Origin of the sequence: Flexithrix dorotheae DSM 6795 (assembly GCF_000379765.1) — a bacterium.
GTDB classification, from domain to species: Bacteria; Bacteroidota; Bacteroidia; order Cytophagales; family Flammeovirgaceae; genus Flexithrix; species Flexithrix dorotheae.
Genome location: NZ_KB903437.1, coordinates 57,672 through 115,342 on the forward strand (window position 1 = coordinate 57,672; position 57,671 = coordinate 115,342).

The 57,671-nt window shown below is 32.4% G+C and carries 44 protein-coding genes (1 of these 44 only partly in view); 26 read left to right on the top strand and 18 right to left on the bottom strand.

Annotation, left to right across the window (positions count from 1 at the left end; all coding sequences use genetic code 11):
- The 4 genes from A3EM_RS0111830 to A3EM_RS0111845 all read right to left on the bottom strand — a co-directional run.
- Positions 1–899 carry the 5' portion of a metallophosphoesterase family protein gene (locus A3EM_RS0111830; RefSeq protein WP_020528426.1) on the bottom strand. It extends 316 nt beyond the left edge of the window, so the window shows 899 of its 1,215 coding nt (coding positions 1–899); the start codon lies at positions 897–899; its stop codon lies off the left edge, out of view.
- 353 nt (positions 900–1,252) lie between these two features.
- On the bottom strand, positions 1,253–1,510 hold the full coding sequence (locus tag A3EM_RS0111835) for a hypothetical protein (protein WP_020528427.1): 258 nt from the start codon (positions 1,508–1,510) through the stop codon (positions 1,253–1,255).
- A complete protein-coding gene (locus tag A3EM_RS0111840; RefSeq protein ID WP_020528428.1) occupies positions 1,503–3,926 on the bottom strand; it encodes an ABC transporter permease in 2,424 nt (807 codons plus the stop codon). Before A3EM_RS0111840 ends, A3EM_RS0111835 begins: the two co-directional genes overlap by 8 nt.
- A gap of 165 nt (positions 3,927–4,091) precedes the next feature.
- On the bottom strand, positions 4,092–5,456 hold the full coding sequence (locus A3EM_RS0111845; protein ID WP_020528429.1) for an NfeD family protein: 1,365 nt from the start codon (positions 5,454–5,456) through the stop codon (positions 4,092–4,094).
- A gap of 131 nt (positions 5,457–5,587) precedes the next feature.
- On the opposite strand from A3EM_RS0111845, the gene A3EM_RS0111850 reads away from it, so the two are divergent.
- The 5 genes from A3EM_RS0111850 to A3EM_RS0111875 all read left to right on the top strand — a co-directional run bounded on the left by A3EM_RS0111850 (position 5,588) and on the right by A3EM_RS0111875 (position 10,951).
- Entirely contained in the window at positions 5,588–6,382 is a 795-nt protein-coding gene (locus A3EM_RS0111850; protein ID WP_157637850.1) for a DUF4905 domain-containing protein, read from the top strand.
- 236 nt (positions 6,383–6,618) lie between these two features.
- Positions 6,619–7,926, top strand: coding sequence for a LysM peptidoglycan-binding domain-containing protein (locus A3EM_RS0111855; RefSeq protein ID WP_020528431.1), 1,308 nt, complete (start codon positions 6,619–6,621; stop codon positions 7,924–7,926).
- Positions 7,927–8,488: 562 nt separating this feature from the next.
- The gene (locus A3EM_RS45765) at positions 8,489–9,277 is read left to right on the top strand and encodes a pentapeptide repeat-containing protein (protein ID WP_052323352.1); all 789 of its coding nucleotides are present in this window, start codon (positions 8,489–8,491) and stop codon (positions 9,275–9,277) included.
- A gap of 99 nt (positions 9,278–9,376) precedes the next feature.
- The gene (locus A3EM_RS0111865; RefSeq protein ID WP_020528433.1) at positions 9,377–9,733 is read left to right on the top strand and encodes a T9SS type A sorting domain-containing protein; all 357 of its coding nucleotides are present in this window, start codon (positions 9,377–9,379) and stop codon (positions 9,731–9,733) included.
- Between the two features lie 996 nt (positions 9,734–10,729).
- Complete coding sequence (locus A3EM_RS0111875; protein ID WP_020528435.1) at positions 10,730–10,951, top strand: hypothetical protein; 222 nt, start codon at positions 10,730–10,732, stop codon at positions 10,949–10,951.
- Here A3EM_RS0111875 and A3EM_RS0111880 read toward each other — a convergent pair.
- Complete coding sequence (locus A3EM_RS0111880) at positions 10,924–12,375, bottom strand: lipopolysaccharide biosynthesis protein (RefSeq protein ID WP_020528436.1); 1,452 nt, start codon at positions 12,373–12,375, stop codon at positions 10,924–10,926. The two genes, A3EM_RS0111875 and A3EM_RS0111880, sit on opposite strands and share 28 nt — an antisense overlap.
- A 105-nt stretch (positions 12,376–12,480) precedes the next feature.
- On the opposite strand from A3EM_RS0111880, the gene A3EM_RS0111885 reads away from it, so the two are divergent.
- From A3EM_RS0111885 to A3EM_RS0111935, 10 genes are all read left to right on the top strand, one after another.
- The gene (locus tag A3EM_RS0111885) at positions 12,481–13,221 is read left to right on the top strand and encodes an FkbM family methyltransferase (protein ID WP_020528437.1); all 741 of its coding nucleotides are present in this window, start codon (positions 12,481–12,483) and stop codon (positions 13,219–13,221) included.
- On the top strand, positions 13,214–14,374 hold the full coding sequence (locus tag A3EM_RS0111890; protein WP_020528438.1) for a glycosyltransferase family protein: 1,161 nt from the start codon (positions 13,214–13,216) through the stop codon (positions 14,372–14,374). The genes A3EM_RS0111885 and A3EM_RS0111890 overlap by 8 nt, the downstream gene beginning before the upstream one ends.
- 27 nt (positions 14,375–14,401) lie before the next feature.
- Positions 14,402–16,243, top strand: coding sequence for a carbamoyltransferase family protein (locus tag A3EM_RS0111895; protein WP_020528439.1), 1,842 nt, complete (start codon positions 14,402–14,404; stop codon positions 16,241–16,243).
- A 55-nt stretch (positions 16,244–16,298) separates the two neighbouring features.
- Entirely contained in the window at positions 16,299–17,474 is a 1,176-nt protein-coding gene (locus tag A3EM_RS0111900) for a glycosyltransferase family 4 protein (protein WP_020528440.1), read from the top strand.
- A complete protein-coding gene (locus A3EM_RS0111905; protein ID WP_020528441.1) occupies positions 17,471–18,808 on the top strand; it encodes a glycosyltransferase in 1,338 nt (445 codons plus the stop codon). The genes A3EM_RS0111900 and A3EM_RS0111905 overlap by 4 nt, the downstream gene beginning before the upstream one ends.
- Positions 18,809–18,834: 26 nt before the next feature.
- A complete protein-coding gene (hisH, locus tag A3EM_RS0111910; RefSeq protein ID WP_020528442.1) occupies positions 18,835–19,455 on the top strand; it encodes an imidazole glycerol phosphate synthase subunit HisH in 621 nt (206 codons plus the stop codon).
- Between the two features lie 7 nt (positions 19,456–19,462).
- A complete protein-coding gene (locus A3EM_RS0111915) occupies positions 19,463–20,221 on the top strand; it encodes an AglZ/HisF2 family acetamidino modification protein (RefSeq protein WP_020528443.1) in 759 nt (252 codons plus the stop codon).
- Positions 20,222–20,296: 75 nt separating this feature from the next.
- Entirely contained in the window at positions 20,297–21,427 is a 1,131-nt protein-coding gene (locus A3EM_RS0111920; protein WP_020528444.1) for an N-acetyl sugar amidotransferase, read from the top strand.
- 114 nt (positions 21,428–21,541) lie between these two features.
- On the top strand, positions 21,542–22,939 hold the full coding sequence (locus A3EM_RS0111925; protein ID WP_020528445.1) for a right-handed parallel beta-helix repeat-containing protein: 1,398 nt from the start codon (positions 21,542–21,544) through the stop codon (positions 22,937–22,939).
- A gap of 510 nt (positions 22,940–23,449) precedes the next feature.
- Positions 23,450–26,371 (top strand): DEAD/DEAH box helicase, encoded by a 2,922-nt coding sequence (locus tag A3EM_RS0111935; protein ID WP_020528447.1) that lies wholly within the window; start codon positions 23,450–23,452, stop codon positions 26,369–26,371.
- Between the two features lie 57 nt (positions 26,372–26,428).
- Here A3EM_RS0111935 and recA read toward each other — a convergent pair whose 3' ends face one another.
- Complete coding sequence (gene recA / locus A3EM_RS0111940) at positions 26,429–27,466, bottom strand: recombinase RecA (protein WP_020528448.1); 1,038 nt, start codon at positions 27,464–27,466, stop codon at positions 26,429–26,431.
- A gap of 368 nt (positions 27,467–27,834) precedes the next feature.
- Here recA and A3EM_RS0111945 point away from each other — a divergent pair, with 368 nt between their 5' ends.
- On the top strand, positions 27,835–28,893 hold the full coding sequence (locus tag A3EM_RS0111945) for an ABC transporter permease (protein WP_020528449.1): 1,059 nt from the start codon (positions 27,835–27,837) through the stop codon (positions 28,891–28,893).
- Between the two features lie 74 nt (positions 28,894–28,967).
- On the opposite strand, the gene metG is transcribed toward A3EM_RS0111945, so the two are convergent.
- On the bottom strand, positions 28,968–31,040 hold the full coding sequence (gene metG, locus A3EM_RS0111950) for a methionine--tRNA ligase (RefSeq protein WP_026210249.1): 2,073 nt from the start codon (positions 31,038–31,040) through the stop codon (positions 28,968–28,970).
- Positions 31,041–31,467: 427 nt separating this feature from the next.
- Here metG and A3EM_RS48315 point away from each other — a divergent pair, with 427 nt between their 5' ends.
- Positions 31,468–31,596 (top strand): hypothetical protein, encoded by a 129-nt coding sequence (locus A3EM_RS48315; RefSeq protein WP_020528451.1) that lies wholly within the window; start codon positions 31,468–31,470, stop codon positions 31,594–31,596.
- 197 nt (positions 31,597–31,793) lie between these two features.
- Here the strand turns inward: A3EM_RS48315 and A3EM_RS0111965 are convergent, their stop codons facing one another.
- The 9 genes from A3EM_RS0111965 to A3EM_RS0112010 form a co-directional block, all read right to left on the bottom strand.
- Positions 31,794–33,614 (bottom strand): tetratricopeptide repeat protein, encoded by a 1,821-nt coding sequence (locus A3EM_RS0111965; RefSeq protein ID WP_157637855.1) that lies wholly within the window; start codon positions 33,612–33,614, stop codon positions 31,794–31,796.
- A gap of 378 nt (positions 33,615–33,992) precedes the next feature.
- Positions 33,993–36,089, bottom strand: a complete 2,097-nt coding sequence (locus A3EM_RS45770) for an Ig-like domain-containing protein (RefSeq protein ID WP_169513352.1) — start codon at positions 36,087–36,089, stop codon at positions 33,993–33,995.
- 222 nt (positions 36,090–36,311) lie between these two features.
- On the bottom strand, positions 36,312–38,177 hold the full coding sequence (mnmG, locus tag A3EM_RS0111975) for a tRNA uridine-5-carboxymethylaminomethyl(34) synthesis enzyme MnmG (RefSeq protein WP_020528454.1): 1,866 nt from the start codon (positions 38,175–38,177) through the stop codon (positions 36,312–36,314).
- Between the two features lie 414 nt (positions 38,178–38,591).
- Positions 38,592–39,005, bottom strand: a complete 414-nt coding sequence (gene ybeY / locus A3EM_RS0111985) for an rRNA maturation RNase YbeY (RefSeq protein ID WP_026210250.1) — start codon at positions 39,003–39,005, stop codon at positions 38,592–38,594.
- A 17-nt stretch (positions 39,006–39,022) separates the two neighbouring features.
- Entirely contained in the window at positions 39,023–39,430 is a 408-nt protein-coding gene (locus tag A3EM_RS0111990) for an ATP-binding protein (protein ID WP_026210251.1), read from the bottom strand.
- A gap of 19 nt (positions 39,431–39,449) precedes the next feature.
- The gene (locus tag A3EM_RS0111995) at positions 39,450–42,818 is read right to left on the bottom strand and encodes a DUF4175 family protein (RefSeq protein WP_020528458.1); all 3,369 of its coding nucleotides are present in this window, start codon (positions 42,816–42,818) and stop codon (positions 39,450–39,452) included.
- 78 nt (positions 42,819–42,896) lie between these two features.
- Positions 42,897–44,675: an ABC transporter substrate-binding protein gene (locus A3EM_RS0112000; RefSeq protein WP_044238223.1), complete on the bottom strand. Its 1,779-nt coding sequence runs from the start codon at positions 44,673–44,675 to the stop codon at positions 42,897–42,899.
- A gap of 261 nt (positions 44,676–44,936) precedes the next feature.
- On the bottom strand, positions 44,937–45,701 hold the full coding sequence (locus A3EM_RS0112005; RefSeq protein WP_020528460.1) for an exodeoxyribonuclease III: 765 nt from the start codon (positions 45,699–45,701) through the stop codon (positions 44,937–44,939).
- Positions 45,698–46,057 carry a hypothetical protein gene (locus tag A3EM_RS0112010; protein ID WP_020528461.1) on the bottom strand — a complete coding sequence of 120 codons (360 nt, stop codon included), beginning with the start codon at positions 46,055–46,057 and terminating at the stop codon, positions 45,698–45,700. Before A3EM_RS0112010 ends, A3EM_RS0112005 begins: the two co-directional genes overlap by 4 nt.
- Before the next feature lie 131 nt (positions 46,058–46,188).
- Between A3EM_RS0112010 and A3EM_RS0112015 the strand changes: the two genes are divergently transcribed.
- The 9 genes from A3EM_RS0112015 (at position 46,189) to A3EM_RS0112055 (ending at position 54,215) form a co-directional block, all read left to right on the top strand.
- Positions 46,189–46,866, top strand: a complete 678-nt coding sequence (locus A3EM_RS0112015; protein WP_020528462.1) for a ComF family protein — start codon at positions 46,189–46,191, stop codon at positions 46,864–46,866.
- A 126-nt stretch (positions 46,867–46,992) separates the two neighbouring features.
- Complete coding sequence (locus A3EM_RS0112020) at positions 46,993–47,520, top strand: hypothetical protein (protein WP_157637851.1); 528 nt, start codon at positions 46,993–46,995, stop codon at positions 47,518–47,520.
- 179 nt (positions 47,521–47,699) lie between these two features.
- The gene (locus tag A3EM_RS0112025) at positions 47,700–49,178 is read left to right on the top strand and encodes a DUF5687 family protein (RefSeq protein ID WP_020528464.1); all 1,479 of its coding nucleotides are present in this window, start codon (positions 47,700–47,702) and stop codon (positions 49,176–49,178) included.
- Positions 49,179–49,221: 43 nt separating this feature from the next.
- Complete coding sequence (locus A3EM_RS0112030; protein WP_020528465.1) at positions 49,222–49,917, top strand: ABC transporter ATP-binding protein; 696 nt, start codon at positions 49,222–49,224, stop codon at positions 49,915–49,917.
- 33 nt (positions 49,918–49,950) lie between these two features.
- On the top strand, positions 49,951–50,670 hold the full coding sequence (locus A3EM_RS0112035; protein WP_020528466.1) for a hypothetical protein: 720 nt from the start codon (positions 49,951–49,953) through the stop codon (positions 50,668–50,670).
- Between the two features lie 46 nt (positions 50,671–50,716).
- Positions 50,717–51,529, top strand: coding sequence for a hypothetical protein (locus tag A3EM_RS0112040; RefSeq protein ID WP_020528467.1), 813 nt, complete (start codon positions 50,717–50,719; stop codon positions 51,527–51,529).
- 23 nt (positions 51,530–51,552) lie between these two features.
- The gene (locus A3EM_RS0112045) at positions 51,553–52,269 is read left to right on the top strand and encodes a class I SAM-dependent methyltransferase (RefSeq protein WP_020528468.1); all 717 of its coding nucleotides are present in this window, start codon (positions 51,553–51,555) and stop codon (positions 52,267–52,269) included.
- Between the two features lie 76 nt (positions 52,270–52,345).
- Complete coding sequence (locus A3EM_RS0112050; RefSeq protein WP_157637852.1) at positions 52,346–53,548, top strand: hypothetical protein; 1,203 nt, start codon at positions 52,346–52,348, stop codon at positions 53,546–53,548.
- A 67-nt stretch (positions 53,549–53,615) separates the two neighbouring features.
- Positions 53,616–54,215 carry a hypothetical protein gene (locus A3EM_RS0112055; RefSeq protein ID WP_020528470.1) on the top strand — a complete coding sequence of 200 codons (600 nt, stop codon included), beginning with the start codon at positions 53,616–53,618 and terminating at the stop codon, positions 54,213–54,215.
- 106 nt (positions 54,216–54,321) lie between these two features.
- Here the strand turns inward: A3EM_RS0112055 and A3EM_RS0112065 are convergent, their stop codons facing one another.
- Positions 54,322–55,845 carry a S10 family peptidase gene (locus A3EM_RS0112065; protein ID WP_020528472.1) on the bottom strand — a complete coding sequence of 508 codons (1,524 nt, stop codon included), beginning with the start codon at positions 55,843–55,845 and terminating at the stop codon, positions 54,322–54,324.
- 22 nt (positions 55,846–55,867) lie between these two features.
- Positions 55,868–57,211 carry an MFS transporter gene (locus A3EM_RS0112070; protein ID WP_020528473.1) on the bottom strand — a complete coding sequence of 448 codons (1,344 nt, stop codon included), beginning with the start codon at positions 57,209–57,211 and terminating at the stop codon, positions 55,868–55,870.
- Positions 57,212–57,671 lie beyond the last annotated feature (460 nt).

Below are 57,671 nucleotides of genomic sequence, written 5' to 3' on the forward strand. Positions count from 1 at the left end.
AATTTTTTCCCCGACTCCAACTCCAGCTTATTATACTTCACATCCTTGCCTGGTTCAGCCTCTATGATGACAACATACTTTTTCTGATTGGCTTCACTGAAACTATATTCCAGCAAACTTCCGCTATATAAAGCAGGGCTTTTACCTTCCTGATTAACATGGTGAAGCCTGTGTAAATGTCCCAGGGCAGTATATTGAATTTCTTTGGGAATATCTTCGGAATAAATAGGCTGAGCCCCTCCAACGTGCAGAATATGCCTCTCATCTTCTGGCTCTTCAGGTTTTTCCCCACCTTTTTTCATCATAAAAAGATGTGCCATTAAAATATTTACCCCTTTATCATCACAGTATTTTTTGGCCAATTCCTTCCAATTGTTTTTCAATACCATCCGCAATTGTTCCTCCTGGTTTTCAATTCCAAGAAATTGTTTTAACCGACCTTCATTGGCGTAAGGTGTCAATAAAATTCTGAGTGGAACATTAGCATTTGGCAATTGAAGTTCCACAAAACCCTGAGCAGACCTGGTGATAGACAAACCACTTTCCAGAGCCATTGGAGAAACTTCGGTGGAAGGATATCCCACTAAAATAATCCCACATGCTTTGGCCAGCGGATCAGGGGCTTCGATACGATCGGGAGAATCGTGGTTTCCGGAAATGGCAATTACAGCTCTTTTCCCATTATTGGAAAGTTTATGAACAGACTTATAAAATAATTCAATCGCCTCATTCGGTGGGTTAAACTGATCGTACAAATCTCCTGCAATAATTATTGCATCAACTTCTTCCCTTTCAGCAATTTCAATAATTTCTTCCAAGACCTGTTTTTGCTCTTCCAGCCTTGGCAAATCATTTAATCTTTTCCCCAAATGCCAGTCCCCTGTATGTAAAAGTTTCATCTTCCTTGAGTACAAAAGGCTTCCCTTATTTTAAAACCTTTTGGGTAATACTTTTTAGCTTAAAAGTACCAAAATAGATTTTTATAAATCCTAAAACAAGACTTAGAGACTAAACAACAATAAAAGGAATATTTTAAAGGGTGAGATTAACAGAATAGCCTTCAAAAATTGTGTAAATATTAATAGAAACATGTTTAAATAAATAGAAACAAAATAGCTTTCCACCACACCACTATTTAATATTGAGATGAAAGTAGGCTCTCTAAAAGGGGACTTCTTACTAAATCTAAATTTTTCCTTCAGATGTCTACCTTATCTGGTTTTTTAGAGAAAGCTAAAAACCTCCCCTTTATTTACCCCTCAATTGAGGAGGCTAGGGACATAGCCGTCAGGTTAAAATCTTCCTCCTCGTTACGCTCCGCTAAGCAAGGTTCGAGAATGGCGGTTGTATCGCCAGTAAGCCAAAATAGCGTTTTAAACGCTTGGCTCGGCCATCCTCCTTGCAAACGAGGATGGTAAATTTGGTTAACCTGACGGCTGTAGGACCAGGTGAAGGAAAAGAAGCTGTCTATTTTTTTTATCACCTTTAATTCAATATCTATATTACTCATTCCGCAAAGCATCCACAGGATTACTGATTGCAGCTTTTACAGTTTGAATACTTACCGTGATCAGAGCTATTAGTAAGATCAATCCAAGTGGAAGCAGAAATACCCACCAGCCCAAATTAATTTTATTGGCAAATCCCTCCAACCAGTTATTCATAGTAAACCAGGCCAAAGGAAGCGCCACAACACTTGCTACTATAATTAACCTCACGAATTCCTTTGAAAGTAAATTGATAATGCTAATTATGGAAGCTCCCAAAACTTTCCTCACTCCTATTTCTTTGGTACGCTGTACCACCATAAAAGAAGATAAACCAAAAAGCCCTAAACAGGCCACAAAAATGGCGAACCCTGCAAAAATTCCGAATATTTTTCCAAACTGCATGTCTGCTTTGTATTGTTTTTCAAAATGTTCATCAAGAAAGAAATATTCAAATGGATTTCCAGGGAAAAAGTCCCGGTAGGTCGCTTCTATAGTCCCTAAAGTTTCTCCAACCTGTTCAGGATTTAATTTCAGAGAATAATAATTTCTACTTGAGGGAATTAACCGGAAGATTAAAGGATCGAAATTGCTTTTTAACGACTCATGATGGTAGTCCTTTATTACCCCAATAATTTTAAAGGTATCTCCCCAAAAGTATATTTTTTCATTTAAAGCCTCTTCCGGTTTTTGAAAGCCCAATAATCTAATAGCAGATTCATTGAACAACACGGTCTCCTCATCAGTTTTGAAATCTCTTGAAAAATTCCTTCCTGAAATCACAGACAACTGAAAAGCATCTACAAAATTATAATCGATTCCCACTACCCTGTATTGATTGCTATTGGTCGGTTCATCACTTATTTTCCGGATTCCTCCGGCATTCCATCCCGGTTTACTTCCAGGTACTGCAGTAGAAACAGAAATATTTTCAATTTTCGGAAACCTCAACATTTCTGTTTTGAAACTTTCCACTCTATCGGAATAAGTTGAATCTCTGACTTCAGGTGCTTTTATCACTACAGTCTGGTCGATATCCACTCCCAAATCCTGGTTTTGCATATAATCCACCTGCTTCATTACAGTTAGTGTTCCGGCAATTAAAAATACAGAAGCTGCAAACTGGATAATTACCAACACTTTTCTGAGAAATACACCTTTAGCTGAAGTACTCATTTTCCCTTTTAGAGTGGTTACAGGCTGAAAAGACGAAAGAACAAATGCCGGATATATCCCAGCCAGAAAAGATCCAATTATAAAAAGTCCACTAAGCACCAGCCAGAATTCTACATTAGAAAAAAGAGATAGTGGAATATTTTTTCCTATTAGATTACTGAAAAAGGGTGTAACCATGACCAAAAGAACTAGTGCCAACATTATGGCAATGGCATTAATTATAGAAGATTCCAGTAAAAATTGTCTGATGAGTTGTGGTCTTTGAGAACCCATCACTTTCCGGATGCCAACCTCTTTTGCCCTATCAATGGATCTAGCAGTAGAAAGGTTAATATAATTCACCCATGCAATGAGGATAATGGTAAAGGCTATAATTAATAAGAAATAAACAGTATTTCCATCTCCATTCACTTCAGCTTCCATCATATAATCAGAATATAGATGAATATCCTGTACTGGTTGCAAATTAAACTTTACCCAGGAATCATATTCTCTCAGGCTTTCACCAATAGTTTTTTCAATATAATCGGGAATTTTGGCTTCAAACTGTTTGTAGTCAGTTCCTGGAGCTAAAAGAATGTAGTTGTAAAATCCATCCCAAAACCAGGCAGTTCTCGTATCCTCTCCTTGCCAGTCTACATAAGTTTCAAATGAAAAAAGGATATCAAACTTTAAATGGGTATTTTCCGGATAGTCCTCTACCACTCCTACAACTTCAAAATCGTTTCTATCATTCAGGCTTAGGGTTTTTCCAATCGGGTCTTCATCCTGAAAATATTTTCTGGCTGTTTTTTCATTAATAACAGCTTTATATGGCTCTTTTAATAATAGAGAATCTACTCCACCTTTAATGACTTTATATTTGAACATGGGAAGAAATGAGGAATTTGCCATAAACATTCGCTCTTCTCTGAATTGTATTTTTTCCCCATTAGGTTTTTTATGTATGATTACTCCACCTATTGATGTCAGTCTGGCAAAAGCTTCCACCTCTGGAAAGTTTTCTGATAAAGCCTGTCCTACAGCCGAACAACCAGCAGCCCACTGAGTAGATAATTCTCCTTTATTAAACCGATCTTGTTGAATTCGGTAAAGGCTGGATCTATTCTCCAGGAAATTATCGTAGCTCAATTCGAAAGAAACATATTGGATAATTAAAAGACTGGCTGCAATGCCGATGGCTAATCCCAGAATATTGATGAATGAAAATATCTTATTCTTTAAAAGATTTCTGAGGGCAATGTTGAGGAAGTTTTTAAACATAATTCAGGTGGATGGAGAATGATAGAAACAAAAAATGGTTACAGTGAAAATAAAGCTTTTCATTGTAACCATACCTGGAAAACTCTAAATAGTTACCAAAAAGGTTGTTTTTTTTTTTGTGCTAAAAAATTATCTCTCTCCGCAAAACCTTTAAAACTACTCTTCTTATTCTACCAGTTTATCGGCCTCATGTTTCTTCACTTTTAAGGATGTGCCTTCATCCGAAATTACAATGACCTCTTCTCCTTTTTCTATATAATCTCCTCTGGTAGAAGCATCATAAATTTTCCCGTCTATCATTATTTTACCACTTGGACGAAGAACAGTATATGCCTTGCCGGTTAACCCTACTAATATCTGATCGGAATTAAAGCTTGAGGTATAGCCTTCATCCTTCTGCAAAGTTTCATTTAAAGCGATATGTTTTAAAAATGGACTGCTTTTTATTTGGGAGGCTCCTACAAACATTAAAACAATTGCCCCGACAGTTCCACCAAATGTAGCTAGTAATGCACTTTTCAAATCTCCTGTTGGTACATAATAAAAATCAAACCAGTCATTATCCACCATAACCAAGGCCAAAGAACCCACTGTAAGTATAATTCCCGAAATACCTGCCACACCAAAACCTGGAATAACAAAAATTTCAGCCGCTATTAATAACACACCTACCCCAAATGCAATAATTTCCCAATTGGCCGCAAGTCCGTTAAGATAATATGGAGTGAAATAAAGTACTGCTGCCATAATAGAGGCTATAATAGGAAATCCCACTCCGGGAGTTTGTAATTCAAAGTATAACCCACCAATAATGATCAGAATTAATAAACTGCTAATGGCAGGGTTTAAAAAGAATGCGATTATTTCCTCTGTTCCACTTGGTTTGTATTTTATTATTTCAGCATTTTCTATATTATTAATTTCCAAAACGTCCTCAACAGATTCTGCCATTCCTTCACAAAAACCATTTTTGATAGCTTCTGAAGCAGTAAAAGTAATTACCTGCCCGGCTTCTGATACGCCTTCTACCTCTAAATTTTCATCCACCATGGCTTCTGCAATTTTAGGATTTCTACCATTTGCTTCCGCAGTGGATCGCATGATCGATCTAAAATAAGATTGATATTTATCTGGAGCTTTAGCACCATCTACCCCATTTACTACGGTTGCTGCTCCAATATTTGCTCCTTTTTCCATATAAATACTGTCGCAGGCAATGGAAATTAAGGCTCCTGCCGAGGCGGCATTTTTATTAATGAACACGTAAACTGGCTTTTCGTACTCCAGAATCATGGAACGAATATCATCTGCGTCATTTACGGCCCCTCCATAAGTATCCATATCGATAATGATGTAATCCACATTCTGATTATCGGCTTCTTCCAAAGCCAATTGTACATGGCGATTCATCCTGGGATCAATCTCTGCCCTGATTTCAAATACTAAAACTTTTGGAGTATTTTGTCCAAGTAAATTAATAGGTATTTGAATAAGGCTAAATAGCAACAGTATTAATTTAAATTTATTCATATCGATAATATTTAGCACCTTTGAAGAATTTGGATTGTTAACCTATATAAGTATAAGTTTTAACCAAAAACTTACAATTTTGGTTGTTTACAGTTCTATATACTAATATAAGCACAAAATTAACTAAAAAGTTGACCACAGGATTAAGGAAAATTTTTGAATACGAATCGGAAGGGCAAATCTGGAAGATTATTCCAGACACTAAGGATTATAAAATTATTCTGGAGATAAGAGATGGAGATAACAGGGAAGTTAATTTCTCTGCATTAAACTATGAAAACGGGGAAATTATCTGGGAAGGTTTACAGTTTGAAGAGGAATGGCTGACCAGTATTTATGGAGCTGATAGCGGAAATGCTTATTTTTTTGAATTTGAGGATGCTGAAATTCCTCAGCCCAAAGGCATTATTGCAGTGACAATTAATGATAAAGAAATTCTTTGGTATCATGAAAACTACCGACTGGAAAAAATCCGGCAAAAAGAAATTCTAGTTTCTGAGGATAAAGATGGGGAAAAGCAATTTTATTATCTGAATGCAAAAGATGGGATAATAAATACAGAGAGAAGTGAGGAAATTGTATCTACTGAAGATGAAGAAATTCTTAGCCCGTTCAAATATGAAGAAGGAACAGAACACTTTGAAACCATAAAAAAGTTTCTTGTTGAGACCCAAATTACTGAACCTTTTGGAATAATTGATTATCTTGAGATAAATGGACGGATTATTTTAGGTTTTTACAAAAAAGATAAAAATGGAATAATTAGTAACTTACTTATATTAAATTTGGAAGGAGAAATATTGTTTAAAACAATTTTGGAGAAGGATTTAAAAGGAATTGGAGAAAATCTCTTTTCTGTTTTGAATCATAAATATTTAATTTTTTTAGAGGGTAAAACGAAAGTTTGGGGACTGGATATTTCCTGATTATACTAAGTTACTTTTCGTACTGCTCGATAATTTAAGAAATAAGCTGATTCTATTCCTCCCCCTCTTTAGGAGGCTAGGGGGAGGATGAAGGAATATATTTCCTTTCCTGCTTATTGATGTCCGGTAGTATGGTTAGTGGTTTATTAGTGATAAATACCTTCTCACTGTTTATTAGTTGAAGCAAATAAAATATTGATGTTTGTCAAGCACTTTGTTTAAGGAAAAATAATTTTATGAAGACTTTTTTAATTTTTTTAAGCTTACTAACAATCTCATTTTTCAGTATAGGGAATATATTAACTTCTCCTGCTGATTCTATTGGGGTAAAGAAAATTAATAACCAGGATTATATCCTTTATTTGGTGGAACAAGGGGAAACTTATACTACCATTGCAGCTAAATACGGACTTTCCGAATCTGAGATAAAAAAGGCTAACCCCGGTATTCCTAATCCAAATGTTAATCAGGTAGTTTTAGTGCCAATTATTATAAAAAGGCTTTATACTGTGCAGAAAGGGGATTATATCTACAAAGTAGCCAGGGATTTTAAAATGGATGTAAAAAGACTCAAAGAGCTTAATACCCTGGAGTCTGATGTCTTAAAAGAAGGTCAGCAATTGATAGTTGAAGTGCCATTACATGCTTTACAGCCTCAAAATAATAAACCAAATCAGCCAGTAGCTGCAGGGACAACAGGAACTGTAATTGCTGAAAATCAGTATAACCAACCTGCTTCAGAAGCTACGATTGATTATACACAACCTGCAAGTGAAAATGCTACAAATCCTTCAAACCCCGACTATAACCAGGTGGCAGGTGAAAATCCCGCTGTTACCAACAATAACTACAATCAGCCTGCTGGTACTCTTCCCGCTGCCGGAGTAGTTGCCATAGATTCTACCTTGGGCGAAAACCCCGCTTCCTCTACTTCTGCTGGTTGGGTAACAAAAGAACCAAAAGTTCACAAAGTAGCACAGGGAGAATATATTTTTGCCCTTGCCAGGCAAGCCAGTGTAAGTGTTGATAGTATTAAAATATGGAATACTATTGAATCTGAAGAAAATATTCATCCCGGACAGGATTTAATTGTAGGTTATAACTATTATGATGCTAATGGAAAAATTGTAAATACCTCCGGAGCTAATATTCCAGATGTAAAAGGAAATACAATGGGTAGTACAGCTGGAGTTGGAGTTTCTGCCAATGCAGCAAATCCTGCTCAGATGGCAGGTCTAACCCCGGATGTTAATCTAGAGTTACCAACCTATAAAAAAGAAACCGGATATGGTAAAATGATAAAGGATAATACCGGTCAGGCACCCCAGCAAAATGTAGCCTTACATAAATCCGCTCCTTATGGTACTTATATTAAGGTTGTAAATCCTGGAAATGGAAAATCTGTTGCGGTAAAAATTATTGGACAAATTCCACAGGAGATGGCTGCCGACTCCAATTTATTGATCTTAATATCTCCAACAGCCTGTAATAAAATTGGGGTAATCAATGATGCATTCCCCATTCAACTGGAATACAATCAGTAAATAGTTTATTTGGCAAGCTAATACTTTCCTAAGCTGAGACGAAGAAAATTTGAAATCTTTGTCTCAGCTTTTTTAATGCAGTTTCAAAAAAATAAAAATATCCCTAAATTATAGTATTGTTTTACCGCCACTCCTTTATTTAAATTACATTATAAAAGCCTGATAAATTCGGATGGATTCCTAAAGAACAGGACAAGTATATTCCTTAATATTAGGGTTTTAGAAATACTCGTTATAATTTTATCCTCATTACTTTTTTGATCATTTTCACTATTCAATCACAAAGTATTACCGAAGATTCATCTGAACATTTTCGGGGCTTTCTTTTGTGAAAAAATATTGTTAAATTAAAGAAAAGGAGTTCACCCCTTTTTAGAGCATGTTTAAATTTTATCTATTTCGCTGCAAACGTCCATTTATGGAACCTCACTTCAAAATAGAACTTCTAAATAGCGCTGCTATTAAAAAGTTTTCTTATTTCGTGAGAACCCAAAACTGAACGTTTTCGCCTGAAAACCTAAATTTCAAACAAGCTCATGTATGGAAACTAACTCAATTAACAGTGAAAAGAAGAAGAAAAGGAAGGCATTTATCAAGTTTCGATAAATTCTTTCAAAGATTTATAGCCCGTCTATTAAAGTCAATTCAAACTCCGGTGGGAATCACCGTAGTAGTTGGCCTGTTTTTAATTTTAATTATTGCCATTCTTGATTTTAAATACCTTGAAACTGATGATGGTCGTGATGTCTTAATTGAAGCGCACGGTTTAATATTTGACGTGTTTGTATTTGGGGTGTTGCTGGCCTATCTCAATAAGTTTTTGGAAAAAAGGCAAAAAGTTGAAAGGTATAAAGAGGAAATAGATGATTTTAGAGGATGGGATGAAAAAGAAGCCAAATACCGCATTGTAGGTCTCATAAAAAGATTAAATAAAATTGGGAATAGCAGGGTTAACCTGTCCAACTGTTTTCTTGCCCATGCCGATCTTCACGGAGTAAACCTCAATAAAGCCAACCTAAAAAATGCGGATTTACAGGATGCAGACCTGAGTAATGCCGACTTTACCGGAGCTGACTTCGGAGGGGCTAACCTGAAAGGAGCCAATCTTACCAATTCTGTATTGAGAGGAGTAAACCTAGCAAATGCTGACCTGAGTGAATCTAATCTGACCAATGCAAGTTTATGGCGTGCCAACCTGATGAATGCAGACTTACATGGCGCTGAGCTTTACAAAACTAATCTCATGGAAACCGATCTTACAAATGTGAATTTTGAAGGAGTAGATGTTAGTAAAGCCAATATGGACAGGGCAAAAGTGGATAGTGAAAATACACCTATTAAATTGAAGTAACTTAACCGGTTCACTCCAAATAATTTCCTATTCACTCCATCATTTTTTATGTAAATAAATAAGGAAAGTAGATTTGACTATAATTTTAAACTAATAGTCATGAAAAACTTTTTACTTTCCTTTCTTTTCCTTACAGTTTCTCTTTTGACCTTCAGTAATGTGGCCATGGCCAAAGAGGATTCTCACAATAAAAAATCATCAGAGGTTCAATCAATTACCATTTACCCAAATCCCACTCAAGGACAGTTTAAGGTTCAAATTGAAAATGCCAACCATCAAAAAGTAAGTATTACAATTTATAATACTTTGGGGAAAACTATCTTGACGGAAAATTACCTGAATACTCCTGCCAACTTTAGCAGAGCATTTAATTTTGAAGATGAAAAATCAGGCTTGTATTTCGTATCAGTTCAGGTTGGAGAAAAGACCCTTACAAAAAAGGTAGTTGTGGAATAAAGATAAATAGCCCCTTTAAGCAGGAAATTATATCATTGGATATTTGATGGGTAAAGACATTTCTTAACATGCTCACAAGCACATCTGTACTATGTTTTAAAAATTAAAAAGTCCTCCCTTTTCTCCTATTTATCATTACTCCTAAAGTAAAAACAGTTTAAAATTATTCTCCTCATTCTAAATTAATTCATGTCTCCTTTCTGGTTTTAAATCATTATAACCATAGTAATTACTACAGAACAGGAATTACAGTTCTCTCCAAAAAGGGCTTCAGGTAACTTACAGAAGGGTTTTCCAAAATTATAACAATAAAACAGGTAGTTGCCAGTAAGCAAATAGTTCGTTTGTAGTAAGGAACGTGTCTGCTTCTAGTAAGCAAACGGACCATTTGCTTACTAGGATTGTCCATATTTCCTTATAAGGAAACGGGTCGTTTCCTTACTAGAATTGCCGTCAATTCCTGGTAAGGAAATTCCAATATTAATAGGAAGGCCATCAGATGTTATACTTAAAAAGATACTTAGCTATATGGAGCATTGATAAGAATAGAATATGAAACCTGGCAATTGAATTTTTATTAACCTCCTCATTCAATCGGTATTCCCATAAAAATTTTTATTCTATAGATAAGGTCTAAACTGGTAAGAGGAATTTGAACAGCGAATTAGGTAAAAAATCATCATTAAAAATTTGTTCACTCCCTCCTTTTCCAAACTTTAGATGACTTTTAAACGGAATATACTTTAAATTATTTGAGTGAATAAAACCTAAATTAAAGCCCCTATCTAAAGATCTGAATACAATTGGCAGAACACCTGTGAAAATTTCAAAAATAAATTTGAGCATTGAGTCAATAAATAAAAAACCTCTCCGTTTTTCACACAGAATTTTTTAATGAAACCAGCATGATGCTGAACTCAGTGTAAAGTGCGATACTATTAGGACAGTGGCACTTATTTTTTAAACAATTGAGAAATTTTTTTGACTATTTCATCAATGAAAGATTCCCAAATAATAATTGATTCGAGGAAGTCTTCTTTAAGCCTTAATCTGAAAGAATTATTTTCCTATAAGGATTTGTTTTTGATCCTTGCCTATAGGGATTACAGAGTTCGATATGCGCAGACTTTTTTAGGATTTACCTGGGCATTTATTCAGCCATTCGCTACTTTATTAATTTTTACATTTTATTACTTTCTAAAAAGATTTGACCTGTAGGTTAAAAACAATCTCTTTACACCAAAATAACTTTTAAGAACAAGTTTTAAAAAGAAAAACAATAACACTAAAGAGATAAATATTTTTAAACTGAGTAAAAGGGGGTAATTAAACGGTAAAAAATTGAGGTAGGAAAGCACTGTGGTAAATAGTACAATTATGAAGATATTAAAATAATTAATATCAAACTTCATAAAATTTATACTTATTATACCACTAATAACAGTCATAATAAAATATCCACTGGTTTTTGATATTACGGCTCCTTGAATACCGTAGCTTTCAGTTATAAGAAATGAAATAATAAATGTGGTAATAAATCCTCCAAGGTTAGCCAAAATCAGATAGCTAGTCTTTGATTTTGTATAATACATAGGAAGATTTAATAATTGACCAATGAAAATAATAAGATGTCCGATATTTAATAATGGAATATATTTCCAGGCTTCAACTAGACTTTTTTTACTGGATAATATTGTAAGTACTTCAAATGAAAATATGGAAATACCCATATTAATTATAGCACCAGCTAATATTATATGGATAAACAATTTATTTATTAGATATTTTTTTGATTGGTAAAATTCAAAAAACCAAGGAGAAATGGCAGATATTATAGATTCTTTTATGGCAGAAAATATGGTAGCAAAGGTAATTGCAATATAATAAATACCTGATACTTCTTTTCCTTCTTCCATATTTAAAAATAGAGTGCTAACTGTTTCTACTCCCATTCCTAACCAAATAAATGGAATTAAAGGAAGTACATAATTGATAACAGGGAAGAGAATTGATTTTTTAATTGAAAATGAGGAAACTTTAAATAGCTTAAATATGGAAATTGATGAAAAGACAAATCCACAAACAATAGTACTATATATTATGCCAATTACATCTTTTTTTAAAACAACAACAAAAAATAAGTTTAATAATATATTGGAAGAATAAAAAGCCATATCAAAAATAAAACTAGCTTTTCCTTGATGGGTAGCTTTTAGATATACCCGATATAGATCGACTAAAAAATTAAATAATATCCCAATTAACGAAAAAAATATATATGGATAAAATGGTATATTATTAAGAATTGGTTTTAGAAAAAAAGAACCAAATAACAATAAAAATAAAACGAATACAGAATTACTAATAAAGGTAGTAAGGATTATATTACCCAAAAATTTTTTTCTAAACTCCGATTTTTTTTGACTTTCTGGAGAATTTATAAACCTGGTGATTGCCCTGTGTAATTCAAATCCCGCCAAACTTGTCACTAATACAGTGATACTTTGGGATACAGATAATATTCCATAGTCAGCCTGATTTAAATAATAAGAGAAAATTGGAAAAAATATAATTGAGGATGCCCTTAGAAAAAGGCTAGAGAATGTATAAAAAAGACTATTTGAAAAAACTTTTGCCAGCATATTTTTAAATATTCCGCAAATGTATAGCTATTATGTAGAAATGATGAAAAAGTTATTCAAACTCTAAATTTTACCATGAAATTATTAATGTAAAGACTAAACATCGTGAAAAAATTTTTGAAAAATACTATTAAATCTTATTTACGAAAAAAGGGTAAAATAATTAAACCTTATAATGAAACAGAGGAAAAAGTACAGTTGGTACAGTATAACTGGCTAAAAAATCTAAATATTAAAACGATTATTGATGTTGGAGCGAGTAATGGCGGTTTTGCAATTAAAGCTAGGGGTTGGTTTCGTGATGCATCCATTTATAGTTTTGAACCTATTCCAAATTCTTATCAAAAACTATTGCAAAATTTTGATGGAGACAAAAAGTTTAACGCCTTCAATTATGGGTTATCAAACTTAGAAGGTGAATCAAGTTTTTTTATTTGTGATAATAATACAGGTTCAAGCTCACTATTGGAAATGGATAACCTTCATAAAAAAGCTTATCCCCATACATCAGAAAATACAAAAATCACTATAAAAACCTCCACATTAGATAAATGGTCAACAACACAAGAATACTTAGAGAATGATATTCTTTTAAAAATGGATGTACAAGGAGCAGAACTTTTTGTACTTCAAGGAGCACATGAATTCCTAAGCAAAGTAAAAATTCTTATAACAGAAGTAAGTTTCAATAGCCTTTATAAGAATAGCGTATCATTTGAATCTTTATATGATTTTTTAAAAAAATATGGATTTTTATTAAGAGGATTAGAAAATATTTCTCAAAGTACTATAGATGGTACTTTTCTTCAAGCAGATGCATTTTTTATCAAAGAATTGGATGAATAAAGTATTGCTTAAAATATTAGATTCATTTTATATAGGTATTTTATGGTTAATAATCACGGCTATAAAAACATCTATTTTTATTCTGAAAAAAAAGAAAAAAAATAGAATTGCTGCTTTGCCATATTTACCTAAAAACTACCCTGGAGGAAATATTCGAATTGGCAATTGGAAAAAACACTTTAATAATAGAAATCAAGAATTTGATGTATTTTGGGCCTCTGAAAAAGATCAATTTGAAAAATGGATAACTCCCGGCCTAAACATAAAAAACTATTTTTTTCATTTTCTTGTATTGTTTAAAAGAACTAAAACATTTCTAAAAATTAGAAATTATGAAATTATTTGGCTTCAAAGGAATTTTATCCCTTTTTATCCTTTAAAGGATCCCTTATTTGAAAAATTGATAAAAAAACTAGGCAAAGTTTTAATTGTAGATTATTACGATGCCGATTATCTTCATAATAAATCCCTTGTTAATGAAACAGCTTTAATTGCAGATAAAATAACTGTTTCTTCTCCTTTTCTTTTCGAATATTTTAAAAAAATTAATCCTTACACATTTTTATTGCCTCTTACCATAGAACCAAATAAATATTATCAAAAAGACGGAAATCAAAAAAATAAAGAATTGGTTATTGGGTGGATGGGAAACCCAGGAAATGCCCTCGAACTTATTAAAATTAAAGAGGCTTTGATTGCTTTAGAAAAAAGGTATTCAAAGAAAATATCATTTGAATTTTTGTGTAGAGGAGAGATTTCCCTTCCTTTAAAACAGCTAAAATTAAAAAAATGGACAGAAAAGGACTTCAACTACTATGACTGGCTTTCATCTGTTGATATAGGAATTGTTCCCTATACCTCCAATACGGAGAGATTAAGAGCAAAGTCTCCTATGAAAACTCTTGAATTTTTATGCAGTTCCATTCCTGTAGTTATTTCACCTTGTGAATCTTACCCTGAATTAATTCACAATGATAATTGCTTAATTGCAAGAGATTATGAAGAATGGATAAATTATATTTCAATGTTAATAGAAAATCCAAACGAAAGAAAACGTATTGGAAAATCAGGAAAATTTTATTTTAACAATCATCACACTTATACTAAAAACATAAACTTATTACAAAAAATTCTTTCATTAAACTCAATTTAAGACTTAACAATAAATTTTAACAAGATTATGTCATACATTTTAGGTATTCATATTGGGCACGATGCAACGGCTGCATTAATTAATTATAAAGGAGAAATAGTAGGTGCAATTGCTGAAGAAAGGCTTACAAGAGTAAAGTATATTACAGGATTTCCATATATGGCTATTGAACAAGTATTAAAAAATGCGAACATTAATAAGAATGAAATTTCCAAAATAGCTACTACGGTCGAGGCCCTTTTTCATCCTATATATACTTTTGTTGAAGAATATTATATGTCGAAGGATTTAGAATTTAAAAAGGAAAGAGATCTTTTTAACGACTTATCAGTAGAAAGTAAATTTAGTCAGGTAAAATCCTTAATAATAAAGAATCTTACTGGAAATGGTAAACAAAATAATTCCAATAATTATTTAGAAGAATCAAAAAATTATACTAAAAAGGTTATTAGAGAAAAGATAAATGAACTTGGTTTCGAAAATACCGAGCTTTCAATTATTGATCACCATACCTGCCACGCTGCAAGCGCATTTTATACAAGTGGAAAAAAAGATGCTTTGACCATAACCATAGATGGAGCAGGAGATGGTCTTTGTGCTACAGCTTCCATAATCGAGGATGGAAAATTAAAAAGAATTTCCTCAGCCAGTGCAGCTTGCTCTCCAGGACGATTTTATTCTGAAATTACCAGATTTTTGGGTTTTAAAAGGAATAGGCATGAAGGAAAAATAACCGGATTGGCTGCATTTGGAAACCCTGAGAAATATTATAACGATTTAAAACAATTTTTGTCCTTTAATCCAGAAAAAGAATCTTTTGAATTTAAAGAGGACAACATAGAAAAGAACAAATATCTGAGCAAAATAAATACTCTTATTCGAATAATAAACAATGAAAATTTTGGAGTTCCACATATTGACAGTATGCGGAGGTTTTTAGAAAAGAACTTCCATCCAAAGGAACATATGAAAGACTTAGCTGCAGCTGTTCAAAAGATTTCTGAAGATATTGCGGTTGAATATGTTAAGCATTTTTTAAAAAAATATCCAAATAAAAATGTTGTTCTTGCTGGAGGATTATTTGCCAATGTGCGAATAAATCAAGTAATTTCTGAAATAGAAGGTGTAGAATTTGTCTTTATTCATCAAAATATGGGTGATGGTGGATGCTCTGTAGGAGCTGCTTTATACTGCTTATACGATTTAAATGAAAAAGCATATGATTCCTATAGTCCAAATAATGTTTACTTTGGCAATAGTTATAATGATAATGAAATTGAATCTGCCTTAAAAAACAGCAATTTAAACTATAGAAAATCAGATAATATTGAAGCTGAAATTGCAAAATATATCCATTCTGGTAAAGTAATAGGAAGATTTAACGGAGGAATGGAATATGGTCCCAGAGCCTTAGGAAATAGAAGTTTATTAGGAAGCCCAACAGATAAATCTATCAATGACTGGCTAAACAAAAAACTTAACAGAACTGAATTTATGCCTTTTGCTCCCTCTGTGTTAGAAGAGGAAGCTCCAAATCTATTTGAAAATTATTCTAAGGGAGTAGCTTCTAAAGCTTCTAATTTTATGACTATTACTTATGATGTAAAAGAAAATTGGAAGGATAAAATGCAAGCAACTACTCATATTGATGGTACTGCTAGGCCTCAGGTAGTAAGAAAAGAGGATAACCCGTCATTTCATAAAATTATTGAGGAATATCATAAATTAAGTGGAATCCCTGGAGTCATTAATACTAGCTTCAATATGCATGAAGAACCAATTGTAGCTTCCCCTCAAGATGCAATTAAAGCACTTAAACAAAAAGCATTCGATTATCTAGCAATAGGAAACTTTATTTGCGAAGTGTGATCAGAAATAAATTTTGAATTAACTTCTATGCAAAGAATTCAGTAAATTATTTCTAATGAAGAAAAAAAAAATTGCCATCCTATTGGATGGCCCCATAAAAAATGATGGAAGGGTTCGAAGAATTATTGAATCACTTTCTTTAATTCATAATGTAGACTTGTATTATATTGATGGTCAAGAGAATGATAAAGAGTTATTTAATAAAAATGTAAATCTATTTTCAAATTCAATCTATGGAAATTGGATAACTCAAAACTTTAAGTTTCAGAATAAATTTAAGGAAATAGAAAATAGCATATTGAAGAATATTTCCACCTATGATATTATCTATTGTAATGATTATCCACTTTTAGCACTTGGGGTTAAATTAAAAAAGGTAAATAAAAGAATTAAACTTATTTATGACTCTCATGAGATATATATTGAAACAATTAATCAGTTTTTTCCTACTAAAGGCTTAAAGGCAATCTACGGGAAATTATTTATTGAAATAAATAAAATTTACCATTCCCTTCAAGAAAAAAGGCTAGTTAAAAATATTGATGAATTTATTACAGTATGTGATAGCTTTAAGTTTTACTTTGAAAAAAAATATGATTTAAGAAAAATCAAGGTAATAAAAAACTTTCCAAGGTTAGCTTCAAACCTTTTCGATAGAAATAATTTGCTAAGAGAGGTTTTAAAATTACCTAACACAAGTTTGATCTTATTGTACCAAGGTGTCTTAAATAAAGGAAGAGGATTAGAAAAAATGATCCAGGCCTGTTCTTTATTAAATCAAAATGAACATTTTGTTATTTTAGGTGATGGACCAATTAAAAATGATCTCGAACAGTTAAAAAAGGACCTCAATGTTTCAAATGTCCATTTTTTAGAAAAAGTACCTTTTGAAAAGTTATTGAGGTATACAGCCTCAGCCGACATTGGAATCCTTTTTATTCAACCAATTAATAAATCAAAAGAATTAACTCTTCCTAATAAAGTGTTTGAATATATGGCTGGAAGTCTATTTATCTTTTCCAATTCTTTACCTGAAAGTTCGAATTTAATTAAGGAAGTTAATTGTGGATTAATATTAAAAAATGATGATCCAAAAAATATTGCTGAAGAAATAACAAAAATTTCAAACAATAAGAAATTATTAGCAAATGGATCTAATGGTAAGGAAGCATTTATAAGAAATTTAAATTGGGAGAAACAAGAAGAGACTTTACTTGAGGTTTTTAAATGAAAAGAGTTTTAATTCTGGCATATGATTTCCCACCCTATGTCTCTGTGGGAGGTTTGAGACCCTATGCATGGTATAGATATTTAAAAGAGTATGGAATTTATCCTATAGTTGTGACAAGACAATGGGGAAATAAATATGGTAACCACCTTGATTACATTGCTCCTGGTGATTCTTCTGAGGTTATTGAAGAAAACTCTGAATATGGAACAATTTTAAAAACTCCCTACAAACCTAATTTGGGTAATCGAATAATGCTAAAATATGGGGAATCAAAGTTCAAGCTTCTCCGAAAATTAATTTCTGCATTTTTTGAATTTAGTCAGTGGATTTGGATGATTGGACCTAAAGTGCAATTATATTTTGCTGCAAAAAAATATCTAAATTCAAATAATGTAGAAGCAATAATAGCAACAGGAGATCCATTTATTCTATTTAGGTATGCTTCAATTTTAAGTAAGAAATATAAAATTCCCTGGATAGCCGATTATAGGGATCCATGGATACAGGATAAAAGTAGGAAGAAAAATTTTTTATTACATAATTGGGAAGCTTTCTGGGAAAAAAAATGCACAACAAATTTAAATTCTATTATTACAGTTTCCTCCTTTGTGGAGAAACAAATCAGTAGTTTATTAAAAGAAAAAAAATTCCATATACTCCCTAATGGATTTGATCCTGATAATATTGAAAATATTAGGAATATTTCTCAAGAAACTGATATCCTGAATATTGGATTTGTAGGAACCATTTACGATTGGCACCCCCTTGAAAGTTTTTTAATGGTTTGTAATGATTTCAGTAAAAACGAAAAGGCTAGAATAAATATCAATTTTTATGGAGTATCAAATGAGGAAAAAATAAATAACATTCTTGAAGCTAAATATCCCTACTTAAAAACGCTAGTTTCAATTTCTCCAAGATTGCCAAATCAATTACTCAAAGAAAAACTTGCTTCAAATAGTATTTTAATTCTGTTCAATGATTATTCTATCCTTGGTACGAAAATATTTGATTATTTGGCCTTAAAAAGGCTTATACTCCTTTGTTATGAAAATGACCCAAAAGCAATGGAGTTAAAAAAGAAATATTTTCTAATAAAAGAATTTAACTCAGAAAGTAAACATTTACAAAAGGATGTTATTGATTCTACAAATTCTGGAATAATCATAAATGATGAATCTCATTTATACGAATACTTGAAAAATTTATATATGGAATTTCAAGAAAATGGATTTATTTCGTGTAATTCTGTAGGTATCGAAAAATTTTCCAGAAAATTCCAAGTAAAAGAGTTATCAGCTATTATTAACAATATTTCATCAAACAAATATTAAAAAAAAAAGGATTATTTTAAATAATTATGGGAGATAAAATAATTATTATTGATTATGGCATGGGTAACTTAAACTCTGTTAAGAAAAAGTTTGACAGGCTTAAAGTGAATGTTATCATTACATCTGACCCCCACGAAATTGAGTCTGCCAATAAAATAGTTTTACCTGGTGTGGGGCACTTTAAGAAAGCTATGGAGAACTTAAATAACCTAAATCTAATTCCTGCATTGAATAAGTTTACCTTAATTGATAAAAAACCAATATTAGGAATTTGTTTGGGAATGCAACTTATGGCAAATAATAGTGAAGAAGGTAATTGTGAAGGATTAGGATGGATAGATGCCAATGTGGTCAACTTTAGCATAAGCAATAAATTAAGATATAAAGTACCCCACATGGGATGGAATCAAGTACATATTAATAAAGAAAGCCTTTTGATGAAGGAAATTGGTAGCCAATCAGAGTTTTATTTTGTTCATTCCTACCATTTTATTGCAAATCAAAAAAGTGATATTTTGAATGAAACAGACTTTGAATATAAGTTTACTTCTGCTGTTGAAAAAGACAATATTTATGGAGTACAATATCATCCAGAAAAAAGCCATGAGACAGGTGAACAACTATTAAAAAACTTCATTAACCTTTAATTAAAAGATGTTTAGACCAAGGGTAATTCCAGTACTTTTACTTAAAAATAAGGGTTTGGTAAAATCTAAAAAATTTAAAGATTTTAGATATATAGGTGATCCGATTAATGCTGTTAGAATTTTTAATGACTTTAAAGCAGATGAATTAGTATTTCTAGATATTTTGGCAACGAAGGAAAACCGATTAGTTTCATTAGATTTTGTAAAAAAGGTTGGAGAAGAAGCAAATATGCCCTTTGCAGTTGGTGGTGGTATTAAAACTATTGAGGATATTCAGAAAATTATAAGTGCCGGAGCTGAAAAAGTAATAATTAATTCTTTTGCTGCAGAAAACCCTGATTTTATCCAGCAAGCGGCTGATACATTTGGTTCTTCTACAATTGTTGTTTGCATTGATATAAAAAAGAAATTTCTAGGTGGGTTAAAAACCTTTACTAGGAATGGAAAAAAAAGCACTAAGTTTTCTCCTGTAGAATTTGCTCAATTAATGGAATCCAAAGGAGTAGGTGAAATAATAGTTCAGTCCATTGAAAATGATGGTGCAATGGCTGGATACGATATATCATTAATTAAATCAATTTCTGAAGCAGTTACAGTACCTATTGTAGCACTTGGAGGAGCAGGCAATTTAAAACATCTCCAGGAAGGATACAAAGAAGGATTTGCAAATGGTCTAGGCGCTGGTAGTATGTTTGTTTACCACGGTAAAAAAAAGGGAGTTTTAATTAATTATCCAGAAAAATCAGAGGTTAAGTTTGAATTATAGAAGCAATAATTGAACATATCCAAAGTTCTTTTTTTGAAAGAGAATTTTTTAATCTACTGCATACTATTTTTTTAAATGAATAAATTGAATTACCAACGTTGCACCAGGTGTGTAATGGACACTACAGATCCCGATATTTATTTTGACGAAAAAGGACATTGTAATCATTGTAATGATTATTATGACAGAATTTCCAAATTAATTTACCAAGGAGAGGAAAGTGACAAACAACTTATTCAACTGGTAAATACTTTGAAAGAGTCTGGAAAGAATAAGGAATACGATTGTGTATTAGGGATTAGTGGAGGGGTTGATAGTTGCTACACAGCATATTTACTGAAGCAACATGGTTTAAGAGTTTTAACTATCCACCTGGATAACGGATGGGATTCAGATACATCAGTAAAAAATGTAAAGAATGTAGTAACCAAATTAGGATTTGATTATCAAAGCTATGTTATTGATTGGGAAGAATTTAAAGATTTACAAATCGCATTTTTAAAAGCCTCAATAGTTGATGCAGAAATACCTACCGATATGGCAATCCCTGCTATTATTCACCAGGCTGCTGCAGAAAATAATGTGAAGTATGTAATCAGTGGGGGAAATTATGCAACTGAAGGGATTTTACCAAAAAGCTGGGGATACTACGCCAAAGACATGCGATTATTTAAATCAATTTGTAAAAAATTCGGTGTTAAAAAACTAAAATCATATCCTACTTTTGGTTATAAAACGGAGATGTACTATAAGTTTATAAAGGGGATAAAAACGCTTTATCCTCTTAACTATGTAGATTTCAATAAAGCAGCTGCTATGAAGGTTTTGGAGAATGAATTAGATTGGAAATATTACGGGGGAAAACATTATGAATCAAAGTTTACTGGTTTTCTTCAATCCTATATATTGCCGGAAAAATTTAACCTTGATTACAGAAAAGCTACCTTCTCCACACAAATTTGTGCAGGTGAAATTACCAGAGATTATGCATTAACTGAGTTAGAAAAAAGTTCCTTCAATCCAATTAAAATCCAAGAAGAAAAGGAATATTTATGTAAAAAACTTGACCTTTCCTTATCAGATTTTGATAAAATAATGGAACTTCCTCCAAAAACTTATAAAGATTACCCGAACGATAATGACAAAATTGAATTTATCTATAATTCTTATAGAAAGCTTGTTGCCTCCAAATTATTAAAAAGATAGTTGGTATTTAATAAATGGATTTTTCATTTCTTATGTTTGTAAAATATTTCACGTATTACTATAGATTAGGTGAAATATTTTACAGGAAATATAAATTGAAATAAGTATAACCCCTTGAAACCAACCAAACCATTTTTTTACCTAATCACCTTTATCTCAATCTGCTTTTACTTTTCTTCTTGTGAACTTCAGGAGGAGGTGGTTACTGATGATCCTTCGGTTGAACTTGCTTTTTCTACTGATACTGTCTTTTTTGATACTGTTTTTACTACACTGGGTAGTATTACGAAAAGGTTTAAGGTTTATAATCCTTCTGAAAATGCGGTGAATCTTTCCAGTATTAAATTGGGAAGTGGCTCTGAGTCTGCTTATTCTGTGGTGATTAATGGTTTTCAGGGGAATCAATTGAATAATATTCAGCTACTGGGAAAGGATAGTTTATTGATTTTAGTGGAAGTTTTAATTGATCCTCAGGAAGAGGATTTGCCTTTTATTGTTCAGGATTCTCTGGTTTTTGAAACAAATGGAAATGTACAGGATGTAAAGCTTGTTTCCTGGGGACAGGATGCTGTTTTTTTTAGAGGTGGCTTACAGGCGGTTGATTGTAATGCTACCTGGACTAAGGATAAACCTTATGTTGTTTTTGACTCTCTTCTGATTAGAGAAAATTGCCGGCTCACGATTAATCCAGGAACCAGAATACATTTTGGTACAAATGCTTCTCTTTTTGTTGGTGGAAATATGGAGGTGAATGGCACTGTTGAAGAACCTGTTGTTTTTACAAGTGTTCGGTCGGATGAAGGTTATGAAGATGTTCCAGGACAATGGCAGGGAATAACTTTTTTGGCTACCAGCCAGAATAATGTTTTCAACTGGTCAATTATCAGAAATGGAAATGTAGGTATTTATTTGGGTATCCCAGATGATAATGCTGATCCGGATATTGTCATTTCCAATTCTATTATTGAAAATATGGCAGCTTATGGCATTTTAAGTTTTACCTCCGATTTGGTCATGACAAATTCCCTAATTCATTCTTGTATATTAAGTACTATCAATTTATCCGCTGGGGGAAATTATGAGCTTTACCACAATACTTTTGCTGCAGTTTCTCCGGAGTTTTTCCGTGATAATCCTTCTTTTTTAGTTAAAAATTATGAGGTTCTGAGTGATGAATCCATTATTGCTGACGATTTATCGCTTACTATGGCTAATAATATTATTTGGGGAAAATTAGAGGAGGAATTATTTTTTGATTTTATTTCGGAAAGAAAATTTGAAATTTCTGCTTCTAATAATTTATTAAAAACTCAAATTGCTGAATTCGATCCTAATAATATTCTTAATGAAGATCCTCAGTTTTTAAATCCTCAGGAAAATTTATTTATGTTGGATACACTTGGTGAAAGTCCGGCAATTGACCAGGGTATTGAATTGGGAATTGAAACTGATTTGGCTGGAAATGATCGAGATGACCAACCTGATATTGGTGCTTATGAGTTTATTAAATAAGTGACCTTTTGCTTGCAAAAATTAAATTATAATCCGGCTAATAATCAGATTTTTTATCAATTCCAAAAGCCTTATTACTAAATGATAAACTATGCAAGAAGATTAAACTTCCGTCCCTTTTTCCAATCGATGAAAAAGGGACGGCTGCGGCCGACCGTAAAAAAATCTCTGCCTTCAAAAAGGTTTTCCGAGAAAGTAAAGTGGATACCTGATATACTTTCCCACCAAGGACTAGCAAAAACCAATTCCTATCTGACATCCTTTCCCACACTAATTTTGAAGGCATTTTTGCTTATTAATACTTTTATAATTTCATCCTGCTAATTTTTTTAATTGATAGCCTATTCCATTTTACCAAGAAAGTCAATTAATTATTGGAATAATCTTATTTTCACTTCGCTTCAAAATCTTTTCTAATCCAATTTTTCCATAAATAGGGATTATACATTAGATTCGAATTTTCTTTTTTATTTATTGACCGCTCAGGAAGGATTTTGAAGTAGTTTATTTATGGTAGTTTCACCCGATAGCCCTTTTCAGATTGTTTATTCATTATTTCAACACCAATATTTAGGATATTTATTTGAATCGTTTGTAGTTGAGTTAAGTGAGAATGGAAAACTTACCTTAAAACATCAAAATATTTCACATCTTAATGCCCACGAGTTTGCTTCAGGACTTGACGATACTGATTACAAGCTTATAGAATTAATGGATTCAATTCAGCAGGAAGCCATTATCAAGAAATTTTATAAAAAGAAGGCTTTACCTGCCAAGTTTTTTGAAGATGTTTATTTATCCAAGAGAAAAGATGAAGGTTTAATTCGGTATATAGATCAATATATTGAAAGCAGAAGGGGAAAAATATTGGATCTTTTGGCAGGAAAAGAACTTTATGAGATGGCCAACGATGGTAACCCTACTCATCATAAAATTGAAGTACAGCACGAAAAAGCTACCGTTCTCTTTCATTTTAGAAGAAATGAGGATAATACTCATTATTTCCCCACAATTAAATATAAAGGTGAAAAGGTTGACTTTCAATACAAAAATGGCATATTAATTTGTAATGAACCTGCCTGGTTAATGCTGGAAGGGAAATTATTTACCTTTGAAAAAAACATTGACGGTAATAAATTAAAACCCTTTCTTAATAAGAAATTTATTGCAATTCCCAGAAGTATGGAGGATACTTACTATAAAAAGTTTGTCACTCCACTTATTGAATCTTTCGATGTTTATGCTAAAGGTTTCGATATAAAATCTGTTTATGAAAAACCTTTTCCAAATATTTCTCTTTCAGAAATGGCTGGAAGCTCCGGTGTTTTATTTGGGAATAATGGTGATACTATAGTTGAAGATCAGGAGGAAAAAATAATTTTTACCCTGGGTTTTAATTATGACAAGTTTAAGTTCACAGCCAATAAAACCAATGGTGTTTCTGTGAAACTTGAAAAAAAGGGTGATAATTTTACTTTTTACAGGGTTAATAGAAATATAGAATTTGAGAAAAGTATTAACCAAAAACTTGAGGGGCTTGGGTTGACAATGAAAAATGGAAAAGCAGTAATGGAAAAATCAAAGGCTTTTTCTTTCATTTCCGATCACTTAAAAGAATTAGAATCTGCTGGAATAAATGTAAAACAACCTAATCCAAACGGGAAAAAATACTTTTTGGGACAATCCAGAATTACTCTGGAAATTAATGAAAACAAAGATTGGTTTGATATTAATGCCATTGTAAAATTTGGAGAGTACGAAATTCCTTTTCTAAAATTGAGAAAATTAATTATCTCGAATAAAAAGGAGTTTGTATTGCCCAATGGGGAAGTAGCAGTTATCCCGGATACCTGGTTTACCCAATATTCAGATCTCTTTAATTTTATTGATGAAGATGAACAAAACCACACTTTAAAAAAGCACCATGTAGCTATGGTTCAGGAACTTAAGGCAGGAAGTCTTGCCAAAGTTTCTATGAGTAGAAAACTCGAACAACTCAGAGATTTTAGTAAAATAGAATCCTCAGATTTATCATCAAATTTTACAGGTGAACTTCGGCCTTACCAAAAAGCCGGATATGACTGGCTTCAATTTCTTGGAGAATACAAATTCGGAGGATGCCTGGCTGATGATATGGGTTTGGGAAAAACTGTACAGACCTTAGCCATGCTTCAAAAAGAGAAGGACCAAAACAATGGCGGGACTTCTCTCCTGATTATGCCTACTTCCCTTTTATACAATTGGGAAATGGAGGCTAAAAAATTCACTCCAAACCTGAAGGTTTTTAGTTACACTGGTTCTTCCAGAAATAAAGACCTGGAACAATTCAGTAATTACGATCTCATTTTAACTTCTTATGGTATTGTAAGAATTGATGTGGACATTCTGGAAAATTTTTATTTCAATTATATCATTTTGGATGAATCTCAGGTAATAAAAAATCCTACTTCAATAATTGCTAAAAGTGTCAATCAACTCAAATCAAACAAAAGGCTTATTCTAACCGGTACTCCAATTGAAAATACTACGATGGATCTTTGGTCACAGATGAATTTTGTAAACCCTGGATTGTTGGGAAATCAAAAGTATTTTAAAAAGGAATATCAATTACCCATTGAAAAAAGGCAGGATGAATTAAAAAGTAAAAAACTTCATGCTCTGATTAAACCTTTTATAATGAGAAGACATAAATCTCAGGTAGCGAAAGATTTACCGGAAAAAATAGAAAAAATCCAATATTCTTCTATGACGAAAGCCCAGGAAGAAGAGTATGAAGAAACAAAATCAATTTATAGAAATAAAATATTGGATCAAATTGAAACAAGTGGTGTTTCAAAATCTCAAATGTTGCTCCTTCAGGGATTAACAATGTTAAGGCAACTGGCTAACCATCCAAAGATGGTTAATCCTGATTCTAAAAGTGATTCAGGAAAACTTGAAGATGTTATTCATATGTTGAATACAGCTATAGAAGAAGGACATAAAATCCTTATTTTCAGTCAGTTTGTAAAACATCTTAATATTTTAAAAGACTATCTGATTGAAAAAAAATTATGCTATGCCTATCTTGACGGTTCAACAAAAAACAGACAAGAACAAGTAGATAAATTTCAAAACAATCCCGACCTAAAATTATTTCTAATTTCCCTGAAAGCTGGAGGCCTGGGACTTAATTTAACCGCAGCAGATTACGTTTTTATTCTCGATCCCTGGTGGAATCCTGCAATTGAGGCACAGGCTATTGACAGAGCACACAGAATAGGTCAGGAAAACAAGGTGGTAATTTATAAATTCATCACAAAAAATTCTGTAGAGGAAAAAATTATAGCGCTTCAAAACAGCAAACTAAGGCTCGCTAATGAATTAATTAAAACAGAGGAAAGCTTTATTAAAAATCTTTCAAAAAATGATATTGAGGCATTGCTGTCCTAAAAAAAGGCCTTTTTGAAATTTCAAAAAGGCCTTTTTTAAAAGAGTTATCAACAAACTTTAATCTTGTGCTACAGGCTCTTCTTCAATGGTTTCACCATTTATTTTCGCTTTTATTTTCATTTCCAGTTCATCCATTAATTCTGGATTATCCCGGATTAATTCTTTCACTGATTCTCTACCCTGCCCAAGCTTGGTACCTTTATATGAAAACCATGATCCTGCTTTTTTAATAATATCAAAATCAACTCCCATATCCAAAACTTCTCCAGCTTTTGAAATTCCTTCCCCATAAAGGATATCAAATTCCACTACTTTAAAAGGAGGTGCAACCTTATTTTTTTGAACTTTCACTCTGGTTCTGTTACCAGTAATTTTATCTGCAGATTCTTTTATTGCACCAATCCTTCTGATATCTAAACGAACCGAGCAATAATATTTAAGCGCATTACCACCAGTAGTAGTTTCAGGGTTTCCAAACATAACCCCAATTTTTTCCCTTAGTTGGTTGATAAAAATACAGCAGCAATTGGTTTTACTAATTGTACCAGTCAGTTTCCTTAATGCCTGAGACATCAACCTGGCTTGTAATCCCATTTTGCTTTCACCCATTTCCCCTTCCAATTCAGCTTTTGGTACTAATGCCGCTACAGAATCTATTACAATTATGTCAATAGCTCCAGATCGCACTAAATGTTCGGTAACTTCAAGTGCCTGTTCACCATGATCTGGCTGAGAAATAAGCAAATTGTCTAAGTCAATTCCCAGTTTTTCGGCATAAATTTTATCAAAAGCATGCTCTGCATCAATAAATGCAGCTATCCCACCTGACTTTTGTGCCTGGGCAATTGTATGTAAAGCCAGTGTTGTTTTTCCAGAAGATTCCGGACCATAAATTTCAATTATTCTGCCTCTTGGTAAACCTCCTACTCCTAGTGCCAAGTCCAATCCTAATGATCCAGTAGAAATACTTGGAACATCAATTACACTATCATCATTTAATTTCATCACAATTCCCTTACCGTGATCTTTCTCAAGTTTGGATAATGTAAGTTGTAAGGATTTTAATTTCTCTGATTGGTCATTATTTGCAGCCATTATTCTATTTTTTTTGTTATTACAATATAATTATTCTTAATTATTAAAAAAATTGATTGATATAGAATTTTCAAAAATTCCTTAATCAAAGATGTATGATAAAACCGTAAGGGATTTACGGTGTAAAAAATATATGCTAATATAATTAATTGATTATTTTTTTAACAAAATAAAGACAATATTTTTTACATTTTTTATTTTTTTGATTTATTTATTAACAAAAAGTGGTTAAAAAAGAAAAAAACCTCTATGGTGATCGGGTTCGGTAATTTGCAAATCAATTAAAAAATCGCTCAATAAAAACCGGTTCAGTTCGTATGATATAAAGCAAAATTGTAAAGTCTTAAACTTAAAAGAATACTAGAATTATGTTAAAATTTGTGGCTAAGCGCTTTGGCTACGGTTTTTTAGTTATACTGGGAGTAGTGCATGTAGTATTCTTTTTATTTCATGCACTTCCTGGCGATCCCGTTGCATTACTTGCTGGTCAAAGAGCTGATCCTGAAACCAGAGCAAACATTAGAAAGGAATTGGGATTAGACCAGCCACTCAATCAACAATTAGTGCACTACCTCAATGACCTCTCTCCTATTTCTATTCATAAAGATAATTCTTATGTAAAAGATAAATACAATTTTGTATCCTTTTTTAGTATAGGGGGAAATTATATCCTAGCCTTAAAAACTCCTTATTTAAGACGATCTTTTCAATCAAATAAAAGAGTAGACATTTTAATCCTGGAAAATCTGGAAGGGACAATCTGGCTTGCAATTGCAGCCATGTTATTTGCTACCTTTTTCGGTATTCTATTTGGTTTAATCGCAGCACTTAGACAAAATTCTTTTTTGGATCATTTTTTTGTCACTTCTTCAGTAATGGGGATTTCTGCACCCTCATTTGTTTCAGCCATTCTGATCTCCATGTTATTTGGTTACTACCTCTCTGACTACACAGGTCTTAATCTTACAGGATCTCTTTGGGTAAATGATCCCTTATATGGACGGCAATTGCATTTAAAAAACATTATTTTACCAGCTATTACTTTGGGTATTAGACCTTTAGCTATTATTACCCAATTAACAAGAAGTTCAATGCTAGAAATCCTCCAACAAGATTATATTAGAACAGCTAAGGCTAAAGGACTTAACAGGTTTGTTATCATAGGAAAACATGCCTTAAAAAATGCCCTGAACCCAGTTATCACTGCAGTTTCAGGTTGGTTAGCATCTCTTATGGCAGGAGCTTTTTTTATTGAATACATATTTAATTGGAAAGGATTAGGTCTAAAGACTTTAAAAGCTGTAGAATTATTAGACTTTCCTGTAGTAATGGGATCTACCCTCGTAGTGGCAGGAATTTTTGTGGTTATCAACATATTTGTTGATATTCTTTATGCGGCAATTGATCCCAGGGTTAGGCTAGGATAATTTTCCAACCAAAAAAAGTCAGCAATTAGACACAAATTGCTGACTTTTCAAGAATTTTGTTCAAATAGAAAAACTTATCTGACTACACCTCCATTTGTAACTTTTTTCCTTGGTGCAATAAATGACAAGCTTCCATCTCTATCTTCAGCCATTAATATCATTCCTTCAGAATTAATACCTTTTATTTTTCTTGGTTCCAAATTCGCCAATACACAAACCTGAAGTCCTATTATCTCTTCTGGCTTAAAGAACTCCGCTATTCCACTTACAATTGTTCTCTTATCCACACCTGTATCCACCTGTAGTTTCAAAAGTTTTTTTGTCTTAGGCACTTTCTCTGCATGTAAAATGGTCCCAACTCTAATATCCATTTGGGTAAAATCATCAAAAGTAGTCGGCTCTTTTACAGGTTCTGCCGGAACGTTAGAAGCTACCTTAGCCTTTTCAAGCTTTTTTATCTGGTATTCAATTTGACTATCTTCAATTTTACTGAATAATAACTCAGGAATTCCTAATTTATCATAAGGATACAGCAGATCCACTCGGCCAGCCTTATTCCACTTGGGATTTCTAAGTCCAACCATATACTGAATTTTTTTGGCAGTTTTTGGCAGGAAAGGAGTTAAAAGAACACCCAAATTTGCTGTCAATTGAAGGGCTATATTCAATATAGTTTTGACAATTTCAGGATCTTCCTTTATTAACTTCCACGGTTCTGTATCAGCAAGGTATTTATTTCCTATTCTCGCCAAATTCATTACTTCAAACTGAGCCTCCTTAAACCTGTAATTTTCAATCAGTTTCTCAACTTTTTCAGGAACCTCTGCAATTTTATTTATGATTTCTTTGTCATATTCAGCAAGCTCTCCTCTTACAGGTACATCTCCGTTAAAATATTTATTCGTTAAAACAATAGCCCTATTAACGAAATTTCCCAGAATAGCGACTAATTCATTATTAACTTTCGCCTGGTAATCTTTCCAGGTAAATTCACTGTCCTTATTTTCGGGAGCATTTGAATTTAAAACATATCTCAGTTCATCCTGCTTTCCTGGAAAATCGTTTAAATATTCATGTACCCAGACAGCCCAATTTCTTGAAGTGGATAATTTATTTCCTTCTAAATTTAAAAATTCATTGGCTGGTATATTGTTGGGTAATAAAAAACCATCTCCATAAGATTTTAGAATAATTGGAAATATTATACAGTGAAATACGATATTATCCTTTCCTATAAAATGGACTAGTTTAGTGTCTTCATTTTTCCAATAATCTTCCCAGTTTTTACCTGCTTCTTTTGCCCACTCCTTTGTGGCTGAAATATAGCCAATCGGAGCATCCAGCCAAACGTATAAAACTTTACCATCAGCTCCTTCTAAAGGAACTTTTACTCCCCATTCCAAGTCTCTGGTCATTGGTCGTGGTTGTAGGCCTCCATCAATCCATGATTTACACTGGCCAAGAACATGTTTTTTCCACTCTTTAGGATTATGGTGATATTTACCATCCAATTCACCTTTTGTAATCCAATCATTCACCCACTCTTCATGATCATTTAATGGTAAATACCAGTGCTTTGTTTTTTTAAGAATTGGAGCACTTCCAGTTATAGTGGACTTAGGATTTATTAAATCCGTTGGTACAAGAGAAGACCCACATTTTTCACACTGATCCCCATAAGCACTTTCATTTCCACATTTTGGACATTCGCCAACAATGTATCTGTCTGCCAAAAATTGATTGGCTTCCTGATCATAATATTGTTCAGACTCATCGATTGTAAATTTTTTCTTTTCGTTGAGCACCTTGAAAAAATCCTGAGCGGTTTCATGATGTATAGGAGCAGAGGTTCTGTGGTAAATGGAAAAGTCAATCCCAAATTCCTCAAAAGTTTCTTTATTAATTTTGTGGAATTTATCAATAACCTGTTTGGGCGTTACCCCTTCCTTTTGTGCTTTTATTGTAATTGCAGCACCATGTTCATCACTACCACATATAAATGCAACATCCCTACCTGACTCCCTTAAAAATCTTACATAGATATCTGCAGGTAAATAAGCACCAGCAATATGGCCTATATGTAAAGGACCATTTGCATAAGGCAATGCAGCTGTTACAGTGTATTTTTTATATTTCTTCTCTTCCATTTTATCTTTTACTTGCAAAATCAATATTCTGGATAAAAAAGCTTTTCTCTTCTAATTCAATCAATTTTTCCTTCAGCTTACCCATAATAATACTGCAAATGTACAAATTCTAAATTCCCTGACATTTAAAGTTGATACTTTTTCCTGGGTGCAGGCCTCCTTTTTTCAGTTTTACTTAAAATAAGACAAATCTTTCCTTTAAGATCAATAAACATACGTTAAAATAGTTTTTTTTTAATAATTAATTGGATAATTTTTATTTACTTATAATCTCGAGAATTTTCCCAAAATGAAACATTACTACATAATTAAGATAAGATTAATTCATTGAAAAAAATTAAATAACTCAATATCAGCAAGTTAAAAAAAAATATACTATTGGAAACCTTTTTGACTCAATGTAAGAAAACAATAAAAAAGGAAAAAAATGAAAGCTTTAGAAATACAAAATTCAAATGAGTCTATTTCGGAAATGGAAAATAAACTTAAGGAGCTAAAGAGTAACCTGGAAAAGTTGAAAGAAAGGGCAAAAAGAATATCAGGAAAGACATATTAATCTGACAGACTGAAAATAATTCTACAATTTACTTTACTAGTTTTTTACTTAAGCTTTTTTCATATTTTACCCAAGAGAAATTAGGGAGAATTTTGAATATGACTTGGATTAACAAAAAGCCTTAAAATGGAAAACTAATATAAATTCAGTATGAATTGTTGAATTGTCAAATTCGTGAATATTTTCACCAAGGTTTATCAATTGAGATTATCACCCCTCAATTTTCGGAATCTTTTTCTTGCCTCCACATTATAAATGCTTCCGGGGTAATCGGTTAATTGCTTTCTATAATATTCCATTGCTAAATCCTGGTTTTTCAGGTTTTCCTCATAAATTTTTCCAATCGTAAAATTGGCATCATCGGCAAGAATATCATTTTTATTATGTTTTAAAATCAGCTCCAAGTTTTCAATTGCTTCATCAAACCTTCCTAGTTTGATGAGAATTTCTGCTTTTTCCCACCAGATTTCATCAGTTAGGGAATGATTTTCAAAATTTTTAAGCATAAGATCATATTCAACTAAAGCTTTTTCAAACTGGCTCTGAAAAACCAATAATTCTATCTCTGCAAATTTTGTCATTGCGAGGGAAGATGTATCTAAATCCAAATTATCCTGAATTAAAAGAGATAAATCCATTGCATCATTTGCGATTTCCCTGGAAGTAGCGAGTTTTAGTACATCCAAATGTGCTTTTGCTAGTTCAAACTCACCTTTGTAAAAAGATAATTTTGCATTTTTAAGTTTAGCAATATGTCCAAGGTTTTTATCTTTTTCGGCCTTTTCCACCTGAGAATACAATAAAGAAGCTTCCCACGGTTCATTTTTTAAAAGATAAATATCACCCAAATCCAACTTTGCCTGAGAAATGAGTGAGGGATTCATGCCGGTGGTTCGAATTAAATGTTCCAGAATTTGAATAGCTGAATCCTTATTATTCAGGTAAAATGCTTCTAAAAGCGCCAGGCTTCTAACCGCATCTGCTGTATTTTTTCTAATCCCCAACTCTCTTATAATATCTTCATAATCCTTCACTAAAGATTTAATTTCATTTAAATCCACAGGGTAGGTATTCTTCACCAATTCCTCTTTTGAATTTATCAACAATCTACGGGAAATAGAATAAACTGGTTTGTCATTGTATTTATCAACTAAAAACTGGAAGATTCTAATAGCATCTTTATATGAATCATTATTTAAAGCAAGCCTCCCAATTTCCAAAATTTTAAACCCTTCCAATTTTTGTCTTTTGTCAATGGCCCTAGCCTGAATGAAAGCCTTGTAAAACTCATTTTTTTGCAGAAAATACCAAATCAGGATTTCATTATAGACAGTTTTATCCGGATTTTTCTGAACATAACTTACCAACACATTTTCCAGTTTTTCAAAATCATCCTCATCTGTAATCCTATCTTGCAACATTCCCTGAACATAATCTACTTGATTTTCATCTAAACTTAACAGATCCATATATTGAGCAACCATTAATTCCTTTTTGCCCCATACAAAATATAAATCTGCCAATTCTCCTGTAAAATCATTCTTATCATTTTTTTGTCCTAAGATGTAAGCTTTCTCTGCGAACTCAAATTGCTCTGCATTAATAAAATAAACCGCAGCATATCTTAACAAATCATTTTCCTTTTTTATCCTATTAAGATATGAATCAAAATGCTCTACGGCCTTATTATTATCACCTGAAGAAATCAGAAATGTACCATAATCCACATTATACTCTGCATTGTCAGGATATAACTTTAAAATTCTTTTCAGGTATTTTTCAAGCGATTTCTGTTCTCCTGATTTCAATAATGCATCAAAATAATTTTTATGAATCTTTTCTATATTCTCATCTTTTCTGGCAAGTTTTTCATATAACTCAATAGCCTTTTCCATTTCATTATTCGAATAATATTCATCCGCAAGAGAAATAGTATTATCCTGGGCAAATAGAATAGTGCTCGAAAAAAATATTACCAGAAATAATAAGTTTTTGTAAAAAGACTCGTTAAAAACCATAATGTAAGATTTTAGATGATTTATGTAACTTAACAACATTCTAATTAATAAATGATAGACTTTTTTAAAACCTTTTTTTTCTATCATTATTATAGTGTGAATATGTGAATATGTTGAGTTGTTGATGATTACTCTAAGTTATTCACAATTTATTTTTTTGTAACTAGCTGTTTTTAAATATTTTAAATAGTTTATTCACACTGAAATATCAAATTGTGAATAAGTTTTCTTTCAATACCAACGTTCATAACCTGTTAACTTAAAATTAAAAAACTGTGAGTTGTTCACAATTTTGAAATATTTCCTTACAAATGTGAGTTAATGTTGAAAAATGTGAATAAGTCAGGTCTTATTTTCATGACTTATTCACATTTGAAATTATTCTTCCAAGTTTTCCTGTGAATATGTTGGTAACTGTTCTTCTGTATCAATAGTCTCGTCTAAAATTTCCCAGTTGGGTTTTATATTGATAGTACCTTCTTCTCTAAAATAAACATCCTCGTGGGGAATTCGTTCTTTGAAACTTCCTTTTTCCCAAATTCCATTGTTATTATTATCAACAAGAATTCTTAATATTTTCTCTCCTGGTTCTACAAATTCAAATTTAAAATTCCTGGCATTATATAGTTCTTGTTCTAATTGGTAATCTTTTGACAAGATTTGGATGAAAAAACTTTCTTTGTCGGTAATTACATTTCCACCCAATACACCATAGTCTTCTTCCTTTTTAACTTTATAGTTAATAACTATTTTATCTAGGGTATCATTTTCTACTGAGATGAATACAGTTGAATCAATAAATATGCTTTGTCTTGAGTTGACGATAAATGAATCTATTGTAAAAAAAGTATTATTATGATTACTACTAATGTGATTGGGCAATGGTAAAGTATCAGTTACTTGGGCATCATAGTAGACCGTGTCTATGTTATAATTTGTAGTATCATAAGTTAGAATTTCGTAAGACGAAGTATCATTAATTAATTCAAGATATTTTATGCCTTTAATATAATTAATGGATTTTGGGCTGTCAAATAATTTAGTTTTGTATTTAAAATATTGATTATCAATTACATATGAATCATTAAATCTAATTTCAATACTATCTATTATCCCTTGAGTGATACCAATATATTCTTGCTCCACATCAATTTTTTTCGGAATTAGGTATGTACTATCAAGGGGAAATTGTATTGTATCTGCCTCTACAAGTAAATAGGAAGAATCTAATTCGAATAATGTTGTATCTCTTAATTCCAATAAGGCTATTTGATCAATTTTTGATTTTATTGGAGGTTTGTTGAGTTTTATTTCAATGTTCACGTACTCATCTTTTTTCATTTTTGTGCCATTTGCCGGAGAAATTGAAATTGAAAAGGGTTGAGGATCTGATTTACGTCTATTGGCAAATTTTATTTTCATGGTATCAGTGACCTCGTTTTCCAATAAATCAATGGCCGTAACAATTAATGAAATAGAATCATCCTCCACTACTGTATTTGTAATAGTTTCGGTTGGCTGAGTATCATTATTATTTTTTTTACCTTTTTTCTTTTTCTCTTTGGGCTGTCTAGAAGGTTTTGAATTAGAGGTTATACTTTCTATTTCAGGTGCAGTGTACTGATATAATCTAATTAGGTTATTGTCTATTCCGTGGTAAATAGAATCAGTTTCACCATCAAGAAACTGTAATTTGTAATCTTTGAGTGGTTTACTATATTCTATTTCCACATATTGTGCTTTGGAATTAGCTCTTTTGAATTCTAAATCAATATTGTCATACTCTGCTACCTTTATATTCAGTTCGGTAATATTAGAGTCTAGCACTATATTTTCTGCGAGGAAACCAATTTTTTCTTCGGGTTTTGTATAAGAATAGTTATTATCCTCTTCGGATAGCGCGTAAATTACATATTCTCCTACTTTTATATTTTCCAACTCGTAGAATCCAAATTCATCAGTTTTGGTAAGATAATAGGGATCTTGTACATTTAAAGTATCTTCTAATCTGAATAACATTACCGCTCCATCTTCTACCGGGTTTCCTGTCATTAATTCTCTGATGTTTCCACTTATGCTCAAAGAATCAATAAAATCCCCGGTACTAAAGGCTACTTTTGAATTTGTGGCAATATTTTTTTCTGTTGCATCAACAACTGCATCCCTTAGGTTTATGGTATAGGTTGTATTTTCTTCGAATGGTTCTTCAAATTCAATAATTACCCTGTTTTTTTTCACCTTGGATGAAAATTTATTGTCTGAATAGGGAGTGACTAATAATTGTTTGAAGATATTGTCCAACTGAATTGGTTCATTGTATTCAAACTGAATAACTTTTCCTTTATAGTTTAAGCTACTATTTAAAGGAACCGTATTTAATAATTCTGGAGGGTCCTGATCTCTTGGGCCACCTGGAGGAGACTGAACACTTGCACATTTTTGTAAAATAAAAGCCAAAGAAATTAGGCTGCACACTTTAATTAAAGTCTTTATCATTTGGTAGTAAAAAAATCTTTTAAAAATTTAAAGAAGGTTGAATCAGTTTACAGATGAAATCTAAACTAAAAATAGGAGAAAATGTATTTTGAATAGATATTAAAAACTCTAGATACAAAAATGATATCTAGAGTCTGTTTTATTTTTATTACAACAATCCAAGTTGAGTAGATTAAGCATGAAATATTTTAGTTCCCAAACTTATTTTTCAAGATAAACCATCAATATTGAGATATCAGCTGGGCTAACTCCACTAATTCTGGAAGCTTGACCAATAGTTTTTGGTTTTATTTTATTCAATTTTTCTCTAGCCTCATTGGACATGGCTTTTATGTCATTATAGTTGAGCTTCTCATTAATATTTAAGTTTTCAAGGTTATTAAGTTTCAAGGCGATTTTTTGTTCTTTTTCAATATAATTTTCATACTTTAAAAGAATTTCCACCTGTTCGCTCACAGATTTATCAAACTTACTTAATTGCTTACCTATTTTATCTGAAACTGGTTTAATATGGTCGATACCAATATTCGGCCTTTTTAAAAGCTGCGCTATTTTAACTTTTTGTGAGATTTCAGAAGAATTTTGAGCAGCTAATTGCTTATTGGCTTCTTCTGGACTTACACTTTGTTTTTTTACAAAATTGAGCAGTTCTCCTATGCTTTCTTTTTTGGCTAGCATTTGATTGTAACTTTTCTCATTTGCAAGTCCCATTTTGTATCCTAATTCTGTTAACCGAATATCAGCATTATCTTGTCTCAATAAAATTCTATATTCGGCCCTTGAAGTGAACATTCGGTAGGGCTCTTCAGTACCTTTATTGATGAGATCATCAATAAGCACACCTATATAAGCTTCAGATCTTTTGAGTATAAAATCACTTTTTTCAAAAACTTTATTAAATGCATTAATACCAGCCATTAGTCCCTGGCATGCAGCTTCCTCGTATCCGGTTGTTCCATTTATTTGCCCAGCAAAAAACAGGTTTTCAATTAATTTTGTTTCAAGAGTTAATTTTAATTGTGTTGGTGGAAAGTAGTCATATTCAATGGCATATCCCGGCCTGAACATTTTAGCATTCTCAAAACCCGGTATTTTTTTTAATGCTTCATATTGAACACTATCAGGAAGTGAAGTTGAAAATCCATTAACATAAATTTCAATGGTATCCCAACCTTCTGGCTCAACAAATATTTGATGTCTGTTTCTTTCTGCAAATCTGTTTATTTTGTCTTCAATGGAAGGACAATATCGGGGTCCCAGGCCCTGAATTCTTCCATTAAACATTGGAGATTTATCAAACCCTTTTTTTAATGTATCATGTACATCATCATTTGTATAGGTAATGAAACAACTTCTTTGCTTTTGAAGTGGTTTAGTTTCTTCTGAATAGGAAAACTTTTCAGGATTCTCATCTCCAGCTTGTTCGTCCATTGCTTCATAATTAATGCTTCGGCCATCTACCCTGGGAGGAGTACCTGTTTTCATTCGCCCAGATTCGAAACCTAATTCAATTAATTGTTCGGTAAGTCCCTTTGCTGATTTCTCCCCTGCCCTTCCTCCGCCAAAGTTTTTTTCTCCGATATGGATCAACCCATTCAGAAATGTGCCATTGGTGAGTACTACTGATTTTGAATAAAATTCTATTCCAATACCAGTTTTTACCCCAGTTACCTTTTTATCTTTCACTATCAGGTTGGTAACCATGTCCTGCCAAAAGTCTACATTAGGATTATTTTCCAAAACAAGCCTCCATTCTTCTGCAAATCTCATTCTGTCGTTTTGGGATCTTGGGCTCCACATTGCAGGCCCTTTTGATCTGTTTAGCATCCGGAATTGGATCATTGATTTATCTGTAACAATTCCGCTCATTCCTCCAAGTGCATCGATTTCTCTTACAATCTGCCCTTTTGCTACACCACCCATTGCAGGATTACAACTCATCTGACCAATTTTGTTCATATCCATTGTAATGAGCAAAACTTTGGCTCCCATCTTTCCTGCTGCATATGCTGCTTCACAGCCAGCATGGCCTCCTCCTACCACAATCACATCATAACTTGTGTACATATTTAGATTTATATTTTAAGTATTGTTCCACGTGGAACATTTTATATTCAGATTTGAAAAGCAAATTTAAATATATTATTCCAATATCTTAGCTAAACTAATTGCCTGTTAAGCAGTTTAATAACTTTTAACATGGATAATTGTATTTTGATTTCCTTAATAGAAAAATCGAAAGATAAATTATGTGAAAAAATCAATGAAAGTGGAATTTACCAAAATATTTGACTGGCAAAGAAAAGAATATATCAGGTTTAAATAAGGTATAAAACTTTAAGAATAGCAATAGCATAAATTGATTTCAATGCTACTATTTATTCATAGCTCCATTGGTAGAAATCAATTTTAATGTTCAATCAAAAAATAAAAAAGGGTTATTCAAAAAATAATTAAATGATAAAATATACGAGATATGGTTTAAAAGGTGAATTTGGATAACCATAAATCTTCTTGATTTTTCATTTCCTTTTCTTCGGAGGGAGATTTGTCTTTAAACCCAATCAAATGGAGAACTCCATGGATTAATACTCTATTTAGTTCATGGCTAAATGAAACATTGAATTTCTTAGAGTTTTCTTTTACCCTTTCAATACTAATAAAAATATCAGCTGTTATTTTTTTATCGGATTCAGAATTGTCGAAGGTTATAATATCAGTATAAGTATCATGGTGGAGAAACTCCATGTTTAATTTATACAAATATTCATCTGAGCAAAAAATATAATTTATTTCCTCAATTTGGAATCCAGCACTTAACGGACAAGAAGCTATCCATTTGGAAATGTTTTTTGAGTTTTCTAATTCAAAGTCTACGTCCTCACAAAAAAAAATATATTATTCATGAAAAATTAAGTGTTTACATAGAAAATCATTTTGATCTCCTTTCCATTGGAATTGAACTTTACTTCATCAGCTAAATGCCTGATGAGAAAAATACCCCTTCCTCCAGGGTTATCTAAATTTTCGGGGGCTGTTGGATCAGGTAGTTGTTTATGATTAAAACCCTTCCCTTCGTCCTTTATTACAAAGCTGATATTAGAATCATCTACCGAAAGAGATAAATGAACATTCTTGTTTTTATCATTTTTGTTTCCATGGACAATGGCATTGTTGACTGATTCTGTTACGGCAATCATTATATTGCCATATATATCGTCATTAAACTTAAACGTTTCCTTCGCATTATCAATGAAACTCTCAACAATCCTTATGTTATCAATCATAGAAGGGATTTTGAGCTTTAATGACTTATTCATCTTCTTAATCTTTAACTACTTAATTTTTTATTTTCTTAAAATATTCGTTTACCTGCTTCTTATAATACTGGTTAAGAGATGTCGGTATTGTTTTTAATAACTCTATTTGCATTTCCTTCATCTTTAAATAATCTGAAAAGTCTGAAGGAGGATTTTTATCCTTTTGTTCAGCTGTTTTGGCCTCTCTCTTATTATCTAATTCCCTTTCTTTCTCAGCTTTTTCCGATTCCAGTAATCTGGTTAATATTTCTGCTTGTCTTTCCAGAAGTTCATTAGTAACCTTTTTGTTTACCAAATCCTCCTCTGTTTTTTCCATTTTTTCAAGGAGTTCTTTATAACCCCCATCACCATCTTTTCCTCCTTCTTTCCCATCACTTCCTTCAGTCCCTTCTCCTTCTTTCTCTCCCTGTTTACCCTCCTGCTTCCCTCCTTCCTTTCCAGGCTGACCTTTACCCATCCCTTGTTTCATCGCATTTCGGATCATTTCCTGTTCTGCTGCTAACTTTGCTAATTCTTCAGAAAGTTGCTTGCCCGATTTACCGCTTTTTTTAAGGTTCTCAATCCTTTGATTTAACTGTTTTTGTAAATCGCTTAATTTCGGGCTTCCCCCCTGTTTTTCCGACATCTGCTGCCCACTCATACTCTGGCTCATTTGCTGTTGCATTTGTTTCAGAATATCATTCAGCAAAAGAGCTAAATTATTTATTGAAGTCATAGTAAATTGCTGTTTACTTGCAGCAATTTCAGGAGTTCTTTTCTTTATAGCATCTAAACTTTCATTCATATACCGATTCATTTCGGTCACTTCCCTGGTTACGAATGATTCAATTTGGAATACCCTTTTCGAAAGAGCCACTAAACTATCCTCAATAATTTTAGCATCATCTTTAATTTTTAGTTGTTCCTGTCCAAGTTTAATAAATTTTGGATCAATTCTTTTTATTTTTTGAAATTCTAACATTAAATCTTCCTGATTGAAGGATAATGTAATGAGATTTTCCAAAATTTTTCTCAGATCGTCATAATTTTCATTCAATTGCTGCATTTGCATTGATTGTTGCATTTGCTGCATTTGCTGGGCCATTTTTTGCATTTTCTCAGAATTTTTTTGCTGAGAATCAGAGGCCTTTTTCTTTTTGTTTTGTTCTAAATTTTCCTGAATATTTTTTTGTTCCTGCTCAATTGATTGTTCCTGCTTCTCAAAATTTTCAAGATTTTTTTGATTTTCTAAACTTTCATTGATTTCATTTAGTTCATCAAGTTCTTTTTTTACATCATCAAACTTTTCGTTGAGTTCTTCCTGTTCTTTTTGGATCTCGTCCAAATCAGATTTTTTTGAATCTTCCGTTTCTTCTGCCAGTTTCTCCTGTTCTTTTGCCAACTCTTCTAATTCTTTAATAATTTCCTCAGCCTTCGAATCAAATTTAAGTTTTTTAAATAATTCAAGTGCTCTTTCCAGTTCTTTTTCTAAAGATTCTTCTTTAACTTCAATATCCTTTAACAGGTCTTGTAGGTCCTGATTAATATAATTTTGTTCAAGTAACTCATTTAATTGATCGTACAACTTCTTAGTTTCCTCATCTAGTAGTTCATCCATTAGTTTTTGGAGTTGCTCGGCCTTTTGAGCAAGTTCTTCATTTCTAGGATTAAACTTTTCATTTTTCTGATTAAGCTGCTGATTTAATTCCTGTAGTTTTTGAACTTCCTTTTTTATTTGCTCATTTTTCTCTACAAGTTTTTCTATATTTTTTTTATCCTGCCATTCGAGTTTCTTTTTCCCCTTTAATTTATTTTGCAGGTCCTTTAAATCTTTTTTTAAATCCTTTGATTGTTCTAATGCATTTTCAATTTGATTTTCAGTAGATTCTGAATCCTTAGAAATGGCCTCCTTAAATTCCTTCTTAGATGGAAATTTGAAGGAATAAAGAGAACTTTTGGTTCTTTTTCTTCCATTTACACCATCATTATCCCAAACTTCCACATAATATTCAAGTTGATTCCCCTGGTTAATATTTAAGTCTTTTAGATCCAGTTTATAAAAAAAACTTTGGTTAATTACTACAGGATTAAAATTGATGCTTATTGATTTATATTGAGTATCGTTATTTGTTCGGGTCAGATTATTATCTTTTATTTTATACTTTAAATTTAAAGCTGTAATTCCATAATCATCACCAATATTTCCACCTAGCAACAGAAAATCAAACATTACTGTATCTTCCAATGGCCGCATATTAATGGTTGGAAATTCATCTGGAATTACATTAAGATAAAATTCGATTACATCTTTGTTTTTACTGTACTTATTTTCTAATAAAACCTGGTAAGTCTCTGATTCTGAGATAGTTTTATTAAATTTAAACGAATTATCGGTTTGAAATCCGGCTTCAAGGAAACCTTCTTCTTTTTGAAATTTCAGGTTTAATTTATTGGTTTCCAGGGTTTTAAATTGCCACTCTACTTCTGTCCCTTCTGGAATAATAAGGTTACCGGTATTGTCAATTCTTTCTCCTTTCTTTTTGATGTAATCAGGATAATTTAAATAAACACTAAAGTCTCTTAAGCTCGGCCGGGTAAATACCTGTAAATGGTAATCAGAAGACTTAAACCCCGAAGCTTCAAAATGGAAATTAACTTCTTTTTGAATTTTTTTAAAAAGCAATGAAAAAGAGCCATCTTCCTCTTTAATCATTTTAAGTTTCCTGCCATCATCCGTAATTAATTGAACCGCCTCTGGGATGGCACTACCCTCTATATTCAGTTGAAGGTTAAAGTTTTCGTTTTTGAAAGTTGATAGTTCCTCATTAACTACATTAAAGTTAAAGGGAGCTTTTAATTCAAATTTTTGATTGTAATTAATAATTCTTGGGGTGCTTTCCAGGAAAAACTTTGGTTCAAAAATCAGGGTAAATAAGATTACAACAATTGGGATGGCAAGTAGCTTAAAATACTTCCTATTGTTGGACAGGTCTACTGCTTTGCTAAATTCATAATTCTGAATGGAATTTTTCCTTTGAGCTAAACTTGCCTGGATGAGATCAGTATTTCCCTTATTTTGCTCAAGTTGCAATGCATTAAGTAATTTGTCTTTAATCTGAGGAAAATAATTACCTATTTGAATTGCAGCTTCAGAATCAGTAATCTGTTTATTTTTATTAATTAATTTATATAATGGAATGAAAATCCAAAAATAAAATGAAGTAAACACAACAAGGATAAAAATATAGAAGAGAATGGCCCTAGGAATAGAACCGAAATTCCCTAAAAACTCCAGGATGTTTACAAAGTAGAAACAAGAAAGAAAAATTGTAAAAGCAGAAATACTACCTTTTAAGATTAAATTAAGGTAGTATTTCTTTTTATATTGATTGAGATTTTCATTAAGCATAGTCTAAAAAATATTTTCCCACTAACCTGTAACAACTAAAATACTATTTTAAGTTTAGATTAGGAATAATAATTTATCTCAATTGATATTATTTGCTGCCAGGTCTTTTTCTGTATTCTTTGGAGTTAAATAAACATCTGTAAAATCTCTAAACTGCATGGGGTTATTTGGGAAGTTTTTAACGTAAGATTGCACAAGTCTGTAACCTTCATCATACCAAAGAATTAAAACAGGAGCATCCCTTAACATAATTTCCTCTGCTTTCCTGAAATTTGCCAGTGCCTCCTCTTCAGAAAGTGAATTAATGGCCTTTTCATAATAAGTATCAAACTGCTCATTTTTATATCTGATAAAATTAGGATAAGAGTTGGCATTGGGTTCAGTAGGAAGGTTTGCCCCATAAAACATCCAAAGAAAGTTTTCCGGACTTGGGTAATCAGCCACCCAGGCTAATCTTAGAAAATCGAAATTACCTGACATACTTTTTTCAGTGATTTGTGCCAGAGGAGCAATATTAATTTCAATATCAATATTTAAGTGATCTTTTAATTGCTTTTGCAATTCAACAGCAACGTTAGTGTATCTTTCACCTTCTGTATTTAGATCAAGTGTCAGTATTGGAAAGTTTTTTCCATTAGGATATCCAGCCTTTTTTAAATAATATTTGGCTGAATCTAAATTTAGATCGTAACCATTGAACTTAGAAATATCATAATTATTAAAAGAAGGTGGTGTAAATCCAAATTCCCCTATTCCATAGCCTTCTCCATTTAATATATAATCTAGAATTTTTTCCCTATCTACCGCAAAATTGAAAGCTTTTCGGATATTTAAATTGCCAAAAACTTCACTTTGATTATTAAAGGCCAGGAATTGCGTAGAAATTTCAGGTTCTCTTTGTAGCTCGTATTGACTGAATCCTGTATTATCATCTGAAATGGTTTCATCCAAAATCTCGATAATGTGGTCAGTGGGAAGTCTGTACATCATATCAAGATTTCCTTTTTTGAATTCTAACAACTCCATTTTTTTATCCTTAATAAATTGGATACTAATAGCCTCCATATATGGAAGTTGATTTCCTGAATCATCTTTTTTATAATAATTCTTATTCTTTTTCAAAAGAATGGAAATATCCTCATCAATTAAATCTATTTGGAATGGACCTGTACCTACACATTTTGTCCTCATTTCAATGCCATATTTTTCATAAGCCTCTTTAGGATAAATAAATGCACCTGGTCTAGCAAGATTATAAAGAAAAATAGAATTAGGCTTTATTAGTTCAATTTTAAAGCTGTATTTGTCAATTATTTTAATACCTTCAATATCAAAGTTTGGAGTTGCTCCTCCTTTAGTAGCAGCATAGTATTCACTTGCTCCTTTTACAATTCCATCAAATAAATTGAAACTTTGATTCTTTCTATCCTCAGTACAAAGTTTTGTAAAACAATACCTTATATCTTCTGAAGTCAATTCTCGTCCTTTATTATTTTCAAAGCATTCATCATCATGAAAAAATATCCCTTTTCTTAACTTAAATGTATACTCAGTTTTTTCGGGATTTACTTCGTAAGAGTCAATCAGACAGGTTTTTACATCCGTAATATCTTCTGGATTGAATTTAAAAAGTCCCTCATAAATTTGGGATGCCACACGGTAGGAATAAACATCGATAATACTTAGGGGAAATAGATTTTTTATATACTCAGACTCATTTAATCTAAATACACCACCATAATATTTATCACCTTTTGTTTTTGTTAGATTATAAATATTATTCTCAGGTGCATTATTAGTTTGACAAGAATATATCCCTATTGAAAGTATTGACAAAATAAATAGAATTTGTTTCATTACTTTTTCCAAATAGTTAATGTTTTACAGTATTATTAAAAGAATGCCTGTTTCAGGTCATTATTAATAACTAACATCTGGTGGTAATATTTGGAAATGAACTTATAAAATCTATTAAGGAGGAATATTTTTGAAATTAAAAAAATGAAATCTCCCTTTTTTAGATTTTAAAATCAAGGGAGATTTAGATAATATTGATAAATCAGGTTTTTCTTTCAAGAAAGAAATATTTAAAATATCTGTTCAAGGTGTTGGGTTGTTCTAAAATTCGATTTCCAAACTTAGAGGGCAGTGATCTGAGTGAATGACTTCAGCTAAAATTTTGCTATCTTTTAAATTTGTTACTACCGGTTCACTTACCATAAAGTAATCAATTCTCCAGCCCAGATTTCTTTTTCTTGCTCTAGCTCTATAACTCCACCAGGTATAATTATGAGGAGATTCATCAAAATGTCTGAATGCATCCACAAAACCGGAATTAATAAATTTGCTAACCCAAGCCCTTTCTTCTGGAAGAAAACCTGAAGATTTTTTATTACTCACAGGGTTGTGTATATCAATTTCCTTATGACAAATATTGAAATCTCCACAAATTATGAGTTTATGCCTCTCCTTCTTTAAGTTCTCAATAAAGCTAAAAAAATCATCAAGCCATTCATATTTAAAGTTTTGTCTTACATCCCCAGTTGTCCCGGATGGCATATATGTATTAATTAGGGTAATATCACCAAAGTCCAACCTTAGCAATCTTCCCTCGATATCATATTTTTCCATATCCATACCATAAACCACATTTGTAGGCTCAACCTTAGTTAAGATAGCTACTCCGCTGTAACCCTTTTTCTCTGCTGGGAACCAATAGATGTGGTAACCGAGATCCTCAAAAATTGATTTATCAATTTGGTCCAGGTGAGCTTTCATTTCCTGAAAACAAATAACATCAGGAGCTTCTTCTTCCATCCATTCTAAAAGCCCTTTTTTAAGGGCGGCTCTAATCCCATTTATATTATAGCTGATTATTTTCATAGTTTTATTTCCGTTTTGAAATATTCAATTATATGCATTTTAAGTAGCTTTTCCTGGGATAGTAAATCGAAAAAAGGTAATTTTTTTTGGAGAACCCAATGTGGCCAGCCATCTTTATCCACACCATCTAATGTATAGTATCCACTTAAACTGAGGACCTTACAAATGGCAATATGAATTAAATTTTGTTTTTCCTCTTTTGAAAAGTTATCTGGGCCTTTACCTAATTCCTGTACTCCAATTAAAAACAAAACTGAATTTAAATCCGGATTGGTGGATTTTCCAAAGGCAAGTTTTATTTTCCTGACTAAAATTTCCCACTCTGTTTCCAGATCTGGTATTTGCTTCAAGATCATAATAATAAATATTTATTTAAAGGATTTATAGAAGAAAGAAATAAGTAGCTGAATTAAATTCCAAATAAAATCCTGAATTTCGATAATGATATTTAAATCCGTAGGTTAACAGATAAACAAATATATTCAAAATGTTTTCTGATTTCTTAAATCTCATATTTCCTTCTTACTGCCTGGCTTGTCATAAGGCCCTTGTTAAAAATGAAGATTTTATTTGTACTTACTGCAGGTTTGAACTACCGAAAACTGAATATCATCTAATTAATGACAATCAACTATCGAAAAAATTTTATGGTAAGGTAAACATAGAAAATAGTTGGGCCTATCTTAAATATGCCAAGGAAGGAAAAGTCCAGAAAATAATACATGAATTGAAATATCAGGGAAAAAGTGAAATAGGTGAAATTTTAGGAAAGTGGTATGGATTTGAAATAAAATCAAGTAAAAGGAAATATGATTTTGATTTGATCATTCCCATTCCCTTGCATGTAAAAAAATTAAAGAAGCGAGGATATAATCAAACCGATGGTTTTGCAAAAGGCTTATCAGAATCACTGATTGTACCATGGGATAGGAGTTCATTTATTAGAAATATACCAAACAGAACTCAAACCAAAAAAGATAAATATGAAAGATGGCTAAACGTTAAGGATATTTTCCTGGTAAAAAATCCCTCAAAGATAAAGAATAAGCACATTTTATTAGTGGATGACGTGATTACTACGGGTTCAACTATTGAAGCAGGTGCATATAAACTTTTGGAAGCAGGATGTAGAAAAGTGAGTGTAGCTGCGATTGCTACAGCTTAAATTTAAAGATTAAGGTTTGATAACATTCTGAAATTGAAATGATTTTGTCCGGATATCGTTAGGGAATTAAGCCAACAAATAGCAATTAAGCTTAAATATCCAATCAACCAGAAAAAATAAATTGCTATGAATAAAATAAAGAAAGTTATCACATTATTTGTTCTGATAGGATGTAGTCATTTTATGTATGGACAAACAGCTAGTACTGAAACAACAAATGACCCTTTGTCAAAACCAGAAATTTGGTCAAAACTGGAAGAGAACCCATATTCTGATGACCTTTGGTCAAAGTATTTTGGGATGGATTTATTCACCCTTTCAAAGGAAGACTACATTAATTATAATACCTGGAAAGCAAAGCTTGTAGCGGTGAAAAATGCTAAAAATGAAGAGAGAGAACTGGAATTGATGAAGAAAAGAGAAGAGTATATTGCTAAAAGGTACAATAGAAAACTAAATGAATCCGATTTTGAGGAATTATCTCAAAATGTACATAAGAATTTTGATATAATTGAGCAGTATTTTTCAGAGCAATATGAATTGTATGGTGAAAAATACAAAACTTATGAGGAAACACACCCAGATAAAAAATACAATAAAATGAAGTGGGTGGAAGAAAATGAGGAAGCCTTAATAAATTTCCAATTGAATTAATTTAATAAAAAGCTTTCGCTTTTAAAGGAGTTTCTGGTTACAGGGACTCCTTTTTTGTTTGAATCTGTTCAATTCGAAAATTACCTATCTCCGATAATTAAATTTTTTTGTAATAATTAAAAAGCTTTGAATACAAACAGGATTGTGTTATCCAAATTATTCACTCCAAAAAGTGTTCAATGATAAGCCAATTTATTTTTCATAAATGGAAGGAAACTAAAAGGTCAACCTTTTGGCAGAAAAACCTGACTATTAATATTATCCTGGGATTTTTTATTTTTTACTTCCTGCTCAATTTCCTTGTTCTAGGTATTTTTATAGATAAGGTGCTGGAGAAAATGTTCCCGGATCAAAATCCGGTTGATGTGTTCAACGGGTTTATTCTCTATTATGCAATGGTGGATCTTTTCATGCGATTTCAATTGCAGGAGTTACCGGTGATGACCATTCAACCTTATCTGCATTTGCCCATCAAAAGATCAAAAATAATTAATTATCTGTTGGGAAAATCTATTTTCAATCTGCTCAATTTTTTCCCCTGGCTCATTTTTGTGCCTTTTTGCATAAAAGTTTTAATTCCCCAATATGGTGAATTTTACGCTTTAGTCTGGCTTTTTACTTTGATTTTTCTGGGATTTGCCAATAATTATCTGATCATTTATATAAAGCGGCAAATGACTAAAAAACTGAGCTATGTAGTTTTTCTGATTTTGGGAATTGCCACAGTCACTTTGCTGGATTATTTTGAAATCATTTCTCTTTCTGAGGTTTCAACAATTATGTTCAATTATGCTTTAACCAGCCCAATTCCTCTATTGATAGTATTGGCATTATTGAGTTTATTTTATTATCTGAATTATCAGTTTATACTCGATCATACCTATCTGGATGAAATAGGAACAAAGAAAAATAAGGAGGTTGGTAATATAGCAGGGCAGCAATATTTTGACAGATTTGGGGAAATTGGGCAATTTATTCTGTTGGATATTAAACTGATTCTCAGAAATAAAAGACCAAGAACTATTGCCTGGATGACTGTATTTTTCTTGTTTTATGGACTGATATTTTATCCACAGGATATCTATATCGAAGGATATTACATGTTGCTTTTTGTAGGAACTTTCATTACCGGAATGTTTATTTTCAATTATGGTCAGTTCATATTGGGTTGGGAAAGCAATTATTTTGATGGTATCCTGACTAACAACATTGATCCTAATAAATATTTTCAGGCGAAGTTCTGGTTGTTGATTCCCGTGTCTTGTCTGTCCTTTATTTTTAGTTTGCCCTATGTGTTTTTTGGATGGAAAGTAATTGCCATTAATCTGGCGATGTTTTTATTCAATATTGGGATAAATGTATTTGTAGTATTATACTTTTCCACTTACAACAATAAAGCAATAGAACTTTCCAAAGGCGGAGCGATGAACTGGCAAGGTGTGGGAATTACCCAGTTTATTTTAATCATTCCCTGCCTGATTTTACCCATGATTTTATTTCTGCCATTTGATTTGATGGATATTCCTTACTACGGTTTGGCTGTAATAGGCATTATTGGTTTAATAAGTAGCTTTTTTTACAAATTCTGGATAGGTATCATAGCCAAAAGGTTTGTGGCTGAAAAATATAAAATAGCCTCTGGTTTTCGCCAGAAATAAATTTCCAAGATAAAATAATCTCAATTCAATAAAACTGATCAACATGATTTCGGTAAAAGATTTATCAAAAAAATATAATGGCATTTTGGCTGTAAATATACCTTCATTGGAAATTCAGCAAGGAGAAAGTTTTGGACTTGTAGGAAATAATGGGGCTGGAAAAACCACCTTTTTCCGAATGATTCTGGACCTGATCAGACCTTCTTCGGGGGAAATTTTAATTAAAGAGGAAGTAGTGAAAGGCAATAACAACTGGAAAAAGTTTACCGGTTCCTATTTGGATGAAGGTTTTCTGATTGATTTTTTGTCACCAGACGAATATTTTGAATTTATAGGAAATCTCCATAAGCTCAATAAAGCAGAAGTAGAAGAACGCCTCAGTAAATTCGAAGATTTATTCAATGGGGAAATCAGAGGATCGAATAAGTTTATCCGGGATTTATCGAAAGGAAACCAGAAAAAAGTGGGCATAGCGGCAGCCATGTTAATTCAACCGGAAATTTTAATTCTGGATGAGCCATTTGCCAATCTGGACCCTACTACCCAAATCAGGTTGAAAAATCAGATGAAAAGTTTTAAGGAAGAAAATAATTGTACGCTTTTAGTTTCCAGCCACGATCTCAATCATGTTACGGAAGTATGCGAACGCATAGTCGTGTTGGAAAAAGGCAATGTAATTCAGGATAAAATAAGAAGCGAAACCACTCTGAAAGAACTAGAGGAGTATTTTGCGGTGTAGGTTTGAGATAACTTAGAAAAATGATTCAAAAGAATGGATTGGAAAGGTCGCTTATCTTTTTGCTCAGTTTGTATAAATGGAGAAAAAGATTTTGAAAAAGGTCATGTCTGTTCCATTGGAATGAATATGAACTTTAATGAGGAATGCCCCGAATTTAATCTTGATCAAAAAAAAAGGGATGAAAAAACCAGGAAGATTAAGGAAAAAATTGAAGGGGTTTATAATTTAGTTCGCTTTGCTGACACACTAGAAGAAAAACCGAAGAGATTATCTTATTTAGTATCAAATGAAGATAGAAACAAAAAACAAAAGATAGATTTTTCTGGAGTAAAGTTTGAAGAATCAAAACTAAATAAAACTGGAAATTTTATAGTCGGAGTAATAGTGTTAGGCATTTCATTTTCCATGAGTTTTCAATGGGTTCAAGAAAGTAATTTTGGTTTTCTCGAAGCTATTCCATTTGTGATTTTCAATTTATTTTTACTTTTTGCTGCTATATTTCTCCTAAAAAAATCATTTAACAAGAATGTTATCTTTGAAATGAATAAATATGGGGTTTGTATAAATGGTGAGCAAATTAAATGGAATCGAATAGTATATGTTTATATAGCTGAATATGAAAATTATACTGAGTTTAAATTTAATTTAAATTTGGGTGAGAAGGTTTCTTTAAGTCTTAATGATTTAGTAATCACCCCAGAACGATTAGGCTTTCTAATCTATTCCTATCTAAAAGAATTCAAGAAAAATTGAAAACATCTCTAAATCAACTCTTTAAACCCCACCCAGAAAACTACTAATGAGAAAAGGTTTTATCATTTATATTACTGCTTTTCTGCTAATTTCATGTAGACAGAAAAAAACAGAATTAATTCTAATTGGCACTGTTCACTCTCCAGTGGAAAACTTCAATTCTGATAGCTTATACAACATACTTTTGAGCATTAAGCCCGATCTGATTCTTTATGAAGTGGATTCCTCATTTTTTACTCCTGAATTCAAATTCAAAAAGGAAATGAGTAGTAATGAGTATTTGGCAACCACCAAATACATAGAGAAATTTAAGATTCCAATCCGTCCTTATGATTTTACCGGAAGAAATGAATATCGAAAAAATATTGGCTCAAGACCGACTGATAGCAAAGCTTTGGGTCTATTGGATAGTTTATATTGGTCAAACAGTTTAAATCAGGAATCAAAAAATACTTATAAAGAATACCTTGTGGTGGACAGTTGTTTAAATGCTTTGGCCTATTTGGGACCAGTAAATTTCAACCAACTTTCCACTGATAGTTTAGCCCAACTTAGGCAATCTTTCCAGTATGATAAACTAATGAAAGTGATGAATACCACCCCGGTTTTCTCAGAAAAATATGCCATTAAACCTGATGGAGATAGTATTAGCTATAATGATGGTTTTTCGAAAGCAGCTGAGTTTTGGCATATGAGAAATCAGGCAATGGGAAAACACATTCGGCAATTTATTAGCCTAAATCCCGGAAAAAGAATAGTAGTATTAAATGGATTTTTCCACAGGTATTATTTAAGATCGGAATTAGTCCCCTATCAGGAAGAACTATCATTTGTAATTAGGGATTTTTACGATTACTAAAACTTTCCACTAAAACCCATCCAATGATGAGTAAAGCAAAAATCCTTTCAGCCTATGAAGAAATGGCAGAAAGCTACAATAATTTGATCGATCATAAACCGCATAACGCCTATTATGATCGTCCGAATACATTAAGTTTATTGCCTGATGTGAAGGACAAGTCCGTATTGGATGCGGCTTGTGGTCCCGGGAAATATGCAGAAATACTCTTGGCACAAGGAGCAAAAGTTACAGGTTTTGATCTTAGTACAAAAATGATTGCCCTGGCACAACAGCGAAATAAAAACCAAGGAGATTTTTTTGTGCATGATTTGGCAAAACCTTTTGAAAATTTGAAGGATGCTTCCTTTAATATAGTCCTTTGTGCTTTGGCTATGCATTATTTGCAGGACTGGACTTCTACGATCAAAGAATTTTACAGGGTTTTGAAGCCTTATGGAGTTTTAGTAATTTCCATTGAGCATCCTTTTTTTGAGTATAACTACTTTAATTCTACCCAATATTTTGAAGTAGAACCGGTGAAATGTACCTGGAATGGCTTTGGAAAACCTGTGGAAGTGAACAGCTACCGAAGATCATTAGGGGATTGTATTTCCCCTTTAACCCAAAATGGTTTTTATATTGATGAATTGTTAGAACCCAAACCTGTTTCTGAATTTGAAAAACTGGACCCCAAACATTTCAGAGAACTCAATGAGTTTCCAGCTTTTATGTGTATTCGGGCAGTGAGGAAGGGTTAATCAATAATAAATGAGGATGATTTTTAAATTATTGAATTCTGCTCCACTTCTTATTATTATTTACTTTTTATTGGGAATGAATATTAGATTATATTATTCTCCAGCTATAAAAGAAGGAATTAATACTGATTTATTTGAGCAGCTTCAATATTTAAGATCCCGAAGGGAACATGGTGCAGCAAAAGAAATGCAGCAATTATTTCCAGAAGGACTTTTGTTTTTCGAATGTTTATATGGTTTGGCCTGGGCTGATTTTATATCACATATGGACCGTAATTCAGAAATTTCAAAACAAGGAAAAGTTGAAATTGAGAAATGTTTGAAGAATATTAATTCTCCTTCCTCAATGGAAATCTTCCAGGAAGATTTGAAATTGAAAAATGGTGCATTTTTTTCCGGTTGGAGTAATTATTTATTAGGGAGAAAACTGGAAATTTCAGAAGAATCGGAAAGATCAATTGCAGAAATAAATAAATTCAAAACAAATTGTATTAAAATTTCTGAGTCCTTAAAAAACTCTGAAACACCATATCTGGAAAGTTATACACATAATTGTTGGCCGGCAGATGTAATTATCTGTGTAGCCTCTTTGGCCTTACACGACAGGGTTTTTGAGAAAAAGTACGACAGATTAATTGAAAATTGGATTGAAAAAGTAAAAAATAGACTTGATATTCATGGATTAATACCCCATTCTGTAAATTATAAAAGTGGAATACCACTGGAAAATGCAAGAGGAGAATCCCAAAGTTTAATTTTATCTTTTTTGCCAGAAATAGATTCTGCCTTTTCCAAACTTCAGTATTTAAGGTTTAAAGGATTATTTGTGGAGAAAAGATTGGGATTAAATGCAATTAGGGAATATCCAAAGGGTATTGAAGGGCAAGGAGATATAGATTCTGGGCCGGTTATTTGGGGAATTGGGACGGCAGCCACAATTGTTGCACAAAGAGCTGCGCAAAATAACGGGGATTTTACATTAGCAAATCAAATTCAAAATGGAATAGAAGCATTTGGATTTCCAAAGGTTAATGGGGAGGGAAAATTTTACTTAAATGGATATTTAGATATGGGTGATGTTTTTATCGCTTGGACTCGTTCTACAGAAATAAAGCAAAATAGTAAATCAAATTCATGGTGGCAGTTTTCCTTCCATTTTTGGTCCTTATTAATTATTTTACCTTTGTTTTACTTTCTATTTCAAATATGGAAAAATCCAAAAAAAAGAATTGGCAAACCTAATAATTTCCAACGATCTAATTTTCGGGATTCTGTTTAGAAAAAAATGTTAATTGACCCACTCTCAGCATTATTTTTTGAGTTTGGTTATATAAATACTTTAAGCTATGAAAAAAATTATCACATTATTATTTGTGATCGCAGTAACTCAATTTCCTATCTCCTGTGACCAATGTGGAAATGAAGAACCATTAGAAGGAAAAATATCGGATTTAAGGAATTCTATTGGAACTTTTGAAAATGGTAAATTTTTAAATGAGGAAAGTAATAATTTTGAAATTGCCGCTATTCAAATTCAAATCAGCGAAATGGAAATTTCCCAAAATATAATCATTCATGAAAATTTCAAAAATTCATTTCTAAATCAGGTTTATGCTTGTGATCCTCCCTTACCAGAACCAACTCAAAAGATAAATGAAATTGGGATTACTGCTTCCCAATCCATTTTTTCTGGGGGAATTGAATATAAAGCCGGAAGTAGTCTAAATGAATTATTCAAAGTATCCAACCATGGTAATTCTACAATAAATGAATTTATAGCGGATCAAAATGAAGACCATTGGTTATTTGGGTATACAGGAAGTGAAATGGTTTTGAGCTTAAAGGAAAAACCAGATAATTCAATTAATCAAAAACTGAAGATAAAATTTGAATTTTCCGGTTTGGAAACCATTGAAGTTGAAACAGAAGAATTCAGGGTAAATTAATGGGTTTTTCATCTCTTTTTATTGATAAAAAAAGGAACGATTATGTAATAATTACTTCTCAGGCTATAAAAAATAAAAAAATTGTTTATTAAAAAAACTTAATATTTCACTTCAAAACCTCCTGATAATAATCCAACACATCTTTTTGTAATTTTTCCAATGAAGGCTGGTGAATGTACATCATATGGCCGGCCTCATAGTAAGTCATTCTGATATTATTTTTTAAAGATTCGTTCAGAAACATATGATTTACGGTATAGTCAGTAGCAAAATAGGGTGTAGCCAAATCGTAATAACCATTGCAAATTAATACCTGTAAATCATGGTTGTGATGCATGGCCTGTCTCAAAGTTTCAGATACATTCAGGTATTCATTCTGCACATTGTCGTAATTCCAGGGTCTCACTCTTCCAGTAAGAATTTCATAAGGAAGTTCGGATTCAAATTTCAGGTTGTTTTTCAAGTGATGGTAGATAGCCATTGTATAAGGTCCGTATATGGTGGCATTATAACTTGGATCAAAATCAAAAGTTTCACCTGAATCGTCATAGTCCAGCCCTTCCATTCTCCCATCCAAACGACCGATGGTAATGCCTTCATCTCTTCTCAATTCTTTACAGAATCTCAGGATATTGATTCTCAAATTAGTCTGAAGAATATAGGTTTTACTTAAACCGGTATATTCTGCAAGCTTTTGGGCAATTTGGTTTTTCTCTTCTGAACGCAGCCTGTCCCCTTTCATGAGCGCAGTAGAATATTCATTAAGGGCAAATGTTTCTACTTCATTTAGAAGTAATTTCAAATCCGCATATTTACTATCCAATTGTTTGTGGTACCAGGCTAAAGCTGAATATGTAGGTAAAAATAAGGGATAAGGTAAATCATTTCCCCGATTGAAACGGGCAGTTTGGAAATTGGTAATGGCTGAAATAAGTACCAAACCATTCAGATACATGCCATATTGGTTTTGCAAATGCCCGGATAAACCTGCGGCTCTTGTAGTACCATAGCTTTCTCCAGCCAAAAATTTAGGAGAGCTCCATCTCCCAAATTTGGTAGTATATAAATGGATAAAAGCACCCACAGATTCGATATCTTCCTTATACCCTAAAAATTCTGTTTTGTCTACCCCTTCAGCAGGTCGGCTGTAGCCGGTTTCCACCGGATCAATAAAAACCAAATCGGTTTCTCCTAACCATGAATAAGGATTATCCTCTATTTTATAAGGAGGTTTTAAAGCTTCTCCTTTTTCAGTCATAAGTATTCTTTTGGGACCAAGGCCGCCCATGTGCAGCCAGACTGAAGCAGAACCAGGACCTCCATTAAAAGTAAATGTTACCGGGCGTTTGGAAAGGTCAACAGGCTTTTGTGCATCATCTAAAGTATAAGCTGTAAAAAATATTTTGGCTTTGGATTCACCAACTTCATTTCTCAATATTAAATGGCCACATGTAGCAGTGTAATTAATAGTTTTCCCATCTAAAAGTTTCAACTGGTGTTTGGTGATAGAAAGCTTTGGGTCCTCTTCTTTAATCAGTTTTTTATCATCTTTTTTTTGGGAAAAAACAGGACCAAAACTAATTGCTGAGTAGATTAAAAGAAAAGCAGAAAAATTAGCAAAGTGTTTCATAATTGTGTGTTGAAAAAATTTATCAAGGTGTGGTTTTAAGCAATTGTCTTTTCCCTTTAGGCAGTTTGGCAAGCATTAAAAAGATGAACCCAGCGAAGAAGAACATAATCATGGCAATCATGCTGTTCCTCATACTTCCAGTAATTTGCTCGATAATCCCGTAGGAGAAAGTGCCAATTACAATGGCTAGTTTTTCGGTAATATCATAAAAGCTAAAAAAGGAAGCGGTGTCTTTCGAATCTTTGGGAATCATTTTGGAATAAGTAGATCGGGACAATGCCTGAATCCCCCCCATCACAAAACCTAAAACAGCAGCTAGTCCGTAAAATTGAGATTCTTTTTGTAATAAATATCCTCCAACACAAATGAGCATCCATATAAAAACTGCAGTGCCAATGGCAAATTTATTTCCCCGATGATCGGAAATTTTGGCAAAAGAATACGCGCCCAAAACAGCCACAATTTGGAGTATAAGTACAACTGCAATCAGCTTTTCCCCTTCCATTCCAATTTCCTTTTCTCCAAATAATGGTGCAAGTAACATTACCGTTTGGACACCCATACTGTAAAAGAAAAATGAGGTGAGAAACTTTTGAGTATTCGGATTATCAGCAAGTGCAGCAATCACTTTCTTAATTTCTGAAAAACCTTTGGTGAGGATTTTGGAAGTGATTTTATTGCCTGTGGGGCGATCCTGTAGATAATGGAGTGCAATATGGGAAAAACCAAACCACCACAATCCGACCTGAAGGAAGGAAAGCCGGGTAGCAAAACCCTGTTCCAGCCCAAAGTTTTCATGAAATATGATGATCACCAAACTGGCCACCAATAAAATCACACTTCCAATATATCCCAAGGCAAAACCTTTGGCACTTACACCATCCATTTTATCCTGAGTAACAATTTCCGGTAAAAAGGCATTGTAAAAAACCAGCGCACCCGCATAGCCCACACTGGCGGTAATGGCACACAGAATGCCATATTCAATATTTGCCCCTGTAAAAAAGAACAGCCCAATGCAGCCCAACGATCCCAGATAAGAGAAAAATCGCATAAACCTGGTTTTCATTCCACTATAATCCGCAATACCGGATAAAATTGGCGAAAGGAAAACAATGATTAAAAAGGAAAAGGAAATGGCATAAGAATACAATACGGAGTTGACAATTTTGAACCCGAAAAAATCTACCACATCTCCGTTAAAAGCATCAGATGTTGCTGCACTGTAAAAAACCGGGAAAATAGCTGCGGTAATCGTAAGGTTATAAACAGAATTTGCCCAGTCGTAAGAACACCATGCATTGATGATTTTGGGATCATTTTTTTTCATGGCTCCCACTTCCTTTGTTTGATCAGATATTTCCAAGTTTTTATGATTTACACCTAAATGCTTTTTGAAAACATTCCCGGCATTATTGAATACAAAATTTTTAGAACCTGAAAATAGATGCTTTAATTTTGAAAAACAAAAAGGAGTAATGGAGAATGTTTTTATCGAAAAAGATTTTATAGAATAAATCCAAATTCCTTCTGGTCTTAGCAGGGTTTTTCTGTGAAAACCCTGCAGGTTGAATTAACTCTTGAAGAGTTTATAGGGTAGAATATTAAAAATTTATAAAAGTTGCAAAAACTTATCTTTAGAAGTTTTTGCAGCTTATTTGATTTTCTTACTGACCTTCCAAACAAAACTTCAATACTAAATTATAAGCAAGGCATGATGAGTTGGCTTTTGTCTATTTTTCCAGTCGATGAAAAATAGACGAAAAAATCTTGCCTTCAAAAAGGTTTTCCGAGCAAGTAAAGTAAGGATCTGCATCCCTTTCCCT

Coding starts and splice junctions, on each gene's coding strand:
- A3EM_RS0112030 (WP_020528465.1), top strand. CDS start 49,222: ATGATTTCGGTAAAAGATTTATCAAAAAAATATAATGGCATTTTGGCT.
- A3EM_RS0112005 (WP_020528460.1), bottom strand. CDS start 45,701: ATGAAAATAATCAGCTATAATATAAATGGGATTAGAGCCGCCCTTAAA.
- A3EM_RS0111935 (WP_020528447.1), top strand. CDS start 23,450: ATGGTAGTTTCACCCGATAGCCCTTTTCAGATTGTTTATTCATTATTT.
- A3EM_RS0111905 (WP_020528441.1), top strand. CDS start 17,471: ATGAAAAGAGTTTTAATTCTGGCATATGATTTCCCACCCTATGTCTCT.
- A3EM_RS0111840 (WP_020528428.1), bottom strand. CDS start 3,926: ATGTTTAAAAACTTCCTCAACATTGCCCTCAGAAATCTTTTAAAGAAT.
- A3EM_RS0111875 (WP_020528435.1), top strand. CDS start 10,730: ATGAAAGATTCCCAAATAATAATTGATTCGAGGAAGTCTTCTTTAAGC.
- A3EM_RS0112055 (WP_020528470.1), top strand. CDS start 53,616: ATGAAAAAAATTATCACATTATTATTTGTGATCGCAGTAACTCAATTT.
- A3EM_RS48315 (WP_020528451.1), top strand. CDS start 31,468: ATGAAAGCTTTAGAAATACAAAATTCAAATGAGTCTATTTCGGAAATG.
- A3EM_RS0111835 (WP_020528427.1), bottom strand. CDS start 1,510: ATGAGTAATATAGATATTGAATTAAAGGTGATAAAAAAAATAGACAGC.
- A3EM_RS0111855 (WP_020528431.1), top strand. CDS start 6,619: ATGAAGACTTTTTTAATTTTTTTAAGCTTACTAACAATCTCATTTTTC.
- A3EM_RS0112025 (WP_020528464.1), top strand. CDS start 47,700: ATGATAAGCCAATTTATTTTTCATAAATGGAAGGAAACTAAAAGGTCA.
- A3EM_RS0111915 (WP_020528443.1), top strand. CDS start 19,463: ATGTTTAGACCAAGGGTAATTCCAGTACTTTTACTTAAAAATAAGGGT.
- A3EM_RS0112040 (WP_020528467.1), top strand. CDS start 50,717: ATGAGAAAAGGTTTTATCATTTATATTACTGCTTTTCTGCTAATTTCA.
- hisH (WP_020528442.1), top strand. CDS start 18,835: ATGGGAGATAAAATAATTATTATTGATTATGGCATGGGTAACTTAAAC.
- A3EM_RS0112000 (WP_044238223.1), bottom strand. CDS start 44,675: ATGAAACAAATTCTATTTATTTTGTCAATACTTTCAATAGGGATATAT.
- A3EM_RS0112010 (WP_020528461.1), bottom strand. CDS start 46,057: ATGATCTTGAAGCAAATACCAGATCTGGAAACAGAGTGGGAAATTTTA.
- A3EM_RS0112050 (WP_157637852.1), top strand. CDS start 52,346: ATGAATATTAGATTATATTATTCTCCAGCTATAAAAGAAGGAATTAAT.
- metG (WP_026210249.1), bottom strand. CDS start 31,040: ATGGAAGAGAAGAAATATAAAAAATACACTGTAACAGCTGCATTGCCT.
- A3EM_RS0111895 (WP_020528439.1), top strand. CDS start 14,402: ATGTCATACATTTTAGGTATTCATATTGGGCACGATGCAACGGCTGCA.
- A3EM_RS0111880 (WP_020528436.1), bottom strand. CDS start 12,375: ATGCTGGCAAAAGTTTTTTCAAATAGTCTTTTTTATACATTCTCTAGC.
- A3EM_RS0111865 (WP_020528433.1), top strand. CDS start 9,377: ATGAAAAACTTTTTACTTTCCTTTCTTTTCCTTACAGTTTCTCTTTTG.
- A3EM_RS0112015 (WP_020528462.1), top strand. CDS start 46,189: ATGTTTTCTGATTTCTTAAATCTCATATTTCCTTCTTACTGCCTGGCT.
- A3EM_RS0111995 (WP_020528458.1), bottom strand. CDS start 42,818: ATGCTTAATGAAAATCTCAATCAATATAAAAAGAAATACTACCTTAAT.
- A3EM_RS0111845 (WP_020528429.1), bottom strand. CDS start 5,456: ATGAATAAATTTAAATTAATACTGTTGCTATTTAGCCTTATTCAAATA.
- A3EM_RS0111965 (WP_157637855.1), bottom strand. CDS start 33,614: ATGGTTTTTAACGAGTCTTTTTACAAAAACTTATTATTTCTGGTAATA.
- A3EM_RS0111900 (WP_020528440.1), top strand. CDS start 16,299: ATGAAGAAAAAAAAAATTGCCATCCTATTGGATGGCCCCATAAAAAAT.
- A3EM_RS0111920 (WP_020528444.1), top strand. CDS start 20,297: ATGAATAAATTGAATTACCAACGTTGCACCAGGTGTGTAATGGACACT.
- A3EM_RS0112065 (WP_020528472.1), bottom strand. CDS start 55,845: ATGAAACACTTTGCTAATTTTTCTGCTTTTCTTTTAATCTACTCAGCA.
- A3EM_RS0112020 (WP_157637851.1), top strand. CDS start 46,993: ATGAATAAAATAAAGAAAGTTATCACATTATTTGTTCTGATAGGATGT.
- A3EM_RS0112035 (WP_020528466.1), top strand. CDS start 49,951: ATGGATTGGAAAGGTCGCTTATCTTTTTGCTCAGTTTGTATAAATGGA.
- A3EM_RS0111945 (WP_020528449.1), top strand. CDS start 27,835: ATGTTAAAATTTGTGGCTAAGCGCTTTGGCTACGGTTTTTTAGTTATA.
- A3EM_RS0111990 (WP_026210251.1), bottom strand. CDS start 39,430: ATGAATAAGTCATTAAAGCTCAAAATCCCTTCTATGATTGATAACATA.
- A3EM_RS0111890 (WP_020528438.1), top strand. CDS start 13,214: ATGAATAAAGTATTGCTTAAAATATTAGATTCATTTTATATAGGTATT.
- recA (WP_020528448.1), bottom strand. CDS start 27,466: ATGGCTGCAAATAATGACCAATCAGAGAAATTAAAATCCTTACAACTT.
- A3EM_RS0112045 (WP_020528468.1), top strand. CDS start 51,553: ATGATGAGTAAAGCAAAAATCCTTTCAGCCTATGAAGAAATGGCAGAA.
- mnmG (WP_020528454.1), bottom strand. CDS start 38,177: ATGTACACAAGTTATGATGTGATTGTGGTAGGAGGAGGCCATGCTGGC.